The sequence below is a fragment of the Ponticoccus sp. (in: a-proteobacteria) genome (assembly GCF_048381735.1).
This window is the reverse complement of the sequence record NZ_JBLXGL010000010.1, coordinates 111,528-169,198: the sequence shown is the minus strand read 5'-3', so window position 1 is coordinate 169,198 and position 57,671 is coordinate 111,528. Positions and strand designations below refer to the sequence as shown.

At 64.0% G+C, this 57,671-nt stretch carries 48 protein-coding genes (2 of these 48 cut by a window edge); 28 read left to right on the top strand and 20 right to left on the bottom strand.

The annotated features are described in order from the left end of the window. The 15 genes from ACN5KJ_RS16405 to ACN5KJ_RS16335 form a co-directional block, all read right to left on the bottom strand. On the bottom strand, positions 1-303 hold the 5' portion of the coding sequence (locus tag ACN5KJ_RS16405; protein WP_418595068.1) for a winged helix-turn-helix domain-containing protein. Its footprint begins 9 nt before the window's first position; the window shows 303 of its 312 coding nt (coding positions 1-303); its start codon is at positions 301-303; its stop codon lies off the left edge, out of view. Between the two features lie 502 nt (positions 304-805). Next, the gene (locus ACN5KJ_RS16400) at positions 806-2,479 is read right to left on the bottom strand and encodes a M14 family metallopeptidase (RefSeq protein ID WP_418595055.1); all 1,674 of its coding nucleotides are present in this window, start codon (positions 2,477-2,479) and stop codon (positions 806-808) included. A 21-nt stretch (positions 2,480-2,500) separates the two neighbouring features. Then, positions 2,501-3,868 carry a M20/M25/M40 family metallo-hydrolase gene (locus ACN5KJ_RS16395; protein WP_418595054.1) on the bottom strand — a complete coding sequence of 456 codons (1,368 nt, stop codon included), beginning with the start codon at positions 3,866-3,868 and terminating at the stop codon, positions 2,501-2,503. Next, positions 3,865-4,599: an SDR family oxidoreductase gene (locus tag ACN5KJ_RS16390; RefSeq protein WP_347168593.1), complete on the bottom strand. Its 735-nt coding sequence runs from the start codon at positions 4,597-4,599 to the stop codon at positions 3,865-3,867. The genes ACN5KJ_RS16395 and ACN5KJ_RS16390 overlap by 4 nt, the downstream gene beginning before the upstream one ends. Further along, a complete protein-coding gene (locus ACN5KJ_RS16385) occupies positions 4,596-5,678 on the bottom strand; it encodes a Gfo/Idh/MocA family protein (RefSeq protein WP_418595053.1) in 1,083 nt (360 codons plus the stop codon). Before ACN5KJ_RS16385 ends, ACN5KJ_RS16390 begins: the two co-directional genes overlap by 4 nt. Positions 5,679-5,742: 64 nt before the next feature. Further along, positions 5,743-7,299 (bottom strand): ABC transporter substrate-binding protein, encoded by a 1,557-nt coding sequence (locus tag ACN5KJ_RS16380; protein ID WP_418595052.1) that lies wholly within the window; start codon positions 7,297-7,299, stop codon positions 5,743-5,745. A gap of 93 nt (positions 7,300-7,392) precedes the next feature. Further along, the gene (locus ACN5KJ_RS16375) at positions 7,393-8,415 is read right to left on the bottom strand and encodes a Gfo/Idh/MocA family protein (protein ID WP_418595051.1); all 1,023 of its coding nucleotides are present in this window, start codon (positions 8,413-8,415) and stop codon (positions 7,393-7,395) included. Continuing rightward, positions 8,412-9,338: an NAD-dependent epimerase/dehydratase family protein gene (locus tag ACN5KJ_RS16370; RefSeq protein WP_418595050.1), complete on the bottom strand. Its 927-nt coding sequence runs from the start codon at positions 9,336-9,338 to the stop codon at positions 8,412-8,414. The genes ACN5KJ_RS16375 and ACN5KJ_RS16370 overlap by 4 nt, the downstream gene beginning before the upstream one ends. Positions 9,339-9,357: 19 nt before the next feature. Next, on the bottom strand, positions 9,358-10,257 hold the full coding sequence (locus ACN5KJ_RS16365) for a dihydrodipicolinate synthase family protein (protein ID WP_418595049.1): 900 nt from the start codon (positions 10,255-10,257) through the stop codon (positions 9,358-9,360). A gap of 32 nt (positions 10,258-10,289) precedes the next feature. Next, positions 10,290-10,784, bottom strand: a complete 495-nt coding sequence (locus ACN5KJ_RS16360; RefSeq protein ID WP_418595048.1) for an ureidoglycolate lyase — start codon at positions 10,782-10,784, stop codon at positions 10,290-10,292. Next, on the bottom strand, positions 10,781-11,713 hold the full coding sequence (locus ACN5KJ_RS16355) for a polysaccharide deacetylase family protein (RefSeq protein ID WP_418595047.1): 933 nt from the start codon (positions 11,711-11,713) through the stop codon (positions 10,781-10,783). Before ACN5KJ_RS16355 ends, ACN5KJ_RS16360 begins: the two co-directional genes overlap by 4 nt. Next, positions 11,706-12,704 carry a succinylglutamate desuccinylase/aspartoacylase family protein gene (locus ACN5KJ_RS16350; protein ID WP_418595046.1) on the bottom strand — a complete coding sequence of 333 codons (999 nt, stop codon included), beginning with the start codon at positions 12,702-12,704 and terminating at the stop codon, positions 11,706-11,708. The genes ACN5KJ_RS16355 and ACN5KJ_RS16350 overlap by 8 nt, the downstream gene beginning before the upstream one ends. Beyond that, a complete protein-coding gene (locus tag ACN5KJ_RS16345) occupies positions 12,701-13,192 on the bottom strand; it encodes a VOC family protein (protein ID WP_206563600.1) in 492 nt (163 codons plus the stop codon). The genes ACN5KJ_RS16350 and ACN5KJ_RS16345 overlap by 4 nt, the downstream gene beginning before the upstream one ends. Positions 13,193-13,213: 21 nt before the next feature. Beyond that, complete coding sequence (locus ACN5KJ_RS16340; protein ID WP_418595045.1) at positions 13,214-14,419, bottom strand: pyridoxal phosphate-dependent aminotransferase; 1,206 nt, start codon at positions 14,417-14,419, stop codon at positions 13,214-13,216. Positions 14,420-14,460: 41 nt separating this feature from the next. Further along, positions 14,461-15,990, bottom strand: coding sequence for a carboxypeptidase M32 (locus ACN5KJ_RS16335; protein WP_418595044.1), 1,530 nt, complete (start codon positions 15,988-15,990; stop codon positions 14,461-14,463). Positions 15,991-16,197: 207 nt separating this feature from the next. On the opposite strand from ACN5KJ_RS16335, the gene ACN5KJ_RS16330 reads away from it, so the two are divergent. From ACN5KJ_RS16330 to ACN5KJ_RS16285, 10 genes are all read left to right on the top strand, one after another. Further along, on the top strand, positions 16,198-17,064 hold the full coding sequence (locus ACN5KJ_RS16330) for a DUF4438 domain-containing protein (protein WP_347168582.1): 867 nt from the start codon (positions 16,198-16,200) through the stop codon (positions 17,062-17,064). Positions 17,065-17,066: 2 nt separating this feature from the next. Further along, entirely contained in the window at positions 17,067-17,945 is an 879-nt protein-coding gene (locus ACN5KJ_RS16325; protein ID WP_418595043.1) for a DUF4438 domain-containing protein, read from the top strand. 20 nt (positions 17,946-17,965) lie between these two features. Beyond that, a complete protein-coding gene (locus ACN5KJ_RS16320) occupies positions 17,966-19,036 on the top strand; it encodes an Ldh family oxidoreductase (protein WP_418595042.1) in 1,071 nt (356 codons plus the stop codon). 2 nt (positions 19,037-19,038) lie between these two features. Next, positions 19,039-20,199, top strand: a complete 1,161-nt coding sequence (locus tag ACN5KJ_RS16315; protein ID WP_418595041.1) for a M24 family metallopeptidase — start codon at positions 19,039-19,041, stop codon at positions 20,197-20,199. 25 nt (positions 20,200-20,224) lie between these two features. Next, positions 20,225-21,460, top strand: a complete 1,236-nt coding sequence (locus ACN5KJ_RS16310) for an amidohydrolase family protein (protein ID WP_418595040.1) — start codon at positions 20,225-20,227, stop codon at positions 21,458-21,460. Then, positions 21,460-22,650, top strand: coding sequence for a pyridoxal phosphate-dependent aminotransferase (locus ACN5KJ_RS16305; protein ID WP_418595039.1), 1,191 nt, complete (start codon positions 21,460-21,462; stop codon positions 22,648-22,650). Before ACN5KJ_RS16310 ends, ACN5KJ_RS16305 begins: the two co-directional genes overlap by 1 nt. Continuing rightward, the gene (locus ACN5KJ_RS16300) at positions 22,647-24,080 is read left to right on the top strand and encodes a hypothetical protein (protein WP_418595038.1); all 1,434 of its coding nucleotides are present in this window, start codon (positions 22,647-22,649) and stop codon (positions 24,078-24,080) included. Before ACN5KJ_RS16305 ends, ACN5KJ_RS16300 begins: the two co-directional genes overlap by 4 nt. Next, on the top strand, positions 24,077-25,459 hold the full coding sequence (locus ACN5KJ_RS16295; protein ID WP_418595037.1) for a dihydroorotase: 1,383 nt from the start codon (positions 24,077-24,079) through the stop codon (positions 25,457-25,459). The genes ACN5KJ_RS16300 and ACN5KJ_RS16295 overlap by 4 nt, the downstream gene beginning before the upstream one ends. A gap of 115 nt (positions 25,460-25,574) precedes the next feature. Then, positions 25,575-27,401 (top strand): ABC transporter ATP-binding protein, encoded by a 1,827-nt coding sequence (locus ACN5KJ_RS16290; RefSeq protein WP_418595036.1) that lies wholly within the window; start codon positions 25,575-25,577, stop codon positions 27,399-27,401. A gap of 2 nt (positions 27,402-27,403) precedes the next feature. Next, positions 27,404-29,287 (top strand): ABC transporter ATP-binding protein, encoded by a 1,884-nt coding sequence (locus ACN5KJ_RS16285; protein ID WP_418595035.1) that lies wholly within the window; start codon positions 27,404-27,406, stop codon positions 29,285-29,287. A 78-nt stretch (positions 29,288-29,365) separates the two neighbouring features. Here the strand turns inward: ACN5KJ_RS16285 and ACN5KJ_RS16280 are convergent, their stop codons facing one another. Together ACN5KJ_RS16280 and ACN5KJ_RS16275 are read right to left on the bottom strand one after the other, a co-directional pair. Beyond that, positions 29,366-30,295: an ABC transporter permease gene (locus tag ACN5KJ_RS16280; protein WP_418595034.1), complete on the bottom strand. Its 930-nt coding sequence runs from the start codon at positions 30,293-30,295 to the stop codon at positions 29,366-29,368. Positions 30,296-30,306: 11 nt separating this feature from the next. Beyond that, a complete protein-coding gene (locus ACN5KJ_RS16275) occupies positions 30,307-31,281 on the bottom strand; it encodes an ABC transporter permease subunit (protein WP_206563614.1) in 975 nt (324 codons plus the stop codon). 376 nt (positions 31,282-31,657) lie between these two features. On the opposite strand from ACN5KJ_RS16275, the gene ACN5KJ_RS16270 reads away from it, so the two are divergent. The 4 genes from ACN5KJ_RS16270 to ACN5KJ_RS16255 all read left to right on the top strand — a co-directional run bounded on the left by ACN5KJ_RS16270 (position 31,658) and on the right by ACN5KJ_RS16255 (position 36,329). Then, the gene (locus ACN5KJ_RS16270) at positions 31,658-32,701 is read left to right on the top strand and encodes an ABC transporter ATP-binding protein (RefSeq protein ID WP_418595067.1); all 1,044 of its coding nucleotides are present in this window, start codon (positions 31,658-31,660) and stop codon (positions 32,699-32,701) included. Next, positions 32,698-33,666, top strand: a complete 969-nt coding sequence (locus ACN5KJ_RS16265) for an ABC transporter ATP-binding protein (protein ID WP_418595033.1) — start codon at positions 32,698-32,700, stop codon at positions 33,664-33,666. Before ACN5KJ_RS16270 ends, ACN5KJ_RS16265 begins: the two co-directional genes overlap by 4 nt. Positions 33,667-33,973: 307 nt before the next feature. Beyond that, the gene (locus tag ACN5KJ_RS16260; protein ID WP_418595032.1) at positions 33,974-34,669 is read left to right on the top strand and encodes a GntR family transcriptional regulator; all 696 of its coding nucleotides are present in this window, start codon (positions 33,974-33,976) and stop codon (positions 34,667-34,669) included. A gap of 109 nt (positions 34,670-34,778) precedes the next feature. Further along, on the top strand, positions 34,779-36,329 hold the full coding sequence (locus ACN5KJ_RS16255) for an ABC transporter substrate-binding protein (protein ID WP_418595031.1): 1,551 nt from the start codon (positions 34,779-34,781) through the stop codon (positions 36,327-36,329). 231 nt (positions 36,330-36,560) lie between these two features. On the opposite strand, the gene ACN5KJ_RS16250 is transcribed toward ACN5KJ_RS16255, so the two are convergent. The 3 genes from ACN5KJ_RS16250 to ACN5KJ_RS16240 all read right to left on the bottom strand — a co-directional run bounded on the left by ACN5KJ_RS16250 (position 36,561) and on the right by ACN5KJ_RS16240 (position 41,411). Continuing rightward, the gene (locus ACN5KJ_RS16250) at positions 36,561-38,621 is read right to left on the bottom strand and encodes an acetate--CoA ligase family protein (RefSeq protein WP_418595030.1); all 2,061 of its coding nucleotides are present in this window, start codon (positions 38,619-38,621) and stop codon (positions 36,561-36,563) included. A 5-nt stretch (positions 38,622-38,626) separates the two neighbouring features. Next, the gene (locus tag ACN5KJ_RS16245; protein WP_418595029.1) at positions 38,627-39,790 is read right to left on the bottom strand and encodes an acyl-CoA dehydrogenase family protein; all 1,164 of its coding nucleotides are present in this window, start codon (positions 39,788-39,790) and stop codon (positions 38,627-38,629) included. 181 nt (positions 39,791-39,971) lie between these two features. Beyond that, positions 39,972-41,411 (bottom strand): sulfatase-like hydrolase/transferase, encoded by a 1,440-nt coding sequence (locus tag ACN5KJ_RS16240; RefSeq protein WP_418595028.1) that lies wholly within the window; start codon positions 41,409-41,411, stop codon positions 39,972-39,974. A 215-nt stretch (positions 41,412-41,626) separates the two neighbouring features. On the opposite strand from ACN5KJ_RS16240, the gene ACN5KJ_RS16235 reads away from it, so the two are divergent. The 14 genes from ACN5KJ_RS16235 to ACN5KJ_RS16170 all read left to right on the top strand — a co-directional run. Continuing rightward, complete coding sequence (locus ACN5KJ_RS16235) at positions 41,627-43,126, top strand: ABC transporter substrate-binding protein (protein WP_418595027.1); 1,500 nt, start codon at positions 41,627-41,629, stop codon at positions 43,124-43,126. A gap of 139 nt (positions 43,127-43,265) precedes the next feature. Continuing rightward, complete coding sequence (locus ACN5KJ_RS16230; RefSeq protein WP_418595026.1) at positions 43,266-44,033, top strand: SDR family oxidoreductase; 768 nt, start codon at positions 43,266-43,268, stop codon at positions 44,031-44,033. 211 nt (positions 44,034-44,244) lie between these two features. Further along, a complete protein-coding gene (locus ACN5KJ_RS16225) occupies positions 44,245-45,198 on the top strand; it encodes an ABC transporter permease (protein ID WP_418595066.1) in 954 nt (317 codons plus the stop codon). A gap of 24 nt (positions 45,199-45,222) precedes the next feature. Next, complete coding sequence (locus tag ACN5KJ_RS16220; protein WP_418595025.1) at positions 45,223-46,134, top strand: ABC transporter permease; 912 nt, start codon at positions 45,223-45,225, stop codon at positions 46,132-46,134. Between the two features lie 4 nt (positions 46,135-46,138). Further along, positions 46,139-47,782, top strand: a complete 1,644-nt coding sequence (locus tag ACN5KJ_RS16215; RefSeq protein WP_418595024.1) for an ABC transporter ATP-binding protein — start codon at positions 46,139-46,141, stop codon at positions 47,780-47,782. Positions 47,783-47,811: 29 nt separating this feature from the next. Continuing rightward, positions 47,812-49,026, top strand: coding sequence for an NAD(P)/FAD-dependent oxidoreductase (locus tag ACN5KJ_RS16210; RefSeq protein ID WP_418595023.1), 1,215 nt, complete (start codon positions 47,812-47,814; stop codon positions 49,024-49,026). Positions 49,027-49,568: 542 nt separating this feature from the next. Then, positions 49,569-51,065: an aldehyde dehydrogenase gene (locus ACN5KJ_RS16205; protein WP_418595022.1), complete on the top strand. Its 1,497-nt coding sequence runs from the start codon at positions 49,569-49,571 to the stop codon at positions 51,063-51,065. A gap of 65 nt (positions 51,066-51,130) precedes the next feature. After that, positions 51,131-53,035 carry a DUF3483 domain-containing protein gene (locus ACN5KJ_RS16200; protein WP_418595021.1) on the top strand — a complete coding sequence of 635 codons (1,905 nt, stop codon included), beginning with the start codon at positions 51,131-51,133 and terminating at the stop codon, positions 53,033-53,035. 1 nt (position 53,036) lies between these two features. Continuing rightward, a complete protein-coding gene (locus ACN5KJ_RS16195; RefSeq protein WP_418595020.1) occupies positions 53,037-54,137 on the top strand; it encodes an electron transfer flavoprotein subunit alpha/FixB family protein in 1,101 nt (366 codons plus the stop codon). Between the two features lie 64 nt (positions 54,138-54,201). Further along, on the top strand, positions 54,202-54,921 hold the full coding sequence (locus ACN5KJ_RS16190) for a hypothetical protein (protein ID WP_418595019.1): 720 nt from the start codon (positions 54,202-54,204) through the stop codon (positions 54,919-54,921). A 73-nt stretch (positions 54,922-54,994) separates the two neighbouring features. Further along, on the top strand, positions 54,995-55,867 hold the full coding sequence (locus ACN5KJ_RS16185; RefSeq protein WP_418595018.1) for a citryl-CoA lyase: 873 nt from the start codon (positions 54,995-54,997) through the stop codon (positions 55,865-55,867). 52 nt (positions 55,868-55,919) lie between these two features. After that, the gene (locus tag ACN5KJ_RS16180) at positions 55,920-56,678 is read left to right on the top strand and encodes an electron transfer flavoprotein subunit beta/FixA family protein (RefSeq protein ID WP_418595017.1); all 759 of its coding nucleotides are present in this window, start codon (positions 55,920-55,922) and stop codon (positions 56,676-56,678) included. Next, complete coding sequence (locus ACN5KJ_RS16175) at positions 56,678-57,610, top strand: electron transfer flavoprotein subunit alpha/FixB family protein (RefSeq protein ID WP_418595016.1); 933 nt, start codon at positions 56,678-56,680, stop codon at positions 57,608-57,610. The genes ACN5KJ_RS16180 and ACN5KJ_RS16175 overlap by 1 nt, the downstream gene beginning before the upstream one ends. Continuing rightward, a protein-coding gene (locus ACN5KJ_RS16170) for a thioesterase family protein (protein WP_418595015.1) crosses the window boundary here: on the top strand, positions 57,607-57,671 show its start. The gene runs 418 nt beyond the window's last position; the window shows 65 of its 483 coding nt (coding positions 1-65); its start codon is at positions 57,607-57,609; the stop codon falls past the right edge of the window. The genes ACN5KJ_RS16175 and ACN5KJ_RS16170 overlap by 4 nt, the downstream gene beginning before the upstream one ends.

Genomic DNA, 57,671 nt, shown 5'->3' with positions numbered 1-57,671 from the left:
GTCAGGAATATCCTTGAGCATCGCCTGGATATTGCCGATCCGCGCCGCGCCCGCCTCTGCCATGATTTCTTCGAGCTTGCGGTAATTGGCCAGAACCTCCGCCCCCGCATCGGTCAACCGGGCGCCACCACCCTTGGCACCCCCCCTCGTCGAGTCGACCAACGGCTCGCGGAATGCCGTGTTCATTTCCTCGACCAACATCCACGCGCGCTTGTAACTCATGGACATTGTGCGCCCGGCCGCCGCGATGGAGCCGGTATCGCGGATACGCTCAAGCAGGTCGGCCTTGCCAGGCCCCAACATTGCGTCCTCGCCGAAGAGGATGCGAATGCGCAGGCTCGGGGCCTCTCTGGACCCAGTCGTGTTCTCTGTCATGGCCCGAAGTATCGCAAACGCACGATGATACACGCAAGCCATATCACATAGCGCAACCGGCCCTGCACATGGCCTCACTTGATCACCGGTTGTATTTTCAGAAACATATCGAATCAAGGAGGGCAGAGAGGTTTTGCGCAGGAGCATTCTTGCCCCCTTCGGCTTGGCGGCTGCCGTGGCGGCGTCGAGCATGGCATTTTCCCGTCGCGGCTTTCCGGCGGGAGCCCTAGCGAAAACGGGAAAGGCCGCCCCTGGCTGACCACAGGAGACACCGCCCCGCCGCCCGGCGACGTTCGAGCCGAGGCGGAAATCGTCCGGACCGCTATCAAAGCCGAACGGGTTGGCGTGGCGGCGATCGGATCGCCGCCCGCGTGGCAAGGGCCGTCTGGCCACGCCACGGTCATGGGCATGGGCATGGGCATGGGCTCGCTCAGAGATCGATCCGCTGCCGCGTACTCCCCGCCTTTTCCGAACTCAGTTCCACAACGCAGGAGGCCGACCCGGCGCGCCCACGCACCAGCCATTCCGCCTTGCGGGTGACCGCGGACCATTGCTGCCCCCAAGGCGACCACAGGTACTTCCGTTCGTTCCGTCCCGCGAGATGGCCCAGATCCTGCTCGGCGGCGTTCATCACCAGTTCCGCGCCTTCCGTGCGCAGCGCGACCTTGACCGTCTTGGCGACACCCTTTTCAAGTGCCACGTCCGACAGGTTCGTTGGCAGGTATCCGTGGTTCGACACGACAGCGGAGATCCTGAAGAGATCTTCGCCAAGGGCCTCGCAGAACACGTCGTCGAGCCGGACCTGCGGGGCGGATGCGGCGTGCCGAAGATTGAACAGCGTGTTGTTGTGGCAGATCTCTTCCAGAAGGTGACCGGGCGGGTTCCTGTAGCTCCAGATATAGACCATCCCGCCGATCTCGACCGGCCCGAGTTGCGGGTGGTCGAACCCGGTCCAGTCACGAAAGCCGTGATCCCCGAGGTTCTCGATAACCCAGTTGAAGACAGTACGCTGAGTTTCCGCGTCTCGCGGGCCAAGGTTGTAGTAGCCCTCCTTGGGCACGCCCGCCGTCCGCTCCAGATCCCAAAGCTCGGTCGAAAAGCAGATGATGCCCCTCTCCTCGTAGACCCAATCCTTGAGACTGCCGTGCCGGACCTTTGACTTGTCCGGTGTGAATTCTTCGTAGACCGAGACGGTGGGATAGCCGGTCAGCCGTTCGCCCACCGCACCGAGGTCCTTGTACAAGGCCAGGTCGCGCGGGCTCATATCCGCGTCCAGCTTCATCATGGAGGGTCTCAGGATGATGCCGCCATGAGTATGGTAGGCGCACATGCCGGCAATGTTCGGATGATCGAGAATGAGACGCCCGATCCCCATCGCTTCGGGCTCGGAGAAGGGATACTCGCCCGCGCCATACTCCCGTGGGCTCCAGTTGATGGGGAAGTTTCGGTTCATGTTTCCGTCTTCGCCCTGCTCGATCTCCACATGCAGGCCGTCGTAGTCCCGGATCAGGCCCTCGGGATAGATGCGGTAGTATTCGCCCCCTTCCTCGCCCGGTTCCCGCTGCACCATGATGCGGGGGTCCACATCGTCCTTTTTCCATTCGCCCCTGGGGTCGGGCACCCGCATGTTCACGATATAGCCGTCGTCGTCGATGTCCTGGGGCACCAGGCCGGAAATCCGGTCTTCGCCCGGCAGGAAACGCCCGTTGCCGCACCACGGGTGATAGGGGGCTTTCAGGGCGAATTCGGCGCCGTCGGGATTGATGCGGGGGATGATGTAGAAAACCTGGCTGTCGACCAGCCGGGTGACCTCTTCGTCCTGTCCGTAGTTCGACAGCAGATACCAGATTGCATACAGCGCGGTGGCCGATGTCGCATGTTCCTCGGCGTGAATCTGGGCATCGATGTAGAAACCGGGTTTGTCCTCGGCCTTCCCGGTCCTTGGGTTCGTGATCTGCATGAACCAGACGTCGCGCCCCCGATGCGACCTTGCGATGCTGGTCAGCGTGGCGATTTCGGGGTGGGCCTCGGCCAGCTGCCGCAGGTAGCCGGTCATCGTGTCGTAGTCGTGATAGGTGTCGAAAGGGATGTCGATCCCGGTCATGTCAGGCTCCTTCTGGCGCGCTCAGGTGCGTCCGAAATGTTCCATGATGGCGGCGGCGTACTTGATGCCCTTGATGTATTTGTCGACGTGAATGTTCTCGTCGGGGGCATGAAGGTTGCAGCCGGGGTTCGCAAAGCCCGTCAGCACACAGGGTATCCAGACGTGGCGCAGGACCGCCCCTTCCGCCGAGACACCGTTGACGATGGGCGGCTCGCCATAGACTTCCTGCGCGGCGGCGATGATCGAGCCCGCGATGTCCTCCTTGGCGGAGATCTTGTAGGGCTCTTCGGCCCGCTCGAAGGTATTGACCTCGATAGTGTCGAAGCCCTGCGCCTTGATATGCGCCCGCAGCTTTTCTGCGGCCTTGATCGGGCTGATATTCGGGATCAGACGGAAGTCGAGCCGCACCCGTGCCTCGGCGGGCACGATGGTCTTGGTGCCCTTGCCCATGTATCCTGCCTCGATCCCCTGAATGTTCGCCGTTGGCTCATAGGTTCGGGCGCGCAGAGCATCGACACCGTCGCGGCCCAGCACGAATGAGTCGACACCCATTTCCTCGCGCAGCAGGTCGAAGTCGATGCGGGATGCCTTGTCGCGCAGGAACCCTTCGTGGTCCTCGTCGGGGACATAGATGCCCTCGGCCCAGTCGGGGATCAGGATATTCCTGTCGCGGTCCATGATCGTCCCCAGACAGTGGATCAGATCCCAGACCGGGTTCGGCACCAGAGGGAAATTCAGGGAGTGCACGTCGGTCCGCGGCCCGCGCGCCACCAGTTCGACGAAGAGGATGGATTTCAGCCCAAGGGAGACATCCGGGACATCGGCCCCGATCTCCAACGACCCGTCAAGGCAATGCATCCCGTCGGCGGCCAGCATGTCCTTGTTGCGTTCCGACCACGGCCCAAGGTTGGGGCTGCCGATTTCCTCTTCGCCCTCGATCAGAAGCTTCAGCGTGACGGGCACGTCGCCGCGCACCGCCAGGAACGCCTTGGCCGCCTTGTTGAAGGCCAGCACACCGCTCTTGTTGTCGGTGGCGCCGCGCCCGTAGAGCACGCCGTCGACGATCTCGGCGGACCACGGGCCGCCATGAGTCCAGGCCTCGATCGGCTCGGGCGGCTGCACGTCGTAATGCGAGTAGCACAAGAGCGACTTGGCCGAACTCCTGCTCTTGACCTCGCCGAATACAACGGGCGGCCCCTCTGGCAGCGCGTGCAGGTCGGCGGGCAAACCATCGCGATGCATCATGTCCCGCAGCAGCTCGGCGCAGTCCTGCAATCCGATATCCTGCGCGGAAATGGAGGGCTGTCGCACAAAGCTCTGGAGGTCTGCCACGAATTCATCGGCATGGGCGTCGATGTAGTCGTAAATCTCTTGCATGGCGCGGGTCATTGCGTGGTCTCCTTCCGGTTCGACAGGTCCCAGGCGTTCAGGCGCTGACCGTTGAACGCCGGAGAGCGGGTTTCGGCGATGGTCAGGAAAGCCGGCGCAAGGGCTGCAGGGTCGACCCACCGGGCCTTCAGTTCCGGCGGGTAGTTCTGTTCGGACATGGGGGTTTGCATCGCCTGTCCCGGCGTGATCGTGCAGGACAGGATGCCATGATCGGCGCCTTCCAGCGCCAGGCATTTGGACAGCCCCTCAAGCCCGTGTTTCGCCGCGCAATAGGCGGTTTCGTCGGCAAACCCCTTGATGCCCGACTGCGAGGACACAAAGACCAGCGCTCCGCCGCCCCGTGCCTTCATGCCCGACCAGACCGCCTGCGCCAGAAGGAACCCCGCCTGTAGCCCGACATTCACGGTGGCGAAATAGGTGTCCAGGCTGACCTGATCGAACGGTTCGGGCCGAAGGATTGCGGCGTTGTGGATCAGGGTGTCAACCGGCCCGCCCGCAGCCTTCATGCGCCCTATCGCCTGCCGGCAGGCCGTGGCGTCGGAGAGGTCCGCCGGAATCACCGTTGCGGTTCCGCCAAGCGCGGCATTCAGCGCCGCGAGGCCGTGAACGTCGATATCCATCAGGACAAGTTCGGCCCCGCGCGCGGCAAAGGCGCGGGCGATTGCAGCACCCAAACCCTGTGCCGCGCCGGTGATACAGACACGCTGGTCGGAAATCGGTGGAACCTTCACGTCGCACTGTCCATGTCCAGATCCACCCAGGCGCGCGAGGTCGTCGAGGCGACAACCGCGTCGAGCACCATCTGGTTGCGCAGCCCGTCCACGAAGGTCGCACCGCGCGACAGTTCGCGCTCTTGGGCGATGGCCGCGGTCAGTTCGCGCAAGGCGCCCAGAACCGAGACGTTCCAGATGCCCTTGTTCAGCCCCGCAAGGCGGGCGTCGGGATCGTCGACCGTGATCTCCTCGAAGGAACCGGTGCCCTTGGCGAAGTAGAGGCGTTCGTCGGAATTCGACAGGGTGATCGTGCCCTTGGAACCGAAAATCTGCGTTTCATTGCCCATGTTGGCAGCCGCAACACCGGACATGAAAACATTGGCCAGCGCGCCGCAGCGCATCTCCAGCGTGAAATGCGACAGATCGTCCGCGGTTGCCGTCCAGCGGTCGCCGGTGTGCTTGCAGCGGCGATCCGGGACCACGGTCAGCGCCTGCCCCACAACGGCAGCAGGCTCACCCAGCCACCAGCGCAACATGTCGACCTGATGGCTGCCGTTTGCGCCCAAACGACCGCCGCCCTGCGCGGCATCGGACCACCAGTCGCCCCTGGGCCGCGATGCCGGGTCATTCCACGAGGCGCCGATATTCGTGATGTTGACGTGCCTGATTTCCCCAAGATCGCCCTGGGCGATCGCCTCGGCCACGCGCATGCGGTTCGGGTTGAAGCGCAGTTCGTGGTCGATCATGTGCAGCCGCCCTGCCGCCCGCGCCGCACCCAGCATATCCCGGGCCTCGCCCGCGTTCATGGCCGTGGGTTTTTCGCAGAGCACATGGGCTCCGCGCGCGATCGCCGCCTTGACCATCGGCGCGTGAAGCACCGTCGGGGTCGCGATACAGACAAGGTCAAGATCCTGCTCTGCCAGCATCTTTTCCCAGTCGTCGTAGACGGCGCCGATCCCGTGCGCCGCGGCGGCTGCCCGCGCGCTTTCCATCCGGCCCGAGGCGAGGGCAACGGCCTGCGCGCCCTCGATATGGGCAAGGGCGGGAAGATAGGCGTCGCGGGCGAAACTGGCGCCGATAATGCCGGTCCTGATCATGATTTGTCCTCTCTCATTGGTTGTTCGGGTTCCGCCCAGGGCATGGAAGGAACCATATGGGCGCTCAGTCGGATGCGAGGCGCGCGTCCCAGAGGCCAAGCCTTTCGTCGCGCCGGGCGGTCCAGTCGACACGCTGTCCCACGCCGTAAAAGTCTGGCTGGTAGTACATGTGCAGCCACGGACCGTCTTCGTAGAAGACTTCGAGCATCTGGTTAATGATGGCCCGCTGATCCTCGGGCGTGGCGGCGTTCATCAGGTCGGGCCAGCGCTCGAACCAGCGCGGGTCGGCCCAGTTCGTATAGTTCGGACCGGAGTCCACAGTCGCCAACGCGGCCATGTCGTATAGCGGGCTCCACAGCGCGCCACCGGACCCGAGAAAGAACAGCGGCCCGGCCCGATGCTGGCGGATCAGCGGGACATAGACCGAAGACCATTCCATCAGTTCGACCTCGGTCGCCACGCCGACGTCATCGAGGAAAGCCCCGACGGCAAGCGCCACGTTGGCATCGTTCAGATACCTCCCGCGCGGAGCCTGCAACACGATGTCGAAGCGGACACCGTCCTCGCCGCGCGGATATCCGGCCTCGTCCAGGAGTTTCTCGGCCAATGCCGGATCGTAGGGATAAGGGTCGAGATCGGGGTGATCGTTCGGCGGGTTCACGATCCCCGTGGCCCGCTTACAGTCAAAATTCAGAAGGTGACTGCAAATCAGCGGGACATCGACGGCATATTGCAATGCCCGCCGCACGTCCGGATCACGGATCGCCGTACCAGAGATCCCGTCGAATTCGGGACTTTGGTTGAAGCCGATGTACATGCGGCGCAACCCCTGGACCGCCTGAACCTCGGCGATGCCGCTGGCGTTGATCATGTCGCTCTGGTCGGGCAGGACGTTGGTGATGATGTCCACGTTGCCCGCCAGAAGTTCGGCAATCCGGGTCGAGGCTTCGGGGATCACGCGAAAGCGGATGCGGTCGAAATGGCCGTGGCCTTCCCGCCAACGCTCCAGTACCAGCTCCGAACCCGGGCTCCATTCGGCAAGCCTGTAGGGCCCGGACGCAACGGGCGACCGGGCGATTTCGTCCCCTGTCATCGCTTCGAAGCTGTCACGACAATGCAGGAAGACCTGCGACGAAAACCCGAGCGCCATCGGGTTCCGCTCGCGGATATGGATCGCGACGGTGGTGTCGTCCAGCGCCTCGGCGCGCTCGAAACCCATCGAGGTATAGACGAAGCCAGGGGTGTTTCCGGCGAACGCATTGGCCGGGTCCGCCGCGCGGTTCCATGAATAGGCAACGTCATCGGCGGTCAGCGGCTCGTTATCGGCGCAGGTCTGGTCAGGCAGAATCCTGTAGGTCCAGGTTCGGCCATCCTCCGACACCTCCCAGGAGGTGGCGAGCCGGGGCAGGATCTCTCCGTCGCCCCCGATCCGGGTCAGGGAGGTGTAGATCATCTCGGCAATATTGGCGTTGTCCAGAGAACGGATCTCTGCCGGCTCGAAGGTACTGGCATCCGCGCTGAGACCGACGACGAGCGTGTCGTCGGGAATTGTCTGGGCCTGAACGGTTGCGGTCAGCGCAAGCAACGAGGCGCAGGTAGCGAGAAGTTCAAAACGGCGCATGATATTCCTCGGTTCTTGGCAGAGAGCACACGGGCCGCCGGGGCCCGGACAGATCGGGAGCGATATCTTCCTGTCGGGTTCCTTTCTGCATGGTCACGACCCCGGGTCCCCCAGGGTGACGGGTTGACCCGTCTCGGACGACCGGATGCAGGCATCCAGCATCCGGAGGGACAGGAGGTGGTCGCGACCGGTGCATTCGGGGGCCGCACGGCCGTGCAGCGCGTTCGCGATCATTGCAAGCAGTGCCGTCGCATCGGTGATCCATGGCTCCAGCGGTGCAAGCGGCACGGTCGAATACTCGGGCTCTGTCCGTGTGGCGGCCACGAGGTCGCCGAACATCTCGCGTTGCAGCGCAACCCCGTCCGAGCAATCCGTGCGCCATTCGAAATCCAGCCGGTCGACGCCGCCCTGCCAGGTGCCCTGGTAGTTCACGATCATGCCCTGGTCGAATTCGATCAGGGCCGAAACATTCGCGTCACCGCGATACATGGACCACTCGGGGTTGAAGGTGCGGGCATAGATCCGCACCGGCTCTTGCGCGTAGACAAAACGCATCAGGTCGAAGTGGTGGATCGACTGCTCCCACAGCATCGGCTGATCCATCGTCAACGGGTACTTGTTCAGCCGCGGCAGGGTGCCGTCCCGCCAGCGCTCATAGGTGAAGCGGGCGAAGGCGGCTTTGCCGATCCGACCGGATGCCAGCAGGTCGCGCAGCGCGATTGTCACCGGAAGGTAGCGAAAGTTCAGACCGACGATCAGGTGCAGCCCCGCCGCCTCTGCCGCCGCAACATAGCGTTCCGCCAGTACAACGCTGTCAGCGAGCGGCTTTTCCGCGATGATATGCAGCCCCGATGCAATCGCGGCCTCGATCTGCGTCTCGCGTCCGCCCGGCGGCGTGACCAGAAGCACGGCATCGGCCTTGACCGTGGCCACCAGCGCGGCCAGATCATTCGAGACGGGCAGGTTCGGGTATCGCTGTGCCGCATTTTTCCGGGCATCTTCCGACGGATCGACAAGCCCGGCGAGGATCACGTCCTCTCGTGCGTCGATCACCGACAGCCAGATGCGGGCCCGCGCCCCCAGCCCCACCACGATCAGCCTGACAGGGCGGGTCATGCCTTGCCCCCCGTGGCAAACAGCCGGTCGAGCGCGTCGCCGATCGGTGTCCAGTCGATATCGCCGAGCACCGTAGTCCGCGCGCTGGCCATGGGCGGCCGCGATGGCGGCCCCGCCGGACTGTCGGTGTCCACCGTGGCGCCCGGTATCCGGGTGGCGACCTGTTGCGCCAGATCGTAATCCGAGAGCACTGGTGGCGTGCCAGCGTGCAGCACACCGCCCAGGGTGGGCATCTGGCCCAGAAGGTCCGCAATCCCGGCGGCGAGGTCGGGCAGCCACATCCACTCCCGCAAGTTCCGACCCGAGCCCGGGCTGATCCTGCCCCCGTCCGAGCGACCCTGCGCAATCATCCTGCCGACCAGACTCAGCCAGGGCCGCGAGGGGCGCATCCGTTCGCCCGGGCCAAAGACATTGCCAAGCCGCAGCGACAGCGTGGCGAACCCGCTTTCGGCGGCGGCGGCGGTGATGGCTTCGCCGGTCTGCTTCGCGGTCCGGTAGGGTCCGGTTCCCCGGGCAGCATCCGCTTCGGTCAGCGCCGCCTGCCCCTGCCCGTCCGAAGGCGCGAAAACACCCATCGAGCTGAGAAACAGGAAACGGTCTGCGCCAGCGGACCTTGCCCAGTCGAGACAGCCCAGATGCAGCGAGAGATTGGCCCTGAGGTGTCCGGCGACCGAGATCCCGAGGGCCTCGGGCTCTGCCGTGAGCGCCGCGCCGTGAATAACCGCGCCGGGCCGAGGAAGGTCAAGGCCCTCCAGACCGGCGGCCAGATCGGCCCTGATCTGGCGAATGCCCGCATGTCCGGGCGGGCCGTCGAAAGCCCGGTCGATAGCGATCACCTCATGCCCGGCTTCCGCGCATCCCAGCGCAAGGCCGGAACAGACGAAACCGCCCGCTCCCGTTATGATCACCGGTCCGCTGGTCATGTCCCCGCCCTGCCCCGCATCAGGCGCCCTGCGGTCCGGCGGCGATGACCGCCTCTTTTATCTTGGCCTGACGGGCATCGGCCATGGCCACGAAGGGAGGCCGGACCGTGGCAAAGCCGACGTCATCCCTTTGCGCCGCCACCGCCGCCTTGATCGCGGGGATGAGGGGCAGGCCTTCGAAGATTGTCCGTACCGCAGAGACCTGTTCGTGGCAGGCGGCCTCGGACTCCGTACCAAGCGCGTCGATCAGGCGGCGGATGCCCGCAGGGTTCACATTGGCGCTGGCGCTGATGCACCCCGCCCCGCCCCTGGCCGCATTGCGGGGGATAAGCGACTCTGACGCCGAATAGGTGGCAAGGTCGGGGAAGGCGTCGATAACGGCGCGGGTGTTCTCCCAGTCGCCGGAACTGTCCTTCAGCCCGGCGATGATCCCCGGAAAGGCCGTCATCAGCCGCTCGATGAGGCCAAGGGTGATGGGCACCCCGCTCATCTGCGGGATGTGATAGAGATAGACCCGCAGCCGGTCATCCGCCACGGCGTCGATCATGCGGGCATAAGCATCGAAAGCGCCATCCTCGGGCACATTCTTGTAATAGAACGGCGGCAGGACCAGCGTGCCGCGACAGCCCAGTTCGGTTGCGTGTTTCGAAAGCGTGACGCAGTCGCCGACGGCGGGACAGCCCGTGCCGGGGATCAGCCGAACCGGGTCTATCCCGGCGGCGATCAGCGCCTCGAGCGCGGTCATGCGTTCCGCCAGTGTCAGGGAGGCGGCCTCGCTGGTTGTCCCGAAAGGGGCAAGGCCGTGTGCGCCCGCTGCCAGAAGCGCCTGACAATGGTCGACAAATCGCCCCGTATCGACCGAAAGGTCTTGGGTGAAGGGTGTGATCGCGGGAACGTAAAGCTCGATCGTCCGGGTCATGGTAGGCCTTTCGTCGGCGCGCGGCGCGCGCGTCATTGCAGAAGAAGGGGGGGAATGTCGCGGAACTCGTCGTCTGGCTGCGTGCCGCCGCGCCGCATCAGGACGGCGAAATGACCGGTCCGGTCCAGTACGCTTGCCCCCATGTGCCAGACGTTGCGATGGAAGATCACGCCGCGATCCCCCGGGAGGACCATCCCGATTGCCGCCTCTGTCATCGGTGCGCCGCGGACATCCGAAGGCATCACGAGAACCACGTAGCGCGACACATCGAGCGGCAGAAAGCACTGTGCCGCATGGGGGTGCCGCTCGATCCGGGTGCAGCGCAGCGGCAGCTGCGCCTGCGGGACGCAATTGGTATGAAGAACGGGCGCTGCACCCTTGGGGCCTTCGTGCAGGCATTCGGAATAGAACAGCCGGGTCCCCGCGACATCGGGCACCGTCACAAAGCGCCCGTAGGGGGCGAAGACCGTGGCGTCCGCCGCAATCAGCGTCACCTTCTGCCCGGTCGTTATGTCGGGGCCGGTCATGCGCCGGCCCTGAACGGTTGTTCCGCCATCCAGTGCCGGGCGATGTCCTCGCGGCGGCAGATCCAGACGTCGTCGCGATCCTTGAGGTGATCGAGGAACCGGACCAATGCCGCGACCCGTCCGGGATGGCCGATGATCCGCGAATGCAAACCGATCGACATCATGCGCGGCACCCGGTCCGCTTCCGCGGCCAGAACCTCGAACCCGTCAATCAGGAAGTCCGAGAAATCCTTCGACGAAAACACATCCCCCGCCAGGAACTTCGCGTCGTTGTTGACCATCGTGTAGGGCATGACCAGATGCGCCTTGCCCGCGACCTCTGTCCAATAGGGCAGGTCGTCGTTGTAGGCGTCGCTGTCATACAGATAGCCCCCGTGCCCGGCCACCAGTTCGCGCGTCCGCTCTGACGGGGCATAGCGGCAGTACCAGCCCTGCGGGGCCTTGCCGGTGCTGGCCAGAATACTCGCATGCGCCTTCGCGATATGGTCGGTCTCGGTCTCGGGATCGAGCTTGTAATGCTCGATCCAACGCCAGCCATGGGCGCAGATGTCCCATTCGCTTTCTGCGATGGCCTGGGCCACGGGGGCGCAGCGCTCCAGGGCAACGGCGCTGGCGAAGATCGTCAGAGGCACCCCACGGCTGCGGAACAGGTCGAAGATCCGCCAGATCCCGACACGATGGCCGTATTCATACATGCTTTCCGCAGCGAGATCGCGGTCGCCCTCGGGCACGCGCGTGGCCCGCACCTCCAGCAACGCGGATTCCGACGCCGGATCGCCGTCTCCGATGGAGTATTCCGAACCTTCTTCCACGTTGAGCACGAAATTCAGCGCGAGACCCGCGCCGTTGGGCCATCTGAGCTTCGGCGGCGCAGCGCCGTAGCCCAGAAAATCGCGCTCATGCGCCATATGCCCCTTCGCGTCAGTCACGCGGACCCTCCACCTTGCAGAAGAAGCAGCACCAGTCGCCGGTGTTGACATTGGGCAGCGCGCGCAGCCCGAAGAACATGCCGTCTGCCGGCGCCTTCAGCTCGCCCACCTCGTCGCCGAAAACATTCACGATCCGGGCGATCCGGTCGCCCTTATTCATCATCGTCAGGAAATCGACGCCCTCTTCAGGCAGGAAAATCCCCGAAGCAGGGGCCAGAAGCGCCTCTTGAACACCTTTCCAGCACGGGTCGGGATAGACGGCGGTGCCGTCCAGCATCTTGTAGTGGTAGAGAATATTCAGGATCGATTTGGCCAGCTCATCGGCCACATAGCGGAAACGCTCGGGCGATGTGGCCGAGCGGCCACCCAGCTCCACGGTGATGCCGGTCCGACCCTCGGCGCGCAGCGCCGCCATCGGGCTTCCCGACGGATTGAAGTTCGACATGATGCAGCCCCAGCCATCGCCCATGGCCTTGGCCAGCTCCACCGCCTCGGGCGACTCGTCGACGAAAATCGCCTTGTCGAGAAAGGAATGCGCGCCGCCGGAGTGGATCGAGATCTCGAGGTCGGCCACATCCTTCATGGCCTGCCAATGCGCATGCGCGACCCGGTCCGAAAAATAGCCGCCGGGCTTGCCCGGATAGATCCGGTTCATGTCATAGGTGAAGGTGTCCAGCGGATTGCCCCGCTCTGCCGCCGAGAAAGCCAGCGGGTTCACCACGGGAACCAGAACGACCGCACCGCTGAGTTCTGCCGGGTCGATCCGCTCCATCGCCAACTGGCAGGCGCGCGGGCCTTCCGGCTCGTCGCCGTGGATCGCGCCGTTGACCCAGAAGACACGCCCGGGTTTCGCGCCGTTGATGACGACAACCGGAATCTCGACCTTCACACCGCCAGCCAGATCCCCGGCCGGGATATAGCCGCGCACCATCTCGCCGGGTTTGGCACTGGCCGAGCCGACGCTCAGCACCTGATTTTCCTGCGTACTCATACTGCTTCTGCCCCCGAACGTTCGTAGGCCGCCAGCTGTTCGGGCGTGTAGACCTGCATGAATTCGATCTCGATGCCCCCGGCATCGTTGTCCAGAAAGGCGACCCAGCCTTCGGGATGGGCATGGCTTCCGGTCTTCTTGCAGGCCTTGCATTCACGCAGCGTTGCGCCCTGTGCCTGCGCATGTGACAGCGCCTTGTCGATGTCGTCGACCTCGTAGCAGATGTGATGCAGCCCCTCGGCGCCACGCTCCTTGATCCAGGAGGCGAACCGCCCGTCCGCCTCTGTCGACTGGCAAAGCTGGTACTCGATCCCACCGAGGTAAAAGAGCGCGACCTTGTTGCCGGACTTGGGGAAATGCGTGATCTCGGTATCGGCCGGGACGTGCAGGTACTTCGAATAGGACTGCAGCGTTTGCTCGACATTGCTGACGGCGAAGGCCATGTGCTTGATGCCCTTCACGTTGGGATTGTCGGATTTTACGTTCATTTCTGTCTCCTCCTTTTCTTGTCAGGCGTCCGCAGGGGCCGCGCGTTCCGCACGGATGGCGGCCACGACCTCACCGATGCGCGTCATGGCCACGCGGATACGGTCCGCCGGCTGTGTCATGGACATGCGGACAAAATCGTCGGTGTGATCGCCGTAGATCGTGCCCGGGTACATCATCACCTTGCCGTCGGCCAAAAGCCGTTCGCAGAAGGTTCCGGCGGTGATCCCCAGCCCCAGGCTGGCCACGTCCGCGTAGACATAGAAACCGCCCTGCGGTTCCGCGTAGCGCATGCCGACGGCATCGAGGCCTTCGCAGATGGCGCGGCGGCGTTCATCGTAGATGCGGCGCATCTCCTCGACGCAATCCTGCGGCCCGGACGCGGCGGCAAGCGCGGCGTGCTGGCTGACGGCGGCGGTCGAGATCGCAAAGGCGTGGTTGATTTCCGACATCGGCGTAATGAGTTCGCGCGGCGCCGCCAGGTAGCCGATCCGCCAGCCGGTCATTGCATAGGCCTTGGAAAACCCCGACAGGGTGATGGTCCGTTCGCGCATGCCCGGGATAGAGGCCACCGGCAGCACCTTGTGGTTGCCGAAGGTCAGCCGTGAATAGATCTCGTCCGAGATGACGATCAGATCGTGCTCCTGCGCCAGTTGCGCGATCTTGCGGACCTCTTCCACCGGCGTGACCGTGCCTGTCGGGTTGTTCGGGTTGATCAGCACGAGGATCTTCGAGCGGTCGGTGATATGTGGCCGGATCATGTCGGCGGTGAGCGTGAAGTTCGTCTCCATACCCATCGGGACCTTGACGACCCTGGCGTCGGTCATCTCGGCAGCCTGACTGTAAGGGTTGTATCCCGGACAGGGCACGATGATCTCGTCTCCGGGGTTCAGCAGCGCCAGAGCGATCACGAACATGCCGTGCTGCCCGCCCGGCGTGACCATGATCTCGTCCGGGTCATAGGCGGCGCCACCGTAGTCCCGGATGTTCCGGGCGATGGCCTCGCGGAGCGGCTGGATGCCCTGCGGATGCGTGTAATGGGTGGCGCCATTGGCAAGCGCCTCCTGACCTGCCTTGATGATATGAGCGGGCGTGTCGAGATCGGGATCGCCGCGCCCCATCTTGATGACATCATCGAGGCCGTCCGCGATGTTGAGCATCCGCGTGATCAGGTGCTCCTCGGTCAGTTTCACGCGGTCGGCCAGTCTGGCGGCGTAGTCGATACTCATTGTTCAGGTTCCCTCCCAAAAGGCATGTCGTCAGGGCGGCCTCAGGCCGCCAACGCGTAGATTTCGCTGAACTTCGCGGTGAGGTGGCGAAGATAGGGCTCCGGGTCGAGCGTGCGGCCCGTGGCCTTTTGCAACAGCTCGTCCCGCGTGAAGCGACGGCCATGGCTGGCGATATTCTCGGTCAGCCAGTCGCGAAGCGGTGCATAATCGGCGGCATCGAGCGCGGCCCCGATCCCCGGCTTCTGTTCCTTGGCCGTCTCGAAGAGCTGGGCCGCCATGATGTTGCCGATCGTGTAGTTGCAGAACGTCCCGATCTGGCCCGACGACCAGTGCACGTCCTGCAGGACGCCCTTGGCATCGTCGGGCACATCGACCCCGAGGTACGCCTTCATCGCGGCGTTCCAGGCCTCGGGAAGATCCTTGACCTCCAGACTTCCCTCGACAAGGCGGCTTTCCAGTTCGACGCGCACCATGATGTGGAAATCATAGGTCAGCTCGTCCGACTCGACACGGATGAAGCTCGGCTGCGAACGGTTGACGGCACGGTAGAATTCTTCATCTGTCACGTCGTCCAGCGTTCCGGAATAGGCCTTCTGGAGGTCCGGGAAATGGTTGCGCCAGAAGGCGCGCGAGCGTCCGACGTGGTTCTCCCACAGGCGCGACTGGGATTCATGGGCGCCAAAGCTGACACCGCCCACCGCATAGAGCCCGACCAGATCCGTCGCCAGCGGGGTCCGCGTATAGGCCGGATCGACGCCTTGTTCATACATGGCATGACCGGCCTCGTGCAGGGCGCCGAACAGGGACATGGGCATGTATTCCGGGTTCACGCGCGTGGTGATCCGCACGTCGTTTCGCGTGAAGGAAATCTCGAAGGGGTGCATCGTGGTGTCCAGGCGCCCGCGCGCCGTGTCGTAACCGATCCGCTCGGCCATCTTCAGCGCGACGGCCATCTGGTCCTCGACGGGATACGTGCGGGCCAGGAAATCGGACCGCGGCTGCTCGGCCTCGGCGATCTGGCGCACGAGCGGCAGCATACCCTCCCGCAGTCGACCGAACAGCGTCTTCAGTTGTGTCGTGGTTGTCCCCGGTTCGAACCGGTACATCAGCGCATCGTAGGGATGGTCTTCGTAGCCGATCGCCTCGGCGATCTCGCGGTTGATCTCGACCATTTGCGTCAGCGCCGGCGCAAAGAGCGAAAAATCAGCGGTCGCCCGCGCCTCGGCCCAGACGTGATGATTGGCTGCGCCCATTTCCGTCTTCCGACTCAGAAGCGCGGACGGAATGCGCTCGTGGTAGTCGATGGCCTCGCGCACGGCCGCGACGACCCTGACCTCCGGCGCGTCAGGCGCCTTGCCCGCGACCTCCTTTTCCGCACCGTCAAGCGCACGCTTCATGCCATCGGAACAAAGCAGGTCGCGGGCCGCCACGGCGAGCGTCGCCATCTGCTTGGCCCGGGTTTCGCCACCGGACTTGGGCATCATGGTGCGCGCATCCCAGGACAGGATGGACCCGGCATTCAGAAAGTCGTTCACCCGTCCGTTTACTTCGATCAGATCGGCGTAGCTCATGGCGCTTTGATTTCCCTCGTTATTTTCGTTCGATTTTCCGGTTTTCGTCGCCGCGAAACGCGACTTCCGACCCCGACGCTTGACTATCTGCCCTGCTCATGTATCCCATCAGGTTATCAATGTCGACAATCTACTGGTGGCAATTGATCAGCGATAAGTCAACACAAAAACCCGAGCCACATGCCTGCAAGGAGGACGCACGCGAAAATGAAGAGCCTGAAAACCAACGAATCGACCTTGGTCGAGATGGCGATTACGGGGGCGGTCACGACACCCTCTGTAAGGCCCGGCCAGTACATTCCATGGCCTGACGGAAAGGCGACCGTGCTGCCCGGCATGTTCGGCGTGACCTACAATGTACGGTGCGGCGACCGCGCGTTCGGATGGGCGGGCGATCACGTCGAGCCGGGCGTCTCCATCGACATGGAGGCCGATCAGGGCCGCCATTTCGCGCTGCATTATCTCAACTGCATCGGCAATGACGCGGTCGTTACCTCGGGCCTCGCAACCGGCGCGAAAGGCATCGTGATCGGGGAACATGCCCGGATCCTCGTGCAGTTCGACGACGCGACGCACGAGCTTCTGGCCGAGGGCGACCGCATCCAGATCACCTCGCACGGACAGGGGCTGGCGCTGCTCGACTATCCGCAGGTGGCGCTGAAAAAGATGAGCCCCCGCCTGCTGCATGCCATGGGCATCACCGAGACGGCGGGCGGACGGCTGCACGTGCCGGTCGCGATGGAGCTTCCGATCCGCATCATGGGCTCGGGCGCCGAGCTGAACTCGGAATATGTCGATCAGGACCTGATGTCCGGAGATCGCGCGCTGATGGCCGAACTCGGCATCGATCAGATGCGGCTGGGTGACGTGATCGCCATTCGCCACGCCGATCACCACTGGGGCCGCAGCTATCGCGAAGGCGCGGTGTCCATCTGCCTCTGCATCCACGGCGACTCGATCATGACCGGGCACGGTCCGGGCATACTGACCCTGATGTCCGCCCCTGACGGCTGCATCGATTTCAGCATCGACCCGAACGCCAACATCGCCTGCCAACTCGGACTGGGAGACTGAGAATGACCATCAAGACCAATGCGGCCGACGTCGTCGCCGTGTCCGTATCCGGCCGCGCGGCCAACCCCTCGATGGGCGCCCTGCCCGCCGAACCCTATCGCCTGACCTCGGAAGGCCGGCCCTTCCTCTGGCCCACGTTCGGCGGCATCGTCTACAATGTCTCGGTCGGCGACAGCGCCTTTGGCTGGACCGGCGACTGCATCCATCCATCGGTCAGCATCGCGCATCCCGACGGCAACAAGAACCGCGGCCTCAACGTCTTTGCCTGCGTCGGCAACCGGGCCACGGTCGCAAGCGGAGCCGCCCGCGGCGCGCAGGGCGTCGTCACCGGCAAGTCGGGGCGCTTTTCGGACCAGGTCATCGTGCATTTCGACGATGAGACCCGGCGCAAGATGGCCGTGGATGACCTGATCGTCGTGCGTGCCGAGGGTGTCGGTCTTGCCCTGCCCGATCACCCCGAGGTGGCCATCAAGTCGATCGCTCCCGCGCTGTTCGATGCGCTGCCCAAGAAAGTCGAGGACGGGGTGCTGAAAATCGGCGTCGTCGCGACCGTGCCCCCGCACATGGTCGGCGCCGGGGCGGGCCTCACCTCGGAAGGTGGATCGCTGCACATGCAGTCGACCGATCGCGCGGAACTGGCGAAACACGGCCTGGACGCGCTGCGGCTGGGTGACGTCGTGGCAATCGCCGATACCGACAGCCGCTACAATCACGGCTACCTGCGCGGCGCCATGAGCATCGGCATCGTCGGTCAGACCGACGGACCCCGCGCGGGCTACGGCCCCGGCATGACCGTGGTGATGACGGCACCCGCAGGCCAGCTTGGCGCCTTCCATGCCCCCGAGACAAACATCGCAACCCTGCTGGAGCTGACGGCCTGATGGATGATCGACGTATTCCCATGACGAACGTGAACAAGGAGGACCTGCGCGCCTTCGTCGCCGAGGGCTTTGTCGCCCTGGGGCTGACGAAGGAGGATGCCGGGATCTTCGCCGATGCGCTTGTCTTTTCAGAGCTGCGCTTTCACCCCGGTCAGGGTCAGGGCGTGATGCGTCTGCGCCGCTACCAGCAGCGCATCGGCAACGGTGAGGTCAATCCTCGCGCCGGTTGGTCGGTGGTGAAGGAAGGCCCGGCGCTGGCCATCGTCGATGCCCATAACGGGATCGGCACCGTGGCCGCGGCCAAGGCCATGCGGCTGGCCATCGACAAGGCGAAAGCCAACGGGATCGGCACCGTGATCGTGCGCAACTCGACACATTACGGATCGAGCGCCGTTCACGCCTGTCAGGCGCTGGAGCACGATTGCATCGGCATGGCCTTTACAAACGCCGGGCCCGAGATGGCCCCCCATGGCGGGCGCGAAGGGGTGACGGGGACCAATCCGTGGTCGATCGCCGCGCCTTCCGACAAGGGGTTTCCGGTCGTGCTCGACATCGCGCTGACCACGGCGGGCAAGGGCATGATGAAATGGCACGAGCGCGAGGGCAAGAAGATGCCCCTCGACTGGGCCATCACGCCGGAGGGCCATGAGACCGACGATCCCACGGCGGCCATGATGGGGCCTCTGCTGCCGATCGGCGGACACAAGGGGTATGGGCTCGCCTTCATGTCCGATGCGATGACCGGCGTTCTGTCGGGCGGCGGTTTTGGCCTGACCCCCTATTCGGACCCGCAGAAGCTCGACGTCTCGCATTACTTCCAAGCCATCGACATCAGCTGGTTCATGGAGCCCGCCGATTATGCCCGGCGCATGGGCGAATTCGTCGACATGGCGAAATCGCGTGCAAGGCGTCCCGGCGTCGAAGAGATCCTCGTACCCGGTGAACAGGAAGCGCGCCGGGTAGCCGCCAAGTCCCGGAACGGCGTGCCGCTGGACGACGCGGTGCTGGCTGACATGAGGCTGCTGGCCGAAGAGCTTGGCATCAAGCAGGAACTGCGCGAACTGGGCCCCTATACGGGTGACACGCTGTGACCATGCCCGAACTTAGGCCGCTGGACGGGGCCTTCCATTCAGCGGCGCGGGACCGGTTGCGCGCACGGGCGCAGGGGGCAGGACTTGACGGCCTGCTCCTCTGCCACGCCCCGAACATCGCCTATGCCACGGGGCTGTTCCTGTCCGCCAACGAACGGCCAATGGCCGTCTGGTTGCCGGTCGAGGCAGAGCCGGTCCTGTTCATGCCCGAGCTGGAACGCGAGAATGCCGCGATCCCCGCGATCCCCGATCTGCGCTGCTACGCGGAGTTTCCCGGAGAAACCGAACCGGTCCTGTGGATGCTCGACGAGATCGGGTCATGCGCCGTCGGCATCGACCGCCTGGACGCGCGCCTTCTCGACCCCGCCCGCGCGCGCGCCACACGGATTGACCTCGTCGATCATGCGATGGCGGTTCGCGCGATCAAGACGCCCGAGGAACTGGCCCTGACGCGCGAAGCGGCACGGTTTGCGGATCTCTTCCTGTTTCGCCTGCTGGACAGCGCCGGCGACATCATCTCGCAGGGGGGCACGGAACAGGACCTCATGGCGGATGCCATGGACCACGCTCGCAGCGCCCTTGCCCGGACCCATGGCCACGCCTTTTCCGGCACACCACTCGGCATCACGGCATCGGTGCATTCCGGGCCGCGTGCCGCCCTGCCCCACGGGCAGGTTCTGAACCGCGTGCCGCAACGCTCAGAGACGCTTGTCGCCGGGATCGGCGGCCATCTGGGAGGCTACCATGCCGAGAGCGGGGCGACCCTGATCGTTGGCGAGAGCACCGCCGAACAGCGGCAGATCATGGCCGCCATGAAGGCCTGCAACGATGCCGGCGCCGCCGCCCTGGCGGCGCGCGAGACCGGAACCCGCATCAACGAAGCCGCGCTGGACGAGTTGCGCAAGGCCGGACTGACGGACGCGATCCGGCATCGCATCGGGCACGGGATGGGCCTTGAAGGCCATGAAGCGCCCTGGCTCGCCCCGGGGGACGAAACCCGCGTGGCGCCGGGCATGGTCTTTTCAAACGAGCCCGGCGTCTACCGGCCCGGGCGGGACGGCTACCGCACCATCAACACGATGATCCTGGACAGGGACGGCGTCGAGATTCCCTCGCGCTTCCAGAGCCAGGTTCCCATCGACGCGCGCATCGTCGCGCTCTGACAAGATTGCATCAAGGGAGAGAGAGATGCCCGAACCAGCCGCCTGGCACTACCAGAAAATCACCAAGCGCATGTTCGACGAACCGGCACCGGATCGCCTGTTCTACGGCCGGATCCTGACAGCCGTCGGTGACGAGATCATCGAGGACGGCTTTGTCCATGTGAAAGAGGGCAAGATCGCCGCCGTTGGCCGACGTGCCGACCTCACAACCGCGCCGGACGGGGCCGAGGTCGTCGACACCGGCGGCAAGACGATCATGCCCGGCCTGATGAACAGCCATGCCCACCTCAGCTGGGACGGCATTCACGAGCTGTCGCAGCAATCGATGTTCGACGCCCCGGAAATCCGCGCCTACAAGGCGGCGGGCAATATGCTCAAGTCGCTCCGCGCCGGTATCACCCTGGTGCGCGATCTTGGCGTTCACGACGCCAACCTTTTCACCAAGCAGGCCGTTGCGCAGGGTATCTTCCCGGGGCCGCGCCTGCTGGTCTCGGGTGAATCCATCATCCAGACCGGCGGTCACACCTACTGGGTCTGCCGGGAAGCGTCCGGGGCCGACGAAATGCGCCGCGCCGTGCGCGACCAGGTCAAGCGCGGCGCCGACCTGATCAAGATCATGGCCTGCCACGACACGCTGGAATTCACCGACGACGAGCTGCATGCCGTCATCGACGAGGCGCATCGCAACCGCCTGCCGATCACCGCGCATGCCACCTACAACGATTGCATCAAGCGGGTCGCGGAATTCGGCATCGACTGTATCGAGCATGGCGGGTCTATGACCGACGAGACGATCGGCATTCTGCTGGACCGCAAGTTGCCGATTGTCACCACCTTTTCGGCGCTGGTGATCCAGGCCAACGAAGAGATCGCACGCCGCTTCGGCATACCGGAATGGAAGATCGCCGAGCGCAAGCGCGCGGTCGCGGACAAGGCGCGCTTCGACGGGCTGGTACGCGCCGCGAAAGCCGGCGTTCCCATCGTCTTCGGCACCGATGCGGGCAGCCCCGCCGTCGAACATGACCGCATCGTCCCCGAACTGGGTTTCATGGTCGAGGTCGGCGTCTGCCCCGACAACATGGACGCCCTGCGCGCCATCACCGCCCGGGCCGCCGTGCTGAACGGTCTGGGGGAGGATCTTGGCACGCTGGAGGCCGGGAAACGCGCCGATCTGATCGTTGTCGACGGCCAGCCCGACCGGGATCTCGCGGCGCTGGAACGTGTCGGGATGACCTTTATCGACGGCAAGAGGATGTACTGATGACCGATCAATCGCTTTTGGCAAACCGTCTGGCGCCGCGTATCGTCGAAGAAGACGGCTCTTTTCGCACCAGAATGCTGGGCATCGCCGCCGACCTGAAGGACGTGATTGCGCTTGGCCGCGGCGACCCGGACTTTCACACACCACACCATGTCACCGAGGCCGCGAAGGCCGCGATCGATGACAACCAGCACCACTACACCGGGCCGACCGGCCTGCCGCAGCTCAGGCAGGCGATCGCCGACACCCTCGCGGCGGACTATGGCCTTGGCTATTCCGCCGACGAAATCGTGGTGACCGCGGGCGTGCAGGAATCCATCATGCTGTGCATGCTGGGTCTCGTGCGCGACGGCGACGAGGTGCTGATCACCAGCCCCCGCTTCACCACCTACGACACGGCCGTTCATCTGTGTGGCGGCGTCCCGGTGCCGGTGCCGACCCATGAAAAAGACGACTTTGCGCTGAACCCGGACGAGATCGAGGCCAGGATAACGGACCGGACGCGGATGTTCGTGCTGGTCTCGCCGAACAATCCGACCGGCGCGGTGACGCCGCCCGACGTGATCCGCAAGATTGCCGATCTCGCCGTGAAACATGACATCCTGATCGTGGCGGACGAGATCTATGCCAAGCTGATCTACCCCCCGCACGAGCATCTCTCGATTGCCACCCTGCCCGGCATGAAAGAGCGCACGATCACGCTGAACGGGTTTTCCAAGACCTATGCGATGACCGGTTGGCGCGTCGGCTACATGGCCGCCCCGGCGGATTTTGTCGCCAAGCTGACCGAGCCACGGCACACGCTTTCGATCAACACCTGCACCGTCAGCCAGTTCGCGGCGCTTGCGGCGCTGACCGGGCCGCAGGACGATATGCACAGCATGTACGAGGACTACTCGGCCCGGCGCGCCTATCTGATGCAGACTCTGGACGAGATGGGGCTGAGCTTCGGCGCGCCCGGCGGTGCGTTCTATGTCTACACGAACATTTCCTCGACCGGCATGAAGGGCAAGCCCTTCTGCGAGGCACTCCTGCGGGAAACCGGTGTGATGGTCTTTCCCGGCGACATGTTCGGAGAGCCGGACAGCGACTTCATCCGCATTTCCTATCTTCAGCCGCTCGACCTCATCCGCGAAGCCATGCGGCGCATCGCGGGCTTTATCGAAACCCGCAAGAAAGGTGCCGCATGACCTCCAGACACAAGCCCGACCCCGCCGAGAAATTCGTCGGCATCCAGGTCAGCCCGATCAGCTTCATCGACGAGGGCGTCGAGACGGTGCTCGACACGCTCAAGGAGCGCGTGGGCGTGAACGTGCTGATGCTCGGCACCGTATCATGGCTGGGCCTCAAGACCGGACGCTCGATCAGCCACAAGCTCGACGGCTGGCCGGACCACGGGACGCCTGAGCCCTTCACCATGCAGGGCGGGGCCTATTTCGACCCCGACCCGCGCTACTACCAGAACACCCTGATCAAGGATTTCCGCGCCAAGGACGAAGAGATGCGGGGAATCGACATTCTCGACCTCGTCATCCCGGAGGCGAAGAAGCGGGGAATGCTGGTCTATCCCGAACTGATGGAACCCTTCTTCAAATACGCCGGCCATGGGTCGGTCAATTCCATCGACATCCCGAACCTCGCTCAGGTGATGGAGGTCGATGTGTTCGGGCGCCGCAAGGACGAACCCTCGACATCGAACCCCGACTACCGGACCTGGATGCATTCGATGATCGAGGACCAGGTCCGGCGCTACGACATCGACGGGCTGATGTGGTGCAACGAACGCAACTCGCCTCTCGATCAGCTCATACAGGGTCAGGCGCCAGGTGACTTTTCCGAAGCGTCCCGCGCCGAAGCCCTGCGCCGGGGGGTCGATGTCGAGGCCTGCCGCCGCGGTCTTATCAAGATGTACGAGTTCATGCAGGCCGCCATCGCGGGCGAAGAGTTCGACGACGGTGCGTTCATCACCTTCCTGCGGGTCCTGATGGAAAACCCGGAAATCCTGATATGGGAACGCTTCTGGCTGGAGCGGAACAAGGATCTCGACCGCGAACTCTACGGGTTGGTGAAATGGTGCAAACCGTCGCTTCCCTTCGGGTTGAACGTCTGGAACCGTAACCACTTCAACCTGTTCCGCCGCGCCCAATGGCCATGGGCCGAGCAGACCATGTACGCGGACTGGGTCAAGCCGATCACCTACCAGCACCAGGCAGGCGAAATCTGGCACAAGGAGTTCGGCTTCTTCCATCAGACCATCCTGCGCGATTTCGACCCGGTCGCCGCTGCGGCGGTCCTGAGCAATATCCTGGGCCTGCGCGAAGCACCCCTAGACCGGGTGATCCAGGAGGGCATGGACCCAGACAGCTATGTCTTTGGCCAATGCGCGGATGCGCTGACCGGGGTGCATGGACGGGCGAAAGTCTACATGGGGCTTGGGATCGACGCACCGCGCGTGCGTGAGGATCAGGCGAAATGCACACCGGACATCGCCTACCGCTCTGTCATGGCTACCTATCGCGCGGGCGGGCACGGTGTCGTGCTGTCGCCGAACTACGCCTCGATGCATCTGACGAACCTTGACGGTGTGGCACAGGCGCTGACCGAGCTGGGGTTGAAATGACCCGGCTCGCCACGGTGATCAAGGGCGGAGAGGTGCTCTTGCCCGACGGGCTGCATCGCGTCGACCTGGGGTTGGCGAATGGCAAGGTGGCGGGGGTCTATGCCCCCGGCACCGCGCCGGACGCGGACGAGACCATCGACGCCACCGGGCAGGTCGCCCTGCCCGGTATTGTCGACATACATTTCCACGTACGCGCACCGGCCTATCCCGAGCGCGGCACCGTGCAGTCAGAGACCCGCGCCGCCGCCGCCGGCGGCGTGACCACCCTGTTCGAAATGCCGATCTCCAAGCCCTGCTGTTCGACCCCCGAGGAATTCGACCGGCGCCGCAAGCATTTCGCGGAAAACGCGGTTGTCGATTTCGCCCTCTACGCCGCGCCGGGCGATCTTGCGCCTGCCACCCGTGACCGGTTTCTCGAACAGGGGGCGGTCGCCTTCAAGATCTTCACCACCCCCGCCCCGCCGGGCCGGGGCGACGAATTCGACGGGCTGGCCTTCCCGCATGAGGACGACCAGTATCGCGCCCTGCGCCTTCTGGCCGGGACCGGGCGTCCTTTGGTGGTTCATGCCGAAAGCGCCGACCTCCTGGGACATTTCGAGGCACAGGCGCGCGCGGAGCTCGATCCGGGCAGCGGCTATACCCACAACCGGGCACGACCCGCGGTCTGCGAAAGTGTCGCGGTCGCGAAACTGCTGGCGATGAACATCACCGCCCAGGCCAGGCTGCACATCGCCCATGTCACCAGCGCCGAAACCGTGGCCGTGCTGCGCGCCTTTGCCGGTACGTCGGACTTCACGGCAGAGACCTGTCCGCAATACCTCTTCGCGACCGAAAAGGATGTGGACCGTGCGGGCGTCTATGCAAAGGTCAACCCGCCCATCCGCACGCAGGCCGACCAGGAGGCCCTGTGGCAGGCGATTTCGGACGGGATCATCGACTACGTGACCACCGATCACGCGCCCTTCGCCCAAGCCGAGAAGCAGGCCGCCGAGGGGGACTTCTTTGCCGCCCCGCCGGGCTCGCCCGGGATCGAGACGATCCTGCCCGCGATGCTGGATGCCGTCGCGGCGGGGCGGATGGATCTGAAACGGGCGCATGACCTGATTTGCGCCAATGGCGCGCGGCGCTACGGGCTGTTCCCCGCGAAGGGCAGCCTTCTTCCCGGCGCGGATGCGGATGTCGCGCTGGTGGACCTGAAGGGCACGACAGAGGTGACCCTCGGATCGCTCGTCAGCCACGCCCGCGACGTGGCCCACCTGTGGGAGGGGCGGCGCTTTCGGGGCAAGCTGCGGCGCACCCTTCTGGCGGGCCGCACGGTCTATGCCGACGGCACGGTCACAGGCAAACCGGGCGGCGGACAATTCGTCGTCCCGGGCTGAACAGGTCGCCGCGCGGGCCATATCCGGGCGGCGATACTCGACGAACTGCCAGATCCGCCCGACCGCCGGTCGGGCGGATCGGTGCGTGTCGGCACACATCATGGGAGACAGCGAGATGCCATCACCTGCCGAGGTCATGCAGCCTGCCGACACAGCATCCTGGTCGGACGGAATGCGCAACATTGCACGGGTCACGCGCCTGGCCTTGCGCCATCGCGGCGCGGTCGCGACGGCGGCGCTGGCGACCGCCCTCGCCGCGGCCATGCAGCTGGCGATCCCGGTCCTGCTGGGGCGGGCCGTCGACCAGACCCAGGGCCTGACCGGCGCGGGGAATGACGGCGCGGTCCGGGCCCTTGCGATCACTGCGGGTCTTGTGCTCGGGGCCTCGGTGCTGCGCGGGTTCTTTACCACCCTTCAGAATTACTTCAGCGAATATGTCGGGCACCAGACGGCCTATGCCCTGCGGCTGGCCTATTACGACCGCATCCAGAACCTCAGCTTCGAGTTCCACAATCGCATGCATTCGGGGGATCTGATCACCCTTGGGATGCTCGATCTGGAAGCGGTGCGGATGTTCTTCTCGACCGGGCTGATACGGCTGATCCTGCTGACGCTGCTTATCGGTCTTGGCGGCTACATGCTGTTATCCACGTCGCTGACACTGGGGCTTCTCGCGCTCAGCTTCGTGCCCTTCGTCGCCTGGCGGTCCTCGGTGACCCAGTTGCGCCTGCGGGGCACCTGGCTGGAGCTTCAGGACAGGCTGTCCGATCTCAGCCGGGTGATGGAGGAAAACCTCTCCTCGACGCGGGTCGTCCAGGCCTTCGGCGCCCAGCCCTACGAAATGGAAAAATACCATGCCGTATCCGCGCGTGCCCTGACCCTTGCACATGACCGGGTGGGCATCAGGGTCCGCAACACGTCGGCGATGACCTTTTCCTTCCTGATCGCGATGGGGCTGGTCCTCTGGGTCGGGGGCGGAATGGTCCGGTCCGGCGAGATCACGGTCGGCACGCTGACCTCCTTCCTGACCTTCATGACGATCCTCCAGATGCCGGTGCGCCAGCTGGGAATGTTGGTGAACTCATTCGCGCGCACGGCAACCTGCGGCGAACGGCTGTTTGCGCTTCTGGATCTCGAGCCGGCGATCTCCAGCCGCACCGGCGCCCCCGATCTGAAGGTCGAACAGGGACGCCTGGTGGTCGAGGACCTCACCTACAGCTACCCGGACGCGGAAAGAACCTCGCTGGATGGCATCTCTTTCGAGGCGCGACGCGGCGAGACCATCGGTCTGATCGGGCCGCCGGGCAGCGGCAAGAGCACGCTCGCGCATCTGATCGCGCGCTACCACGATCCGGATCGGGGGCGAATCCTGATCGACGGACAGGACATCCGCGACGTATCGCTTGGCTCGCTGCGCCGCGCGGTCGTGGTGACGCAGCAGGATTCCTTTCTCTTCACCACCTCCCTTGAGAACAACATTGCCTACGGCGACCCCTGGGCCACGCGCGAGGCGGTGCGGCGGGCCAGCGACCGTGCGGAACTCGACCAGTTCGTCGCCGGTCTGCCGGACGGCTATGAAACCGCGGTCGGTGAACGGGGCGTGTCGCTTTCCGGCGGGCAACGCCAACGCATGAACATCGCACGGAGCCTGCTGCTGGATCCCGAGATCCTGGTGTTCGACGATTCCACCGCCGCAATCGACGCGGGCACCGAAGCCCGCATTCGCAAGGCCGTGACCGCCACGGCGGGCGACAGGATCACCATCATCATTGCCCATCGCCTCAGCTCACTGATGCACGCGGACCGCATTCTCGTGATGGAGAACGGGCGCATCGTCGAAACAGGCACCCATGCCGCGCTGCTGGCGCTTGGCGGACGCTACGCGGCACTTCATGAATTGCAATTCGGTGCCGGGACGGCGCCAGGGACCGAGGCAGAGTGACCATGGCCGAAGAACTGGAAGTAGAACGCAATGACATCCGTGACGACGGTCGCCGCCCGCCCCGTGCCGTTGTCGGCTCCTTCCGCATCGAACGCGATCTGTTCGGCCGCGTCTTCGACCGCAGCACGGTTGCGCGGATCTGGGATTTCGTCCGACCCTACAGGCGTCAGGTCTGGGTGTCGGTCGCAGCCGTCCTCGCCTTCACCGGCACCCAGCTCGCCATTCCGCTGATTGCCCTTTATGCCATCGACACCGGGATGAGCGGCCAGCCCGGCACCGAAAACGCCCTGACCCATGCCATGATCGCCTTCCTCGTGGTGACGGCGATCAATTTCACCGCGAGCTACCTGCAGGAAAACACCGTCGGCCGCGTCGCGGAAAACGTCCTGTTCGACCTGCGCACGGCGATGTTCGGTCATCTCCAGCGCGTCTCGCTGTCATTCCTCGACAAGACCGAGGTCGGTCGGCTGATGTCCCGGTTGCAGGGCGACGTGAACGCGATGCAGGAGTTCCTGGAAACCTCCGTTCTGTCTGTGGGCGACCTCGCGCTTCTGGTGGGGATCGTGACGGCCATGCTCATGCTCGACTGGCAGCTTGGCCTGCTCACACTCAGCGTGCTGCCGGTGCTGTTCATCGTCCGCGTCGTCTGGCTGCCACGGGCGCGCGAGGCCTTTGTGGTCGCGCACGAGGCGAACTCGGCGACAAATGGCGCCCTTGCCGAGGCCATCCACGGCGTCAGGACGGTCCAGGCCAGCAACCGGCAGGCCGTCAACCTCACGCTTTATGACGACAAGGCCAGAAGCACGCTGAACGCCCATGCCCGCGCCTCGCGGATTGCACAGGTCATGGTTCCGATCGTCGACAGCCTGACCGGATTTGCCATGGCCGTTGTCATCGTGCTGGGCGGGACGCTGGTGCTGGAACGCCATATCGAAGTCGGTGTGCTCGTGGCCTTCCTGTTCTATGTTCAGCGGTTCTTCGACCCGATCCGCTCTCTGACCTTACAGTACTCTGTCATGCAACGCGCCATGGCCTCGGGCCAACGCCTGATCGAGGTGCTCGACGTCCCGCTGGCGATCACCGATACCGACGATGCGCGGGAACTGCCCGCGCCGCTGCGGGGTGACATCGAATTCCGGGAGGTGCATTTCGGCTACAACCCGGATCACCCGGTGCTCAAGGGGGTGAGCTTTCGTGTCCGGCCGGGCGAAACCGTCGCGCTGGTCGGCCCCACCGGGTCCGGCAAATCCAGCGCCATGGCACTGTTGAAACGGTTCTACGACGTTCAGGGCGGCGCGGTGGTGATCGACGGCATGGATGTGCGTGACATAACGCAGGAATCGCTCGGACGGGCGGTCGCCATGGTGCTGCAAGAGCCGGTGCTCTTCAGCGGTTCGGTCTACGAGAACATCCGCTACAACAAAAGCGATGCCACCCGCCAGGACATCGAGGCCGCCGCCCGCGCCGTGGGGGCGCATGGCTTCATCACGGCGATGACGGAAGGCTACGACACGATGCTTGGCGAACGCGGCGGCTCTCTCTCGCTGGGCCAGAGGCAGCTGATCAGCTTTGCCCGCGCGCTTGTCGCCGATGCACCCATTCTGGTGCTGGACGAGGCAACCGCCTCGATCGACAGCCAGACCGAGCGCCAGATCCAGTCGGCGCTTGCCACGCTGCTTGCAGGGCGGACCGGACTGGTCATCGCGCACCGGCTGGCCACCATCCGCAACGCCGACCGCATTGTCGTGCTGCGCGAGGGTCAGGTCCACGAGCAGGGCAACCACGATCAGCTGGTGGCGCGGGGCGGTCTTTACGCCCGGCTCTACCGGATGAACTCCGGCTCCTTCGATGATCTGGACGATCCCCACACGACCTCCGCATCCTAGACAGCGCCGGGCGCCATGCAAAAAGGCCGCGCGAACAGTTCGCGCGGCCTTCGCCTTTTCATTCCCTTTCAGCCCGCGTCAGCTGTTTTCCTTGAGCCTCGGGTCGAGGAAATCGCGCAACCAGTCGCCGATGATATTGAAGGCAAGCACCGTGAAGACAATTGCCATCCCCGGGAAGACGGCCAGCCACCACTTGTTGGACAGCAGGTGATCCCGGCTTTCGGACAGCATCGACCCCCAGGTCGGCACGTCCGGCGGCACCCCCAGCCCAAGGAAGGACAGGGCCGCTTCCGACAGGATCACGCTGGCGACGTTGAAGGAGGCGATGACCGTCAGCGGCGCGATGATGTTCGGCAGGATGGTACGGAACAGGATCGAGAGCGTGCCGTCACCCATTGCGCGCGCGGCCTCGACAAACTCCTTTTCCTTGAGGCTGAGCGTCTGGGCGCGCACGATCCGGGCATAGGTGATCCACTGCCCGATACCCAGCACGAGGATGATGTTTCCCAGTCCCGGCCCGAGCACGACCAGGAACATGATCGCAAGCAGGATGAAGGGAAAGGCCAGCTGGATATCCCCCAGACGCATGATGACGTCGTCGACCCAGCCCCCGAAGTAGCCCGAGACCAGGCCAAGCATCGTGCCCAGCGTCCCGCCGACCACGATGGCCGCGACCCCCACCAGCAGTGACACCCGCGCCCCGTAAAGCAGCCGCGACAACACGTCCCGGCCCAGATGGTCGGATCCCAGCCAGTATGTGCCGCCGCGCCCGGCCTCGGCGCCCGGCTCCATCAGGCGCATGATGATGTTCTGCCGGTTCGGATCAAAGGGGGCCAGCCATGATCCGAAGATCGCCACGAATGTCACCACGAAAAGGATCAGCATTCCCACCAACGCCCATCGGCTGTCCACGAGGCTGGCGAAGGCACGGCGCAGTTCCCGCTGCCGGTGTGACACCCGGCGTGCCGGTGCCATCTTCATCCGTACCGTTGGTTCGACATTTGCCATGTTCGCCCCCTTCAGAGCTTCACGCGCGGATCAAGGCGCGAGTAGATAAGATCGACGATCAGGTTCAGCAGGATGAAGATCACCGCAAGCAGGATCACAGACGCCTGGACCACGGGAATGTCCCGCTGGTTGATCGCGTTGAAAACGAGGCGCCCGATGCCGGGATAGGAGAATACCGTCTCGACCACGACCACGCCGCCCAGCAGGAAACCGAACTCCAACCCGATCATCGTGACCACCGGCAGCCAGGCATTGCGCAGAGCGTGATGCACGATCACCCGCCGCTCGGGGATGCCCTTGGAGCGGGCGGTGCGCACGTAGTCCTGCTGCAACACTTCGAGCATAGACGAGCGCACCAGCCGCGCGTTGCGCGCCAAAGTGTAGGAGCCCACGGCAACTGCCGGCATGACCATGTAGTAAAGGCTGCTCGGCAGGTTTCCGAAGGCGGTGGAAAAGTCGCCCTCCAACAGGGGCTTCAGGAATGGCACATGCCCCGAGATCGGGAACCAGCTGAGATACAGCCCCAGATACATGATCATCATGATCCCCATCCAGAAGTTGGGAATCGATTGCCCCAGCATGGCAAATGTCATGATGCCGCCATCAACCGGCTTGCCGCGCTTCAACGCCGAGTAGATGCCAAGCGGGATCGACAGGGCAATGGCCAGAACCAGCGAGAAGACGGTAAGCTCGATGGTCGCCGGCATGGCGGTCAGGACCACGTCCATCGCCGGCTGGCGATAGCTGAGCGATGTGCCGAAATCGCCATGAAGCACATCCCACAGGAAGCTGAGGTATTGCACATACAGCGGTTTATCGAACCCCAGCGCCTCGCGCGCCCTTTGGATTTCCTCGGCACTGGCGGCCTCGGACACAAAGAGGTAGGTCGGATCGCCTCCGATTTGAAGCGAAACGAAGCTGATCAGTGTCACACCGATGATCACAATCACGCTCTGCCAGAGCCGTCGTATCAGGAAAGTCGACATCCGTTCCGCCCCTCAGATGTTGTCACAAGCCAGGCCGACATTGTCGCGCCACGCTTGCGTTTTCCGTTCACCGTACAGGCGCTCATTTCTCTCTCCCACAGTCACCCCCCCGTTGTTCATTGCCGCCTATCCCCGCGCTCCGGGTTCCGTGCTTCTTGACAAGAGAACTTATCCTGCACCAAGGTAGCCACCATATTGTCGACAGTAGACCAATGAAATCACGCAGGACCGACCGGCGTCAAGAAGCCAAATCAAAATTGGCACGCTGAACAGAGGCGGCGGACCCTAGAGATGCGGAACAGGGGAGAGAAATGACAGCATTGCAGAGCCTGACAATGGCGCAAGCGGCTGGCGCGTTGCGGGAAACAGCGCGATGATGCCGGAACCCGCGGACATCAGCCAAGACGCCACCACCGCGCAGACACCGCTTTTGCGCGTGCGCGATCTCCAGACGACCTTCAGGCTGGGAAAGGCGCTGTCGGTTCAGGCCATTGACGGCGTCAGTTTTGATCTCAATCCCGGCGAAACCGTCGCGATCGTCGGCGAGTCCGGGTCCGGAAAGTCGGTGACGAGCCTGTCGATCATGGGGCTTCTGCCCAAGGGCGTGGGCCAGATCACCGCAGGCAGCATAGAGCTTGCCGGGCGCGACATCACCCAACTGCCAGAGCGCGGGATGCGGAAGATCCGAGGCAAGGAGATCGGCATGATCTTCCAGGAACCGATGACAAGCCTCAATCCCGTCCACACCGTCGGGGCGCAGATCGCGGAAACGGTGATGGCGCATGAAAACCTGTCGAGGGCCAAGGCACGGGCGCGCGCCATCGACATGCTCGACCTCGTCGGCATCCCTGAACCCAAGCGCCGGGTGGACAACTTCCCGCACGAGATGTCAGGCGGCATGCGGCAGCGCGCGATGATCGCCATGGCCCTGGCCTGCGAACCGCGTGTCCTGATCGCGGACGAGCCGACGACCGCGCTTGATGTGACCATTCAGGCGCAGATGCTGGACCTGATGATGGACCTCCAGGACCGGATGGGGATGGGGATCATCTTCATCACCCACGATCTTGGCGTGGTGGCCGAAGTCGCGGATCGCGTGGTCGTGATGTACTGCGGTCAGGTCATCGAGACCGGCGATGTGCACACCATCTTCGGGCGCCCCCGGATGCCCTATACCGCCGGGCTCATGAACTCGATCCCAAAGCTCGGCTCCTCGCTGAAAAATCAGAAACTGGAGGCGATCCCGGGAACCATCCCGCCGCTGACCAACACTCCGGCGGGCTGCCGTTTCCATCCGCGTTGCGGCTTTGCGACGGATCTCTGCCGGGAAACCGCCCCCCTTTTGGAATCGGAAGCCGGCCACCTGGTGCGCTGCCTGCGCTGGCGCGAACTGGAACTTGAAGGAACGACCGACGCATGACCGAACCGCTGGTACAGGTCCAGGACCTCAGGAAATTCTTCGACATTCGCGGCGGCGTGCTTCAGCGCGTCGTGGCTCAGGTAAAGGCGGTCGACGGCGTCAGCTTCGACATCGGGCGCGGCAAGGTTGTCGGCCTCGTCGGCGAAAGCGGGTCGGGCAAGACAACCGTCGGGCGCACCTTGTTGCGTCTTGAACAGGCCACCTCCGGTGTCGTCCGGATGGACGGCGTCGACATCATGGCGCTGCCGCCCTCCGAACTGCGCGCCTATCGCAAACGGATGCAGATCATCTTTCAGGACCCCTACGCAAGCCTCAACCCACGCGAGAAGGTCCGCGAGATCCTCACCCATCCTCTGAAACTGCACAGGATCGGCAGCGCCTCAGAGCGTGACGACCGCGCCGAGATGCTGATGGACAAGGTCGGCCTGACCGCAGACCACCTCGACCGGTTCCCGCACGAGTTTTCCGGTGGGCAGCGCCAGCGAATCGGCATCGCCCGGTCGCTGGCCGTCGAACCGGATTTCATCGTGGCAGACGAACCCGTTTCAGCGCTGGACGTGTCCATTCAGGCCCAGGTGATCAACCTGCTGCAAGACCTGACACAGGAGTTCCAACTCACCATGCTCTTTATCGCGCATGACCTCGCGGTGGTGGAGCATTTCTGCGACGAGGTGATTGTCATGTATCTTGGCAAGGTGGTCGAAAAGGCCCCGGCTGCCGATCTCTATGCCCGCCCGAACCACCCCTATACCGAGGCGCTGATGTCCGCGGTGCCCCGCCCGATACCGGGCCGCCGTCGCGAACGGACATTGCTCAAGGGGGATATCCCCTCTCCGATCAACCCGCCCTCGGGTTGCGTGTTCCGCACGCGCTGCCCCATGGCAACCAGCGAATGCGCCGACGTGGTCCCCCCCCTGAAGGAGATCGCCCCCGGCCATCTGAGTGCCTGCATCCACAGGGGCTGACCCGCGCCTCCCCGCGCCACCGGTCGGACGCGCTTGACACCCGCCGTCAAAGAACACTTGACACCAACAAGGGATACTGGCCATTGTCCACCTACGCATTGTCGACAACGTACAGAATGCAGAGCGATAGGCGACAAGGTGTCGCCATGGAGCCACACCGTATTCAATCCGCGAGTCGACGATCTTCCGGTGGCCGGAACTTTCGACACGGCCCTTGCTATAAGGGGATCAAGCACCGTAGGCGGCCTTCTGGCCGCGTACCGGTCGCTTGCAACGCCAATGCCACGTCTGGCTGGAGGGCCACGAAATGACAGAGACGACTCCCCTGAACGACGCCTCGACCGTGGGTGACATCGCCCCCATCGAAAACTCACCGTTGCGTGTGCTTGTCGCAAAACGCCTGCGGGACGCGATCGTGAATGGCCGCCTGAAGCCCGGCACCCCGCTTGTGGAAACGGCTCTGGCGCAGCAGATGAACGTATCGCGCGCGCCGATCCGCGAAGCCATTCAGATACTGGAAAACGACGGGCTGGTCGAAACCATCGCCTACAAGGGCAAGCGGGTGAAACCGCTGACGCCCCGCGAGGTTGAGGAAATCTACAGCCTGCGCGAAACCTTCGAGGTGATGGCCGCAAGGCGGATCATCGAGAAGAAAGCCCCTGTCACCAGCCTGCGGGATGCCTGCACATCCATGCAGAGAGCCGCCGATGCGGGCGACCGCGAGGCGCTGATCGCCGCGGACGAGGCATTTCACAGGTCGCTGATCAAGTCGTCGGACCACGATCTACTGCTTGCCACCTGGGGCAACCTCTACCTGCGCATCCACCAGATCATGTCCCTGCGACGCAGCGACAAGCGCGATCTGACCGAAATCGCCGCCAACCACCCCCCTATCGTCGACGCGCTGGAAGCCGGCGACGAAGAGCGCGCGGTCGAGTTGATCTCGATCCACACCCGAAATCTGGAAGACTTCAACCCGGAGCTGATTGCCGGCACCGGCTAGCATCCGGCCTGATGCGCAAAGGCAGACAGGCCGGTCAAACTCCCGACTAGAACAGAAATCAAAAGCCAAAGTCGGGCATCACATGACCAACAGGTGAAAGGATGACCACATGTCTGTCTTGAAACGTTTGCTTGCGACGGGAAGCGCAGGCCTTCTGGCGACCAGCGCCGCAATGGCGCAGACCAATGACGAAACCCTCGTCGTCGGCCTGAGCGCCGACATCACCACCATGGACCCCGCACAAATCTCCTCTCGGGACAATTCCAACGTCGCGCGCCACGTGTTCGGCACGCTGATGAGCATCAGCGCCGAGGGCGAAGAGATCCCGGACCTTGCGGAGTCGCGGGAAGTCACCGAGGACGGTCTTGGCTATATCTACACCCTGCGCGACGGGATGACCTGCCATGACGGCGAGGCCTTGACCGCCGAAGACGCGGCTTATTCCTTCAACCGCGCCGGGGACCCCGAAAACGGCTTTACCGGCAACACGCCGGGCTTCGTCTTCTCGTCGATCAAGTTCGACAGCGCCGAGGCGCTGGACGATCTGCGCGTCCAGATCAACCTCAAGGAAAAGAACCCCATTGCCTTCGGCCTGATCGCCGAGGTCATGATCCACTGCAAGGACAGCTACGAGGCGATGAGCCACGATCAGGCCGCCACGAGCCCGATCGGGTCGGGGGCCTACAGCCTCGCCGAATGGTCGCCCGGCGCCTATATCGAGCTCGAGCGCGTCGACCCCGACATGGCCTTTGAAACCCTTCGCTGGCGGATCATCCCCGAGGCCTCGACCCGTGCCGCGGAACTGATGGCCGGGAATGTCGACATCATCACCAACCTCGCCCCCGACCAGATGGACGCGATCAATGCCCGCGAAGGCGCCGAGGTTGTCGCAATCCAGGGCACCCGGCGCATGTATGTCGGCTTCAACCTGTCCGACGAGATGGCGAAACAGCCCGGCGGCGATGCAATCCAGGACCCGATGGTCCGGCGCGCGCTGCAATACGCGGTGGACGTTCCGACGATTTGCCGCCAACTGCTCAACTTCGAATGCGAGCGGATGACCGGCCTCGTGAACCCGCCCAACGACAACAAGAGCCTCTCGCCCTATCCCTATGATCCCGACAAGGCAGAGGCCATGCTGGACGAGGCCGGCTGGCCCCGCGGCGAGGATGGCACGCGCTTCAAGATCCGCTTTCAGGCCGGACCGGGCCGCTACCTGAACGACGCCAGCGTTGTCCAGGTTATCGCTCAGTACCTTGGCGATGTGGGGCTGGACATCGAGCTTGACCTGATGGAATGGTCCTCGGTCTACATCCCGCTTATCCGCGAACGCAATGCCGGTCCGCTCTACTTCATTGGTTCGGGTGGCGCCCTGTGGAGCCCGCTCTACGATATGGCCGACCTGTCGTCGGTGGACGCCGGCACCAACTACACCCAGTGGGACGACCCCCGTTGGTTCGACCGCTGGACCGATGTCAACGCCGCCGAAACCGAGGATGAGCAGCGCACCGTGATCGACGAGATGCTTCAGGTGTTCTACGACGATGGTCCCTGGCTGCACCTCTACTTCCAGCCGGATTTCTACGGCGTGAGCGACCGCCTCGACTGGAGCCCGCGCCCGGACGAGAAAGTCTATCTTTTCAATGCCAAGCTGAACTGACCCGCCGACAGCAACGCCGGGGCGGATTGCCCCGGGGTTGCCTCTTTCCGGCCCCCTCCGGCAATGCCCTTCACGACGGGCCACTCCGCTCGGCGGGCCTGCTGTCCTGCACATAGGTCGTCAGGTTCTGACCCGCCGACGCGTTTCCGGAGACCTGTGCAAAGGCCGCCATGCTGACAGTCGCGTCCGGGGCAGGTCACCGTGAACGCTGCCCCGGGCCGGCTGGTCCCGTCAGACCATTCGCAAGAGCGCGTCGACGGCGATGGTCCGATCCTCGAAGACCATCAGCGGATTCACGTCGAGCTCGATCAGGCTGTCGGCATGCGCCTCGGCAAACTGCGCAACCGCCATGATCGCGTCGATCAGCGCCTCGCGGTCGGCAGCCGCCTGACCGCGGTAACCATCGAGTAGTTTCGAGACCTTCAAAGCGGATATCGCCTCGGCCACGTCGCGACGGCTGACCGGAAACAGAAGCGATTGCGCATCCTGCAAGAGTTCAACCAGAATGCCCCCCGCCCCGATCACGAGCACCAGCCCGAACTGGGGGTCCCGGGTGATCCCGACGATGAGCTCGGCCAGAGGCTTCGGCTGCATGCACTCCACAAGGAAGCGATCGGACAGCCCCGCCATGGCGTCGGCTGCCGAGGTCAGCGCTTCCGCATCTTCCAGGCCGAGGGCAACACCGCCAAGGTCGGACTTGTGGGTCATGTGACTGCCCGCCGCCTTCAGCACCACCGGATAGCCAATGTCCTCGGCGGCCGAAACCACATCGCCGCGCCCGACCAGGCGCCCCTCTGGCACGGGCAATCCGAAAGTGGCCAGCAATCGCTTGCTGGCAGCTTCATCGACGACCTTCGCGGCGTCACCGGCCAGCACCGGCACCGATTGCATCGGTTCGGCGCCACGCCCTGCGGCGGCCTGGCGCTGCAAACGGCCGATGGTGGCCGCCGCATCAAGCGCCGCGAGCGCCTCGTCGAACCCGAACATCGGGATCAGGCCCAGATCGACTGCCAGGCGGCTAACCTCCGGTGGCATGTTCTCGGGCAGTGACGAAGCCAGCAGCGAGACACCGGGCGCGGCTTTGTGTGCCTCGGCAAAAGCCATAATGGCCGCGGTCCAGTTTTCGGTCGCGCAGCGGTCCGAGCGCGGGAAGTCAAGCAGCATCAGGCGGGCGTCATAGCCTGAACGCAGGACTTCCGTGAAGGTCCTCGCCTGTGCCTCGCGCTTGCCCCAGTCAAACGTGTGATAGTCGAAGGGGTTCGAGACATGCACGAGCTCATGCGTGGTGGCCGAGATGCGCGCGTGATCCTCCGGCGAGAACTCGGCGAAGTCCAGGTCACGGGATTCGGCCAGATCTGCGATCATCGACGCCTCGCCCCCGGACACGCTCATCGAGACGATGCGATTTCCCGCCAGCGGCCCCGACTTCGACAGCAGCTTCAGAGTTTCAACGAAGACCGGAAGCGTGTCGACCCGCGCGATGCCATATCTTGCGAAAAGCGCATCGTAGAGCGAGTCGTCACCGGCAAGCGTCGAGGTGTGGCTTACCGCGATCTTCGCGCCCGCTTCCGACCGTCCGGTCTTCAGCGCCACGATGGGCACACCTTTGGCAAGCGCGCGACTGGCCGCGGCAGCAAAGCGCGGCACATCCGGCAAGCCTTCGATTAGCAGACCGATGGCGCTCACCCGTTCATCATTCAGCATGGAATCGATAAACTCGGCGACCCCGGACTGCGCCTGATTGCCAAGCGAAACCAGATACGAAAGCGGCATGTGCCGCTTCTGCATCGTCATGTTCAATCCGATTGCGCCGCTTTGACTGAGAACCGCCACGCCGCTCTCGGACGGATCGGCCCCATGCTCGTCGGGCCAGAGCGCGACGCCATCCATGAAGTTCACGAAACCCAGGCAATTCGGGCCCTGGATCGGCATGTCACCGGCAGCCGCGACAAGCGCGTCCTGGCGCGCCTTGCCCTCGGCGCCCACCTCTGCATAGCCCGAGGCGAAACACACCGCACCGCCGACGCCCATGGCATTCAGCTTGCGCACGATGTCGATCGTTGCCGTGTGATTCACGCCAATGAACACGGCGTCGGGCACCCCGGGCAGATCGTCGAGACTGTCGAAGCATGGCACACCGGCCATCTCCGCACTGGAGGTGCTGATGGGCCAGATCTCTCCGGAATAGCCCATCAACTTGCATTGGCGGACAACCTGCCCGCACCACCGGCCACCAATGACGGCGATCTGCCGCGGCCGTAGAAACCGATCGAGACGGGAGGTGTCAGCCATCTTCGTCACCGTGCTTCAAGCGGGCGCAGCAAGGCGCGGGAAATGATGTGTCGCTGAATTTCGCTGGTGCCGTCGTAGATACGCTCGACACGCGAATCCCGCCACATGCGCTCGAGCGGCAGATCGGTCATCAGACCCATGCCGCCGAAGATCTGCAGGGCTTCGTCAGTGACAAAGCCGACCATCTCGCTGGCATAGACCTTGGCCATGGCGAAGTCTTCGTCGCGCGCGATGCCCTGATCCTGTTTCCAGGCCGTGCGAAGCGTCAGCAGTTCGGCGGTTTCGATGCGGGTCTGCATGTCAGCCAGCTTGAAGCCGATACCCTGGAACTTGCCGATCGTCTGGCCGAACTGCTTGCGCGTCGCGGCATAGTCGAGGGCCAGCTCCATCGCGCGCTGCGCACGGCCAACGCTGGTTGTCGCGAGCCGCAGGCGCTCTGGGCCCAGCCAGTCACCGGCAACATCAAAACCCTTGTCCAACTCGCCCAGGATCTGCGACTTGTGCACGCGGCACTCGTCGAATTCGAGAATGCAGTTGTGATAGCCCCGGTGCGACACCGAATCGTAACCCTTGAGGATTTCGAAACCCGGCGTGCCGCGGTCGATCAGGAAGCAGGTAATGCGCTTCTTCTTCCCGCGCGCGGTGTCGTCTTCACCGGTTGCGGCGAACACGACAGCAAAATCGGCAATATCGGCATGGCTGATGAAGTGCTTCCGCCCGTTCAGAATGAAATCGTCGCCATCGGCTTTCGCCGTCGTTTTCATCGAACGGACATCCGAACCCGCTTCGGGCTCGGTCAGGCCAAAGCAGTCGATTTTCTCACCGGATATGGTCGGCAGAAGATAGGTCTCGCGCTGCTCGCCCACGCACGCCTGCAGGATGTTGCTGGGGCGGTGGACGACGGATTGCAGACCCAGGTTGGCCCGCCCCAGTTCACGCTCCAGCAAGGCCAGCGTGACCGCATCGAGCCCGGCGCCGCCGACTTCGGCGGGCATGTTCGGAGCGTAGAACCCCATCTCGAGAGCACGCTTCTTGATCTGTGCGCGCACCTCGGGCGAAATCTGATCGGTTCGCTCGACTTGTTCCTCGTGCGGGTAGAGCTCCTCCTCGACGAACGTGCGCGCGCTTTTGACAAGCATTTCCTGTTCTTGGGTCAGGGCGAAATCCACGGCTCACTCCTAAAGTTTGTCTGTCCCATCCACCGAAATCCGGCTGGATGGCCTGTTCCTCAACTCACGGCGGCCACCTGCGGAGGGCCCGTGACAGCCTGAATTATACCGTTCAGTATAAAAAGAACTACTTCAAGATTTTTTAGTCTCCTGCGGGCAATTTTTAATCGAAACAGGCGCCCTAGCCCTTTGCCATGGGGGTCACAGCCGGAAGTTCTGCGGCGTTCAAGATGGCTTCGCGTCCGCCCAGAGCTTCAATGAGCGCATGTTGGTCCTCGAATGCCTGCGCACTCGCCAGGTCAGGGTCCACGTGTCGGCGCATCTCCTCGGCGCAAGCCGCAACGATGTGCTGATGCTGCCCGCCGGGCACGAGGTCATGAATCTCGGTTGGGTCGGCTGCAAGATCGAAGAGCTGCGGCGCAAGACCCGCGTGATGCACGTATTTCCAGGATTTCCAGCGCAGCATTGTCGTCCCGGTGATCGAGCCGTAATCGTGATACCCCGAGATGACGCTGCGGTCGTCCGGCGCAACCAAGCCCGCCGCATCCTGCAGCGCCCGACCGGTTCGCGTCTCGTCCAGCGCAAGGCCCGCCGCACGCAGCGCCGTTGCATGGATATCCAGATGCGAACAGGTCGCTTCGGAGACAATCCCGGACGGAAACCCCGGACCGGCGGCAATCAGCGGCACGCGCACCGATCCTTCGTACATGTAGGATTTTGTCCAAAGCCCGAGATCACCCAGCATCTCGCCGTGGTCCGAGGTAAACAGAACGATGGTGTCGTCCAGCCTCCCGGCGGCTTCGAGACTGTCCAGCACCCGACCGACACATTCATCAAGAAAGCTGGTGAGGGCCATGTAGTAGGTCCGAAGCTCGCGCACATGCGCCTCGTCCCGAAAGAACCGGGCGTAATGCAGATTCCCCTCCAGACCGGCAGTCGCCGGGTGGGCCTGCACGCTCGGGTGCTTGTCGGGCGGCGCAACATAGGTATCCGGCAGGGGCACCCGGTCGGGCGGATAGGCGTCTCGAAAACGTTCCGGCACGATCAGCGGGTGATGTGGCGTGACGAAGGACACAAACATCGACCAGGGGCCTTCATCGCCATGCGCGGCCAGCCATTCCCCGGCGCGTCGCGCCACGGCCTCGTCATGCCTTGTGTAGTCGGAATCGCCCCAGCCGACGCTGTCGACGAAATCCTCGATTCCGTCCATCTTCTTGGCGTCGGGGCGCAGCATCACGAACGGATAGCCTTTGCCGTCGATCACGTGGGTCGGCATGATCTCTTCAACGAAACCGTTGTCATCATCTTGCGAGCGATAGTGCAGCTTGCCGACCGACACGGTCCGATAACCGGCATCGCGCAGGGCATGGTGCCAGCTGTCGGGAATCCCGGTGTAGGGCTGGGCGCTGCTCCAACACCGGGTCCGGTGCACGTCGAAACCCGTCGCTATCGATGCACGGGAAGACACGCAGATGGGCGAGGCGCAATAGCAGGTGCTGAACCGCGTTCCGCGCGCAGCGAGACGGTCAAGGTTCGGTGTGTCCACATGCGCGCTTGCGGCGCCCAATGCGTCCCAGCGTTGCTGGTCGGAACAGATGACGATGAAGTTCGGCTGGCTCATGACAGGATCCTCCTGCGATCTATACTTAAGACCTTATAAAAAAACTTTACAGTACAAAATAGTTTCATAAGGTGCCAAAACGGTCGGGCAGACAAGAGTGTCGGCCGAACCAGACGGAGGAGCCCCAGATGCCGTTCTCAAAGAAAATCACCCGCGAACCCGCGCCGGCGAACCCGAACCGCCGCTCGGTCCTGAAAGGGGGCGCGGCCCTTGGAATGGCCACGGCCGCCGGGCTGTGGATGCCCGCCGCCGCTGCCGCTGCCGCCGAACCCAGGCGCGGCGGGCATGCGATCTTTGCAATCGGCAAGGCGAGCACCAGCGACAACCTCGATCCGCGGATCGTTCATGCCGATTTCATGACGATCACGCGCGTCACCCTGCATGACACGCTGTTCGAGATCACCTCGACGGGCGACATCATCCCCAGCATCGCCGAAAGCGCCGAAGCGAATGACGACGCCACTGTGTGGCGGGTTGCAATCAAGCCCGGCGTGACGTTCCACAACGGACAGGCCGTGACGGTCGAGGACGTGGTGAACTCGATCAACCTGCACATCGCCGAAGGCTCGGTTTCGCACCTCAAAACGGTGATGAGCCATCTCGACCGCATTGAGGCCGACGGCAACACCGTGATCTTCCACCTGACCGAAGGCGATGCCGATTGGACGGCGAACCTTGCGGAATACGCGCTGTCGATCCTGCCCACCAAGGACGGTGCGTCGGATTGGCAATCGGGCATCGGCTGCGGCCCCTACCGCCTTGTCCAGCTGGAACCCGGCGTGCGCGTGCGGGTCGAGAAGTTCGAGAACGACCACCGCTCTGACCGCGGCTGGTTCGACAGCGTCGAGATGGTGGCCGTGAACGATGCCTCGGCGCGCGTGAACTCGATCATGTCGGGAGAGGCGCATGCCATTTCCGAGGTGTCGCCGATCGTTGCGAACCGTCTGGCCCGCGCACCGGGTGTCAACGTCCTGTCGCGCACCAGCCCCGGCTACTGCGCTTTCGACGCACAGATGACCATGTCGCCGATGGACGACCGGAACGTGCGCCTGGCGCTGAAGTACGCGATCGATCGCGAGGAGTTCGTCGAGAAGATCCTTGCGGGGCATGGCACGGTGGCGAACGACCAGCCGATCGGCCCGACGTACCGCTACCACGCGGATATCGAACAGCACTCCTACGATCCGGACCGCGCCCGGTTCCACCTGAAAGAAGCCGGGCTTGACGGTCTGAATATCAAGCTGTCGACCAGTGAGGCCGCTTTCGCAGGCGCCGTCGACGCCGCGCAGCTCTACAGCGAATCGTCCCGTGCCGCCGGAATCAACATGTCTGTCGGCCGCGAACCGGCTGACGGGTTCTGGACCAATGTATGGGGCAAGGTGCCGTTCTGCGCGAGCTTCTGGACCGGTCGCCCGACCGAAGCGCTGATCATCTCCCTGGCCTACGGCAGCGATGCCAGCTGGAACCTGTCGGGCTTCGCAAGCGCCACGCTGGACAGGCTCGTTGCGCAGGCCCGGGCAGAGCAGGACGAAGCGAAGCGGGCCGAGCTGTTTGCCGAGGCGCAACGCCTTCTCAACAAGGACGGCCCCTCCGTCATGCCCGCCTTCTACAACGTGGTCGATGCGGTGTCCGACCAGATCGGCGTCACCGAAACCGATGTCTCGACCGCGCCGCTCGACAGCCGCTATGCGGTGAGCCGCTGGTGGTTCAAGTAAATCAGGCGGATCGGGGTCTTCCGCATAGACCCCGGTCGCCAAAGCCAGATCTTTTGCACAATCCCATCAAAAAGATTGACTGTGGAGTATTATTTTTGATCTAATGGGTTTGCGGAAGCAGAATCAAAAGGTGGGCTCAATGCCATTTCTCTCCGAGAACAGGGTCGTCATCACCGCCGGAGCATCTGGCATCGGTCGGGCAATGGCCGAAGGGCTGGCGCGCGAAGGCGCGAAGGTCTGGGTGACAGACGTGGACGAGGCCGCGTTGGAAAGCTGCCCCGCCGCGTGGCGCAAAAGCCGCGTCGATGCCTCCGACGCGCCCGCGATGGAGGCGTTGTTCGCCGAGATTCTGGATGTATGGGGCGGGCTTGATACGCTTTGCGCCAACGCCGGGATTTCCGGTCCCACCGCTGCCATTCAGGACGTGTCCCTCGACGACTGGCAGAAATGCCTGGCCGTGAACCTCGACGGGGCATTCCTGGCAGCGAAACATGCGGCGCCGATGATGATCCGTCAGAACAGCGGCAGCATCATCGTCACCTCGTCGACCGCCGGAATCGGCGCCCTTCCCCGCCGCGCACCCTATGTGACGGCCAAGTGGGGCATGATCGGGCTGGCGAAAACCCTGTCTATGGAGCTCGGCCCGCATGGCATCCGCGCCAACGCGATCTGCCCGGGCTCGGTGGACGGTCCGCGTATGGACGGGGTCATCCAACGTGAAGCCGCCGCGACCGGGCAAAGCGAACAGGCTGTCCGTGACAGCTACACCGGCTGTTCGGCAATGCGCAGCTTCGTCGCCCCGGAGGACATCGCGAACATCGCCGTTTTCCTCGCCTCCGACAGATCCCGCTTCGTTTCCGGGCAGGTCATCTCTGTCGACGGGTTCACGATCAAACTTGACGCATGACGAACGATTTCAACAACACCGCCCATCGCGCGACCTTCTGACCGGGAAGCAAGAAACGCCACTCTGCTGAGCACCACCCTCCGGTCGACCGGTGGATCAGTCATCCATTTCGGGTCCGGCCTCTGCACCGGCGCGTCGCCGGCCGATCACCCGACGTCCATACCCCATAGGCGTGCCACACGGCTGGGGGCAAAAGAATGCGAGCACGAAAATGCCAACGATATACACGATGATTGGACAACGCCTCCTGTTTGGAGTTGTCGCACTGTTTGTGATCTCGGTCTGTGTGTTTGGCGCAACCGAGCTGCTTCCGGGCGACCTCGCGCAAAGCATGTTGGGGCAATATGCAACCGAAGAGGCCCTGACCGCCCTGCGCGCCGAACTGGGCCTGGATCAGCCGGCAATCCTGCGCTATTGGCGCTGGCTTACGGGCGCACTTCAGGGCGATTTCGGCGTCTCCATGGCAAACGGCCGACCGATCACCGACCTGATCGCCCTGCGTCTGCCCAACACCCTTTTCCTGGCGCTCTACGCCGCCTTCATCGCGGTTCCGCTGGCTCTGCTTCTGGGGGTCACTTCGGCGCTCTATCGCAATTCGGTGTTCGATCGGGCGGCGAACTCGGCCGCCCTGACCGCGATCTCGTTTCCCGAATTCTTCATTGCCTACGCGCTGATCTACCTGCTCGCGCAGACCGGTTACTTCCCATCGATGGCACGTGTCGAACCCTCGATGGAACTCGGCGAAAAGCTTTACCGCACCTTCCTGCCCGCCATCGCGCTCACCCTTGTCATCACCGCGCACATGATGCGGATGACGCGCGCGGCGATCATCAACCTTCTGGCCTCTCCCTATATCGAGATGGCGCGCCTCAAAGGCCTGTCGCCGACCCGCATCATCGTAAAGCACGCCCTGCCCAATGCGCTGGCGCCGATCATCACGGTTGTCGCGCTGAACCTCGCCTACCTGATCACCGGCGTCGTGGTTGTCGAGGCGGTCTTCGTCTACCCGGGCCTCGGCCAGCTGATGGTCGACAGCGTCTCCAAGCGTGACTTCCCCGTCGTTCAGGCCATCGCGTTGCTGTTTGCCGCCGCATACATCCTGCTGAACCTCTGTGCGGATGTGCTGTCCACCCTCTCCAATCCGCGCCTGCGGCATCGCCTTTGAAGGAGCGGTTTCGTGCAACTTCTAATGAACCTTCTCATAGTAACGGCCATCATCTCCGTCGCCTTCGCGCTCTCATGGGGCGGTCGGGAAATCGTTGCCCGCGTCACCCGAGGCGAGTTCTCACGGATCGTGAAAGACATCCCGCTGACCGCCGCATTCGGGATCATGGTGATCATGGTCTATTTCGTGGTGGCGCTGGCCGCCCCGCTGCTCGCGCCCTATGGCGAGACATCCGTCGTCGGCCCCCAGTTCCTGCCCTGGAACGCCGAGCACCTGCTGGGCACCGACAGTCTGGGCCGCGACACCCTCAGCCGCCTTGTCTACGGCGCGCGCAACACTGTCGGGCTGGCACTTGCAACCACGCTTCTGGCGTTCCTGATCGGAACGATCCTGGGGCTGATCTCGGCCACAGCCGGATATACGCTCGACAGGCTGCTGTCGCTGGTCGTCGATATCGTGATGGCGATCCCGGCGCTGATCCTCTCCCTGGTGCTCCTGAGCATCTTCGGGACCTCGGTCCCCATGCTGATCCTCATCATTGCCGTCGTGGATTCCACCCGGGTCTATCGCCTCACCCGCTCCGTCGCGATGAATGTCGTCGTCATGGATTATATCGAGGCCGCGAAGCTGCGCGGCGAGGGCATGGGCAGGCTGATCTTTCGCGAGATACTGCCCAACATCACCGCTCCGCTGGTGGCTGAATTTGGACTGCGCTTCTGCTTCGTGTTTCTCACGATCTCGGCGCTGTCATTCCTGGGCCTCGGCGTTCAGCCTCCGACCGCCGACTGGGGGTCGATGGTACGGGAATTCGCATCGCTCATCGCCTTCGGCGACGTGACGCCGCTGCTGCCTGCAGGTGCGATTGCTCTGCTCACAGTCGCCGTGAACTTCGTCGTGGATTGGATGCTGCACCGTTCCAGCGGCCTGAAGGATTAAAGTCATGACCGATACCGAAGCCGAAAACGACATCCTGCTCGAAATGAAGGACATCCGGATCGAGGGCCGTGCCAAAGGCATCTGGAACCCGATCATCAAAGGCATTGACCTGACGCTGCATCGCGGCGAGGTCCTTGGTCTGATCGGCGAAAGCGGGGCCGGAAAATCCACTCTCGGACTGGCCGCTATGGGCTACACTCGGGACGGGTGCCGGATTTCCGGCGGCTCTGTCACCTTTGTTGGACAAGAGCTGCGGGGCGCCAGCGAGCGCAGGCTGCGCCGCCTGCGCGGCAGCCGGATTGCCTATGTGGCGCAATCGGCGGCCGCCAGTTTCAACCCGGCGCATCGCCTGATCGATCAATATGTCGAAACCCCCGTGCAGCACGGCGTGCTCGATCGCAAGGTCGCCGAGGCCGATGCCATCGAGCTTTATCGCCAGATGCGCCTGCCGAACCCCGAAGACATTGGGTTTCGCTATCCGCATCAGGTGTCCGGCGGCCAACTGCAGCGTGCAATGACTGCTATGGCAATGGCCTGTCGACCCGATCTCATCATCTTCGACGAACCGACGACGGCCCTGGATGTAACAACCCAGATCGAGGTGCTGGCCGCAATCCGCGACATCGTAAAAACCTACAACACCGCCGCCATCTACGTGACCCACGACCTTGCCGTGGTCGCGCAGATGGCCGACCGGATCAAGGTTCTGAAGAACGGCGAAGAGGTCGAGGAAGCCGATACGCGGACCATGATGTCCGATCCGAAGGCCGAATACACCAAGTCGCTCTGGGCGGTGCGCAGCTTTGCCCGCGCAAAGACCCCCGAGCCGGATCCCAAGGCACAGCCCGTGCTGTCGGTGCAATCGGTGCGCGCCGGGTATGGCGCGGTCGACGTGCTGGAGGACGTGAGTTTCGACATTCACGAAGGCCAGACCGTCGCCATCGTGGGCGAAAGCGGCAGCGGCAAGTCGACCACCGCCCGCGTGATCACCGGCCTGCTGCCGGTGCGTTCGGGCCGGATCCTGTTCCGCGGCGAGGAACTGGCGCACAGCTACAAGAAACGCTCTCGCGGCGCGCTACGCCAGACCCAGATGATCTACCAGATGGCGGATACCGCGCTGAACCCGAAGCTCAGCCTGCGCGAACTGATAGGGCGACCCGCGCAGCTTTACCTGGGCCTGAGCGGCAAGGCGCTGGAAGAACGGGTCCGCAGCCTTCTCGACGTCATCGAGCTTGACCCGAACCAATACATAGACCGGCGCCCCTCGGAGCTTTCCGGAGGCCAGAAGCAACGTGTCGGCATTGCCCGCGCGCTCGCGGCCGAACCCAGCTTCATCATCTGCGACGAGGTCACCTCGGCGCTGGACCAGGTGGTCGCCGAAGGCGTACTGCGCCTGCTGGACCAACTCAAAACCGAATTCAACCTCGCCTACATGTTCATCACCCATGATCTCGCGACCGTGCGCGCGATCGCCGACGACGTGGTTGTCATGCAATCGGGCAAGGTCGTCGAACAGGGCCGGACCGAGGACATGTTCACTCCGCCGCACGACCCCTACACCGAGCTGCTTCTCTCATCGGTTCCCGAAATGGACCCGGAGTGGCTGACACGGCTTCTGGAGGCGCGACACTCCAAGGCATCAACCTGAATTGCATGGGCACGCAAGAAACCAAGTCAATGTTTGAGCAGATTGTCATTATCGGCGCCGGGCAGGCAGGCTATTCCGTTGCGGCGAAGCTTCGAGAACTGGGATTTAACAAAAGAATCATCATGATAGGAGAGGAGGACGCTCTCCCTTATCAACGCCCCCCGCTGTCCAAGGCGTATCTGACAGGGACGATGGAGCGTGAGCGCTTGTTTTTCCGTCCTGCTCAATTCTATGCAGACGAGAACATTGAAATGCGGCTTGGGCAGCGTGTCGAAACGATCGACCGCGCGGCCAGGACAATCCGCCTCGGCCCCGAAACGCTCTCATATGATGCGCTGGTCCTCGCGACCGGTGCGCGGCCCCGGCGTCTGCCGCAGCGGCTCTTGGGCGAAAAGGTTCACGTCCTGCGCGCCCTGAGCGATGTCGACCGGCTACGCCCCCAGATTCGTCCGGGCCGCAGGGCGCTGATCGTTGGCGGGGGCTACATCGGTCTCGAACTGGCTGCCGTTGCCGCAAAGGCCAAGGTGTATGTCACACTGGTCGAAGCGTCCGATCGTATTCTGCAGCGGGTCGCGGCCCGCGAAACCTCAGACTATTTCCGTGAGCTGCACAACGCCAACGGAGTCCGCATTCTCGAAGGCACGGACTTGCAGGCCCTCGCCGAAACACCTCGGGGGTTCACGGCCACCCTGTCCAACGACGAGAGCATTCCGGTCGATTTCGTCGTTGCGGGGATCGGTGTCGAGCCCAACGATATGTTGGCACGGAAGTCCGGGATCGCCTGTAACGGCGGCATTCTGGTCAACGCGCATGGGCAGACCGACGACCCCGCCATATGGGCGGTTGGTGATTGCGCCAATCTGCCCCTTGGCGACCGTCGCCTGAGGATCGAAAGCGTTCAGAACGCGATCGATCACGGCGCTGCGGTGGCGGCCAACCTCCTCGGCGCGGCCAAGCCCTATGTTCCCGAAACATGGTTCTGGTCCGATCAGTACGACACCAAACTACAGATCGCCGGGCTCAACATTGGACATGACCGCGTCGTGGTCCGTACCGCACCGGGCGGCAAGGGCCGTTCACATTGGTATTTCAAGGGCAATACACTGCTGTCCGTCGACGCAATCAATGAACCGCGCAGCTACATGATCGGGAAACGGCTGATCCAGGCTGGGCAATCGCCCCGCCCTGCAGACATCGAGAACCTGGAGATCGATCTCAAACGCGTGATGGAAACACTCACCTGAGGCGGGTGTTCCGCGACAGGGTCCCGAAGAAGTCGGACCTCGGCGCCGCTCCCGGACCAAGGCTCACCCGCTGCGGATCACTGGCGACAACAGGCATGCGCCGTATCGACCCGGCGCATTCTGCTCGGGTCGAGGCGCCAATCCGAATGCCTCGGCAGCAACCGGGCCGAAAAGACCGCAGACCGGGCGACGGGCTTTGCCTTCGGATCCAACGCCGCCCCGCTCCACGGCAATAGCTCGGCGAGGTGGGGGATCTTGTGGTTGCCGATGCGGGCCAAGATGCCACCTTGGCAAGCGGCTTCAATCGGGCGGTTGCACTGGAATGGAACGCCGCATCCGCGAAGACGGCATGGCGGCCCATGGCGCCCGCCCAACCTCATGGAATTAAACCATGAATCCTCAGGCGCCCTGCGTTCTGCAACACCGCCGTCATGCGCTCCGGAAAGTAGATACTTGATAGTTTTTTAATTGACCATCATGTATAAATCGGCATGTTGAGCCGATGACCGGCAGGTTGCGCAGCTCGAAACAGGGGGAGGCCTATGAAGCAGCAGAAAACGCACTGGCATGATCGCGTGGCGGCGCAGCGCATTCCGACCGTGGCCTTCGTGGCAGGCCGACGGGCAACGCTGCAATCCGAAGATATCTACGAGATCTTCAACCCGGCGACGGGTAAGCCATTGGGCGCGGTCCCAATTCTCGGAGAGCAGGACGTGAACTCCGCTGTATCGGCGGCGCGGGCTGCGTTCGACAGCGGTGTCTGGTCGCAAAGCGCGCCGGCCGAGCGCAAGGCCGTTCTTCTTCGGCTGGCGGCTTTGCTAGAGGACCATGCCGAAGAACTGGCCCTGCTTGAAAGCCTCAATACCGGCAAGCCGATCTCCGATGCCCTGGCGGTCGATATTCCTTCTGCCGTGTCCGCGATCGCCTGGTACGGCGAGGCTGTCGACAAGATCTACGATGATGTCGCGCCCACCGCGAATGATGTCATGGCCTTCATCACCCGCGAGCCGATTGGCGTGGTCGCGGCAGTCGTGCCGTGGAACTTCCCTTTGCTCATGGCGTGCTGGAAAGTCGCGCCGGCGCTTGCCGCCGGCAACTCGGTCCTGCTCAAACCTGCAGAGCTTACGCCGCTAACGGCCATTCGCCTGGCCGAACTGGCGCAGGAGGCAGGCATCCCCGACGGCGTGTTCAACGTGGTCACGGGAACCGGGCCGGTGACGGGCCGGGCGCTTGGGCTGCATATGGATGTGGACGCGATCACCTTCACCGGGTCGACGGCGATCGGGAAGCAGTTCATGGCCTATTCATCCCAATCCAATTTAAAGCGGGTGTCGCTGGAATGTGGCGGCAAGAGCCCGAACATCGTGATGGCCGACTGCCGCGATCTGGATGAGGCGGCCTTGGCGGCGGCCTTCGGCATCTTCTTCAATCAAGGTGAGGTCTGCTGTGCGGGGTCGCGCCTTCTGGTGCAGGATAGTATCAAAGACGCCTTCCTGGAGAAGCTGATCACGCAGGCGGCAGAATTCGTCGCAGGCGATCCGCTTGACCCGGACACCACGCTTGGCGCGCTGATCAGCCAGCCGCACATGGCCAAGGTGCAAAGCCTGATCGCCTCGGCACATGACGAGGGGGCAAACCTGCTGTGCGGCGGAGAACAGGTGCGCGCGGAAAGCGGCGGCTTCTTCCTGGAACCCACTGTGTTCGACGGCGTGTCGCAGGACATGACCATCGGGCGGGAGGAGATCTTCGGTCCGGTCCTCTCGGTGATGGATTTCGCCACGCCCGACGAGGCCGTGCAGATCGCGAACAACTCGATCTACGGGCTGGGTGCGGGCCTATGGACCTCGAACATCGACACCGCACTGACGATGTCGAAACGCATCAAGGCAGGCACCGTCTGGGTGAACAACTACGACGAAAGCGACATCACCGTGCCCTTCGGGGGCTACAAGCAATCCGGCATCGGGCGCGACAAGTCGCTACAGGCGCTGAGCTTTTTCCAGGAGACGAAGACGACTTGGATTCGTCTTCGGGGATAATCGGCATTGATCAGGGCAAGGCGGACCCGGTGTGCGCCATGCCGCTATCAGGGAAGGAGTGAGCCGTGCTTTCGGTTCTGACACTGGCAGGTCTCTTGTTCGCAGCCTTGTCTCTGCTGCTGACATTGCGGCGCGTGCGGCTGTGGCGCAAAGGCGCCGCGACCCCGGTGGCCTGGCGGGGGCTGTTGCGTGTCCCGCGCCGTTACTTCGTCGACGTACACGACAAGGTCCAGAGGCGCGCGGGCGCGGCGCGGATGCATGTTTCGGCGGCTGGAGGGCTGGTCGGGCTGATGTTTGTCCTGATCGTGACCGTCCTGCTGCAGAGCGATGCGCAGATACTCCGATGGGCGCTGCGCGTTCTGGCCGTCTTGGTGCTTGTGGGCGTGGGGCTCGACCTCATGCGCCGCCGCCCGGGCCGGATGCCAGCGCTGTCGCGCGGCCCCTGGACAGGGTTCCCGCTGTGGCTGGGGCTCGTGGCTCTGGGCCTGCTTGCCGCGAGTTTCCTGCCCGTGCTTCCGTCGCAGGTCCAGCCAAGCCCGGCCTCGTGGCCGGTGGCGCATCAGCTTGTCACGCTTCTGCTCGTGGTCGGCCTGGCGGGGCTGTTCAGCCTTCCCGGACTTTCGGGGCCGTTCAAGCATGCCTTCGCCGGGCTTGCAAACCTTGGGTTCCATCCGCGTCCCGCCCGTTTTGGCGATAGCGCTGGCGCTGGCGCGACCGCGCTGGCCACCCCGGCGCCCGATGCACCTTTGTTCGGAACCGGAACGCTGGCCCAGATGCCCTGGACGCGGCTGTTGTCGTTTGATGCCTGCGTGGAATGCGGCCGCTGCCAGGAGGTCTGCCCGGCCTTTGCCGCCGGCCAGCCCCTGAACCCCAAGGCTCTGGTCCAAGATCTGGCCCGCGCCAATGCGGGCGAAGCGCCGGGACGTGGCTACGCCGGAGCGGGCCATCCCGGTCGGGATCCGGTGCAGGGTCTGCCCCAGACCGAAGAGCCGGTGATCGGCGGGCTGATCGCGCCCGAAACACTGTGGTCCTGCACGACCTGCCGGGCCTGCGTCGAGGCCTGCCCGATGTTCATCGAACATGTGGACACGATCATCGACCTCCGCCGCTTCGAGGCCGTCGAAACGGGCGATGTGCCGAAAGGCGCTCAGACCGTGCTGCAGAACCTGCGCGATTTCGACAGCCCGACGGGGGCGCAGCCTCCCTTGCGCGACTGGTGGGCCAATGGCCTCGGCGTGCCGAAGATGTCGGAGGTTCAGGCGACCGACGTCTTGCTTTGGTGCGGGGATCTCATCCACGACGACCGCGCGCGCGCGACACTCACGGGGCTCGTCACGCTGTTGCGGGCAGCCAAGGTCGATTTCGCGGTGCTGGGCGCCGAGGAAACGGACACCGGCGATCTGGCGCGCCGCCTTGGCGACGAGGTGACGTTCCAGCGCCTCGCCCGTGGCAATATCGAGACCCTGAGAGGCTACACGTTCAACCGGATCGTCACGCCGGACCCGCATGTGATGCACTGTCTGCGCAACGAGTATCCGGCGCTCGGGGGCGATTACGAGGTTCTTCACCACAGTGCCTACTTGCTCGAGCTGGTGGAAACCGGCGCCCTGCGCCTGAACCCCGGGGCCGCGCGGCGCGTCACCTATCATGACCCCTGTTATCTTGCGCGCTACAATTCCGAGACCGAGGCGCCGCGCCAATTGTTGCGCGCCCTGGGGGCCGACGTCCTGGAAATGGAGCGCCACGGTCGGAACACCCGCTGTTGCGGAGGTGGCGGCGGTGCACCGGTGTCGGATATTCCGGGCGAACGCCGGGTCGCCGACATGCGGTTTGAAGACGCCAACCAGACGGGTGCGGATACCGTGGTGGTGGGCTGCCCGAATTGCATGTCGATGCTGTCGGGCGCCGCCGGCGGGGCCGACCGGGTGGCCGATCTGGTCGAGCTTCTGCTCGACGCCTGCGAGGTGTGACATGAATGAGATACAGCACCAGCCGCGCAAGCGCATCGACCGGCTGAACAATGGTCTGGCCCACCGCCATCGAGCCGAAAGGCCGCAAGACCAGGCCGCCTCGGGTCCGGCGCTTGGGGTGGATGCGCCGGTTTTCGCGCTGGTCGTTTTGTCGCCCGAAGGCGCGGCCCCGAACTATGCCGAGAGTTCCGTGCTCGGGGCTGCCAAACGCCTTCAGATGTACCACGCGCCGGAGCAGGCGGTTGCGGTTTTGGTCTTCGGACAAGGCCCTGTCGATCCCGCCGCATTTCAGGCCCGGGGGGCTGATCTGGTGCTCGAAGCGCAGATGCCGGGTGCCGACCCGCTGCTGGCGCGCAGCGCCGAGCTTGCGCTGGCCCAGATCGACGCGCTTGCGCCCGCACATGTGCTGATCGACCACCGGGCCGGTGCCGCACGGGCGCTGACCTTGACTGTTGCGGCGGGGCTCGGGGCGCCCGTGGCGCTGGCGGTCCGGCATCTCGATATCGCGACGATTACCACCCAATCCCAGACGGCCCGACCCGGGCAGGTGCTGGAGCAGGCGGCGACGCGCCTGATCGAGCTTCAAGACGGCAGCAGTGAGCCTTGGGTGGGCCCGTGCCGGGAAGCGCGCTGCAGATCTGTCTTTGCCCCCCAGGGGCAACGCGACCCTGTGCAGATCGACGACCTTGGCCAGCTCGCGGGCGGCACGACCGCCCTTCGGCTCGACGAGGCCGAATTCATTGTCAGCGGCGGTGCGGGGATCAACGATTGGGCCTTGTTTCGCGACACGGTTGCGGCGCTTGGGGCGGTGCCCGGGGCCAGCCGGGTTGCCGTCGACGCCGGGCATGCGCCGCGCGAAACGCAGGTGGGGTCAAGCGGCGCGATCGTTCAGGCCAAGTGCTACCTCGCCCTCGGGATCTCGGGTGCGCCCCAGCATCTGGAGGGAATTGCGAGATGCGATCAGGTGATCGCGGTCAACACGGACCCGAACTGCGCCATGATGAGGCGCGCCGATCTGGCCATCGAGGGCGATGCGCAGGCGGTGATGCGGGCGCTTGTGGACATGCTCGCTGAAGACAGGGGAGGCAGCAATGTCGCGTAGTACCGGACGTTCCGTCGCGGTGTGCCTCGGAACCGGTCTGGAGGTTGGCAGCGGGCGATTTGCGATGGCACCGATGGAGGCGCGGGCGGTCGAGCTGGCGCTGTCGCTGTCCGAAGAGCCCCGGGCACTTCACGTCTCCTGCGGCCCGCCCGATGACGCATTGCGCCCCTATTTCGGGATGGGTCTGAAGCGGATCGAGCGCGTGCCTCAGCCTTCGACGGCCCCACGGGGAGGCGATCCGGCGGCGGCTCTGGCGCGGGTCTTCGCGGGCGCCGTGCCCGACGCAATTCTCATGGGCATGCAGGCCGCGGCGCCGCTTGGCATGGGGTTGGTGCCCTACCAGCTGGCGCGGCTTCTGGGCCTGCCTGTCGTGGCGGATGTGACCGCGATCCTGCCCGACGGCGAGGCCATGTGCCTGCACGTGGCTCAACCCTGGGGGAAACGTAAGGTTTTGCGGGTGTCGGGGCCCTTCGTGGCCACCATTGGCCAAGCCGGGCCGGAGCCGCGCGGCTACAGCCACCGGGCGGCACTGGCGGGGCGGATCGTCGACGCGGACACGACCGCACCGGCGGCTCTGGACCTGCGCCCTGCGCGACCCATCCCGGGGCGGCGTCTCAAACCGTTGAACGAGGACGTGGAACTGAGGCTTGCGCGTGCACATGGCGCCAATGCCTCGGCACGGGCCAGACGGCAGATCCGGCCGGACACTGCCGGACAGGGGGCGCTGGAGGTTAGATCCGCGCTTCTGAAAGCCGGGCTCTGGCCTGACGGAGACAAGGGTTAGCGACGACCTCGGCCAAGAGGTCAGAATTAAAGATTGACCCACGGGTACGTCTAGCATACTTATGCGTATAAATATGCCGGACTCGGTCAAGGAACGTCCCTGGCAGGTTCGAAGTGAAAAAGGATCTCCACTCATGAAAAGCTCGCCTTCCTTCTGGGTCACCTCGGTCAGCGGCGTAACCTCGGACGATATCATCATCCGGGGCTACCCCATGCAGGAACTTGTCGGCACGGTGCCATTCACCGCCATCGCCTATCTTCTGGTGCGCGGCGATCTGCCCACGCCCGGACAAGCGCGGATGATGGATGTTCTGTGCTGCTCGATCCTTGACTACGGGCTGCAGAAGTCGGGCACGCTGGCCGCGCGCAGCATTGTCTCGGTCAACCCGCGCATGTCGGCGGGGCTGAGCGCCGCGATGCTTGGTGCCGGTGAATTCGCCGTGTCTCCCGAGCCGACCGGGCGCTTCATCGAGGAAAGCTACGCCGCCTTCAAGGCTTCGGGCGAAAGCATCGAGACTTTCGCTGCGCAATATGTCGATGCGCTGCGGGCCGCAAAGAAGCGGGTGCCCGGCTTTGGGCATCCGGTGTTCCGGGGCGTCGATCCGCGCGCCGAAAAGCTCAAGACCATCGCGATCGAGGCCGGCATCTGGGGCGAGAAGAACGAATGGTACGAGGCCGTTCACCGGGCCTTCCAGAAGGCCGCGAACAAACCCGATTTCGTGATGAACGACGTCGGCATGCTGGCCGGCATCATGGCCCAGATGGGCTTTACCCCCGCCGAGATGGAAGGCCTTGCACTGATGTCGACGATGCCGGGCCTGATCGCGCATGTCTCCGAAGAAATCCAGAGCGGTGCAATCAACCGCCTCGTGGCTGCCGAGAACACCGAATGCCAAGTGGAAAAGCGTGATCTGAAAGCAGATCTGGCTGCTGCTGGCTGGGCCTGAGCGGGCGCCCCCGCTCGACCGTTTCATTCATCATAGCAAGGGAGTGCAAGCCTTGAAGGTACTCGTGCCTGTCAAGCGCGTGATCGACTACAACGTGAAAGCCCGCGTTAACGCGGACGGCAGCGGCGTTGATCTTGCGAATGTGAAAATGTCGATGAACCCGTTCGACGAGATCGCGGTGGAAGAGGCGATCCGTCTGAAGGAAACGGGCAAGGCGGAAGAGGTTATCGTCGTATCGATCGGCGTCAAACAAGCCCAGGAAACGCTCCGCACCGCGCTGGCGATGGGGGCCGACCGGGCGATCCTCGTGGTGGCTGCCGATGACGTGCATACCGACATCGAGCCGCTCGCCGTTGCAAAGCTGCTGAAAGCCATTGTCGAGGAAGAGGCCCCGGGCCTGGTGATCGCCGGCAAGCAAGCGATCGACAACGATATGAACGCCACCGGCCAGATGCTGGCCGCGCTTCTGGGCTGGGGTCAGGCGACCTTCGCCAGCGAGATCGCGATCGAGGAGGGCGCCGCCACGGTGACCCGTGAGGTCGACGGCGGCCTGCAGACCATCGAGGTCAGGCTGCCCGCCATCGTGACCGCCGACCTGCGCCTGAACGAGCCGCGCTACGCCTCGTTGCCGAACATCATGAAGGCGAAGAAAAAGCCCCTCGATGAAAAGACAGCCGCCGACTACGGCGTCGATGTCTCGCCGCGCCTCAGGATCGTGAAAACAACCGAACCGGTCGCACGTACGGCTGGCGTCAAGGTTGCCGATGTCGCTGAACTTGTTGCGAAACTCAAGGAAGTGGGAGCGATCTGATGGCAGTTCTTCTTCTCGCCGAAGTCAACGCGGGCGAACTGGCGCTGGACGCCACCGCGAAGGCCGTGACCGCCGCGAAGGCGCTGGGTGACGTGACGGTGCTTTGCGCCGGGGCCTCGGCCTCTGCCGCCGGGAACGCGGCCGCCGTGATCGACGGTGTCGCCAAGGTTCTGATCGCCGAGGATGCGGTGCTGGGCCACCGCCTTGCCGAGCCCACCGCCGACCTCATCGTCTCTCTGGCGGGTGATTATTCGCACATCGTGGCGCCCGCCACGACCGATGCAAAGAACATCCTGCCGCGCGTGGCGGCGCTGCTCGACGTGATGATCCTGCCGGACGTCACGGGCGTGGTGGATGCGGATACATTCGAGCGCCCGGTCTATGCCGGCAACGCCGTCCAGACCGTGAAATCCTCGGATGCGAAGAAGGTGCTCACCGTGCGCACCTCGACCTTCGAGGCCGCCGGTGACGGCGGGACGGCCACGGTGGAAACCGTCGCGGCCCCCGGTGCCACGGGCTTGACGGCCTGGGTCGAGGACAAGCTGGCGGCAAGCGATCGCCCCGAGCTGACCGCGGCCGGCATCGTGGTGTCGGGCGGTCGTGGCGTCGGGTCGCAAGACGACTTCGCCCTGATCGAAACACTGGCCGACAAACTGGGCGCCGCCGTTGGTGCCTCGCGCGCCGCCGTCGATTCGGGCTATGCCCCGAACGATTGGCAGATCGGCCAGACCGGCAAGGTCGTCGCGCCTGACCTGTACGTGGCCGTGGGCATCTCCGGCGCGATCCAGCATCTCGCGGGGATGAAGGACTCGAAGATCATCGTCGCCATCAACAAGGACGAAGAGGCCCCGATCTTCCAGATCGCCGACTTCGGCCTTGTGGCAGACCTTTTCGAAGTCGTTCCTGAGCTGACAGAGAAGGTATCGGCATGACCAATACACAACCGCGCAAAATGTGGTCGGGCGAAGTGAAACCCGAGTGGATTGATTACAA

Bases quoted from the DNA above. Each gene is read 5' to 3' on its own strand.
- ACN5KJ_RS16210 (WP_418595023.1), top strand. From the start codon at position 47,812: ATGTTTGAGCAGATTGTCATTATCGGCGCCGGGCAGGCAGGCTATTCC.
- ACN5KJ_RS16330 (WP_347168582.1), top strand. From the start codon at position 16,198: ATGAAGAGCCTGAAAACCAACGAATCGACCTTGGTCGAGATGGCGATT.
- ACN5KJ_RS16195 (WP_418595020.1), top strand. From the start codon at position 53,037: ATGAATGAGATACAGCACCAGCCGCGCAAGCGCATCGACCGGCTGAAC.
- ACN5KJ_RS16215 (WP_418595024.1), top strand. From the start codon at position 46,139: ATGACCGATACCGAAGCCGAAAACGACATCCTGCTCGAAATGAAGGAC.
- ACN5KJ_RS16335 (WP_418595044.1), bottom strand. From the start codon at position 15,990: ATGAGCTACGCCGATCTGATCGAAGTAAACGGACGGGTGAACGACTTT.
- ACN5KJ_RS16360 (WP_418595048.1), bottom strand. From the start codon at position 10,784: ATGACCGGCCCCGACATAACGACCGGGCAGAAGGTGACGCTGATTGCG.
- ACN5KJ_RS16300 (WP_418595038.1), top strand. From the start codon at position 22,647: ATGACCTCCAGACACAAGCCCGACCCCGCCGAGAAATTCGTCGGCATC.
- ACN5KJ_RS16320 (WP_418595042.1), top strand. From the start codon at position 17,966: ATGACGAACGTGAACAAGGAGGACCTGCGCGCCTTCGTCGCCGAGGGC.
- ACN5KJ_RS16285 (WP_418595035.1), top strand. From the start codon at position 27,404: ATGGCCGAAGAACTGGAAGTAGAACGCAATGACATCCGTGACGACGGT.
- ACN5KJ_RS16280 (WP_418595034.1), bottom strand. From the start codon at position 30,295: ATGGCAAATGTCGAACCAACGGTACGGATGAAGATGGCACCGGCACGC.
- ACN5KJ_RS16385 (WP_418595053.1), bottom strand. From the start codon at position 5,678: ATGATCAGGACCGGCATTATCGGCGCCAGTTTCGCCCGCGACGCCTAT.
- ACN5KJ_RS16260 (WP_418595032.1), top strand. From the start codon at position 33,974: ATGACAGAGACGACTCCCCTGAACGACGCCTCGACCGTGGGTGACATC.
- ACN5KJ_RS16375 (WP_418595051.1), bottom strand. From the start codon at position 8,415: ATGACCCGCCCTGTCAGGCTGATCGTGGTGGGGCTGGGGGCGCGGGCC.
- ACN5KJ_RS16255 (WP_418595031.1), top strand. From the start codon at position 34,779: ATGTCTGTCTTGAAACGTTTGCTTGCGACGGGAAGCGCAGGCCTTCTG.
- ACN5KJ_RS16185 (WP_418595018.1), top strand. From the start codon at position 54,995: ATGCCGGACTCGGTCAAGGAACGTCCCTGGCAGGTTCGAAGTGAAAAA.
- ACN5KJ_RS16290 (WP_418595036.1), top strand. From the start codon at position 25,575: ATGCCATCACCTGCCGAGGTCATGCAGCCTGCCGACACAGCATCCTGG.
- ACN5KJ_RS16345 (WP_206563600.1), bottom strand. From the start codon at position 13,192: ATGAACGTAAAATCCGACAATCCCAACGTGAAGGGCATCAAGCACATG.
- ACN5KJ_RS16250 (WP_418595030.1), bottom strand. From the start codon at position 38,621: ATGGCTGACACCTCCCGTCTCGATCGGTTTCTACGGCCGCGGCAGATC.
- ACN5KJ_RS16310 (WP_418595040.1), top strand. From the start codon at position 20,225: ATGCCCGAACCAGCCGCCTGGCACTACCAGAAAATCACCAAGCGCATG.
- ACN5KJ_RS16380 (WP_418595052.1), bottom strand. From the start codon at position 7,299: ATGCGCCGTTTTGAACTTCTCGCTACCTGCGCCTCGTTGCTTGCGCTG.
- ACN5KJ_RS16315 (WP_418595041.1), top strand. From the start codon at position 19,039: ATGCCCGAACTTAGGCCGCTGGACGGGGCCTTCCATTCAGCGGCGCGG.
- ACN5KJ_RS16220 (WP_418595025.1), top strand. From the start codon at position 45,223: ATGAACCTTCTCATAGTAACGGCCATCATCTCCGTCGCCTTCGCGCTC.
- ACN5KJ_RS16305 (WP_418595039.1), top strand. From the start codon at position 21,460: ATGACCGATCAATCGCTTTTGGCAAACCGTCTGGCGCCGCGTATCGTC.
- ACN5KJ_RS16230 (WP_418595026.1), top strand. From the start codon at position 43,266: ATGCCATTTCTCTCCGAGAACAGGGTCGTCATCACCGCCGGAGCATCT.
- ACN5KJ_RS16295 (WP_418595037.1), top strand. From the start codon at position 24,077: ATGACCCGGCTCGCCACGGTGATCAAGGGCGGAGAGGTGCTCTTGCCC.
- ACN5KJ_RS16175 (WP_418595016.1), top strand. From the start codon at position 56,678: ATGGCAGTTCTTCTTCTCGCCGAAGTCAACGCGGGCGAACTGGCGCTG.
- ACN5KJ_RS16365 (WP_418595049.1), bottom strand. From the start codon at position 10,257: ATGACCCGGACGATCGAGCTTTACGTTCCCGCGATCACACCCTTCACC.
- ACN5KJ_RS16350 (WP_418595046.1), bottom strand. From the start codon at position 12,704: ATGAGTACGCAGGAAAATCAGGTGCTGAGCGTCGGCTCGGCCAGTGCC.
- ACN5KJ_RS16370 (WP_418595050.1), bottom strand. From the start codon at position 9,338: ATGACCAGCGGACCGGTGATCATAACGGGAGCGGGCGGTTTCGTCTGT.
- ACN5KJ_RS16270 (WP_418595067.1), top strand. From the start codon at position 31,658: ATGCCGGAACCCGCGGACATCAGCCAAGACGCCACCACCGCGCAGACA.
- ACN5KJ_RS16400 (WP_418595055.1), bottom strand. From the start codon at position 2,479: ATGACCGGGATCGACATCCCTTTCGACACCTATCACGACTACGACACG.
- ACN5KJ_RS16235 (WP_418595027.1), top strand. From the start codon at position 41,627: ATGGCCACGGCCGCCGGGCTGTGGATGCCCGCCGCCGCTGCCGCTGCC.
- ACN5KJ_RS16265 (WP_418595033.1), top strand. From the start codon at position 32,698: ATGACCGAACCGCTGGTACAGGTCCAGGACCTCAGGAAATTCTTCGAC.
- ACN5KJ_RS16190 (WP_418595019.1), top strand. From the start codon at position 54,202: ATGGCACCGATGGAGGCGCGGGCGGTCGAGCTGGCGCTGTCGCTGTCC.
- ACN5KJ_RS16225 (WP_418595066.1), top strand. From the start codon at position 44,245: ATGCCAACGATATACACGATGATTGGACAACGCCTCCTGTTTGGAGTT.
- ACN5KJ_RS16275 (WP_206563614.1), bottom strand. From the start codon at position 31,281: ATGTCGACTTTCCTGATACGACGGCTCTGGCAGAGCGTGATTGTGATC.
- ACN5KJ_RS16395 (WP_418595054.1), bottom strand. From the start codon at position 3,868: ATGACCCGCGCCATGCAAGAGATTTACGACTACATCGACGCCCATGCC.
- ACN5KJ_RS16325 (WP_418595043.1), top strand. From the start codon at position 17,067: ATGACCATCAAGACCAATGCGGCCGACGTCGTCGCCGTGTCCGTATCC.
- ACN5KJ_RS16205 (WP_418595022.1), top strand. From the start codon at position 49,569: ATGAAGCAGCAGAAAACGCACTGGCATGATCGCGTGGCGGCGCAGCGC.
- ACN5KJ_RS16340 (WP_418595045.1), bottom strand. From the start codon at position 14,419: ATGAGTATCGACTACGCCGCCAGACTGGCCGACCGCGTGAAACTGACC.
- ACN5KJ_RS16240 (WP_418595028.1), bottom strand. From the start codon at position 41,411: ATGAGCCAGCCGAACTTCATCGTCATCTGTTCCGACCAGCAACGCTGG.